The sequence below is a fragment of the Nocardioides sp. T2.26MG-1 genome, from assembly GCF_950101795.1.
GTDB lineage: Bacteria > Actinomycetota > Actinomycetes > Propionibacteriales > Nocardioidaceae > Nocardioides.
Genome location: NZ_CATNLZ010000037.1, coordinates 111,377 through 167,490, shown reverse-complemented (window position 1 = coordinate 167,490; position 56,114 = coordinate 111,377). Strand labels below are relative to the sequence as shown.

Genomic DNA, 56,114 nt, shown 5'->3' with positions numbered 1-56,114 from the left:
GGGTGTTCATCCACGCGCCGTACCTCGTGAACCTCGGCTCGCCCACGCCGGCGACGTACGAGCGCTCGGTCGCCTCCGTGGCCCACAACCTCAGGCGGGCGGCCGAGATCGGCGCCGAGGGCGTCGTCGTGCACACCGGCTCGTACGTCGACCCCGGTGAGGGTGACGGCGTCGCGCGGCACGCCGCCGCGATGCGGCAGGTGCGCGAGGGGCTGCTGCCGCTGCTGGAGGCGCTGTCCTCCGGCTCGGCCGGCGACGCGGCCCCGTGGCTGCTGCTGGAGCCCACGGCCGGCCAGGGCCGGTCGCTGTGTGCGGGGGTCGAGGACCTCGCGGCGTACCTCGACGCGCTCGACCACCATCCCCGGGCCGGGATCTGCCTCGACACCTGCCACGTGTTCGCCGCGGGCGCGCCGCTCGACGAGCCGGGCGGCACCACCGCGACCGTCGACCGGATCGTCGAGATCGGCGGTCCCGGACGGCTGCGGCTCGTGCATGCCAACGACTCGATGGACGTGCGCGGGGCGTTCAAGGACCGCCACCAGCGGATCGGGGAGGGCCACATCGGTGAGGACCCCTTCCTGGAGCTGTTCGCCCACCCGGCGATCGCGGGCGTCCCCTTCATCCTGGAGACGCCCGACTCGCGCGACGTCGACACCCGCGACATCCCGCTGCTGAAGAAGCTGCGGTCGCACGCCACGATCGACAGGACGGACGCGTAGGCATGCCCACCCGCAAGATCGTGGACGAGGACGAGGTCCTCCGGTGGTTCGAGGAGGGCCGGACCTACGCCTGGATGGCCGAGGAGTACCGCCGGCGCTACGACATCGAGACCGTGCCCTCGATGTGGGGGAACTTCCGCCGCCGCAAGGGGCTCGACCGCCGCCTGGAGCGCAACGACGACCTGATCCCCTGGGCGGTCGACAAGAGGCACCGCTGGGCCTACCCGCTGATGATGCTCCGCACCGAGGCGCGGCGCCGCGCGGGCATGGAGGTGGCCGACGGCATGCTCGACCGGGTGGAGCGGTGGCTGCTGCGGATGCAGGCCGACGAGACCGTCGTGCACTACGACCCCGCCACCGGGGGCGGGTTCTCCTACGTCGCACGGCGTGCGGACCTCGACGCCGACCTGATCCGGGCGCCCGAGCACAAGACCACCAACCGGCCCCGCGCCCGATGAGCGACGACCCGGCCGCGCCGCCGGGCGAGCCCGGCGGCCGGCTGATCACGGTGGCTGCCACCGCCGCCCTGCTCGCGATCTGCGCCGCGTGGGGCAGCACGTTCTTCCTCATCCACGACCTGCTGGACCGGGTCCCGACGCTCGACTTCCTCGCGGTGCGGTTCACGATCGCGGGGCTGCTCCTGCTCGCGGTCGCGCCGCGCGCGGTGCTGCGGCTCTCCCCCGCGGCACGCCGGCAGGCCGTGGTCCTCGGCGGCGTCTACGGTGTCGCCCAGATCCTGCAGACCGCCGGCCTGGCGCACACCCCTGCGAGCGTCTCCGGCTTCATCACCGGGATGTACGTCGTGGCGACGCCGCTGTTCGCGGCGGTGCTGCTGCACAACCGGATCACCGCGATGACCTGGCTCGCCGTACTGCTCGCGGCCGCGGGCCTCGCGGTGCTGACCCTGCAGGGCTTCTCGGTCGGGTACGGCGAGGCGCTCACCCTGGTCGCCGCCATGCTGTACGCGCTGCACATCGTGGGCCTCGGCGCCTGGTCGAGCGCCCGGGACGCGCTGGGCATGTCGATCCTGCAGGTGGTGATGGTCGCGGCGATCTGCCTGGTCGCGAGCGCGCCGCACGGCATCGTGCTGCCCGACAACGGCCGGGACTGGCTCTCGGTGCTCTACATGGCCGTCTTCCCGGCCGCGTTGGCGCTCCTCGGCCAGACCTGGGCCCAGGCGCACCTCTCCGCGACGCGCACGGCGATCGTGATGAGCATGGAGCCGGTGTTCGCGGCGTTCTTCGCCGTCCTGCTCGGCGGTGAGTCGGTCACGATGCGCATGCTCGTCGGCGGCCTGATGGTGCTGGCCGCGATGCTCACGGTCGAGCTCGCACCGCGCCGCAAGCTCGAGGGCGAGGTGCCGCACATCGCGGTGTGAGCAGGGTGTCGCGGTGCCCTCTGCCCTTTGGTCCTAGTACCCGTCATTCGCCCACGCGTGCCGACCATGCGGACCTAGCCTGTGGCCGTCCGAGGGTGCCCGTCGCCCTCCCCCGCAGCGCAGCGGCGGGCGAAAGCACGAGCACCCTCGGACCACCACCCCTCGTGCGCGGGAGCTACCACTAGTCTGGCGCCGGGCCAGCGTGACGGCCCACGAGGAGTCAGATGAAGTTCTGCGTGAGCTGCGGTCACGAGCTGGGGGTCGGCCGCTTCTGCACGAACTGCGGTCACCCCATCGACCGCGCCCCCACCGACGCCGGCTGGCGCACCGACACCGCCGAGCGTCCGGCGATCCCGCCGTCGCCGCGGTTCCCGCTGTTCGCCGACGAGGTCGAGGAGCCGCCGCCGGCGCCGGAGCCGCCGTACGCCGAGCACCGCGGGCCACGGCCGCCGTGGGGCATGTGGGCCCTGGTGGCCCTCGCCCTGGTCGCGGTCGCCGGGCTCGGCATCTGGCTGGTCTCCGACGGCGACGACCCGGCGGGCGCGGGCCGCACCGGACCCCGCGACTCGGCCTCGACGCAGGACGGCCCGGGCTCGAGCGACAGTGGGAGGCCGTCCGCCTCCACGGACCCGTCCGGCGTCACCGCGGGCGCCAAGGTCGAGGTGCCGGACACCGCCCCGCCGGGACAGGACATCAGCGGCAAGCCCGTCGACTACGAGGCCGCCAACATGCTCGACGGCATCCCGGAGACGACGTGGCGGATGCCGGGCGACGGCACCGGCAAGGAGATCGTGCTGACGCTCGCCGGTGACACCAGGCTGCGCAGCGTCGGCCTGATCAACGGCTACGCCAAGACCGCTCGCGACGGCCGCGGCCGCGAGCTGGACTGGTACCACGGCAACCGGCGGACCGACCGCGTCGAGTGGGTCTTCGACGACGGCAGCACGGTCACCCAGGACCTCGAGGACACCACAGGCGTGCAGTCCGTCGACGTCGACATCACCACGACGACGGTCACGCTGCGGCTGGTCTCGGTCTCCGCACCCGGCACCGGCCGCGCGGCCCGCGACTACACCGCGATCAGCGAGGTGTCACTGGTGGGCGCCGGCTAGCCGGCCGAGCACCGCGGCCGCCTTCTCGGCGTCGTCGCGACTGACGTCGAGGTGCGTGACGAGGCGTACGGCGGTGGGCCCGACCGCGGAGACCAGCACCCCCTCCTCGCGGGCGGCCGCGACGAAGTCGGAGGCGTCGGAGCGGCGCACGACCACGATGTTGGTGTCCACGGTCGCGGGGTCGACTCCGCAGGCCTCGGCGAGCAGGCGGGCGTGCGCGTGGTCGTCGGCGAGCCGGTCGAGGTGGTGGTCGAGGGCGTGCAGCCCGGCCGCGGCCAGGATGCCGACCTGGCGCATGCCGCCGCCCATCCGCTTGCGCCAGATGCGCGCCTCGGCGATCGCGTCGGCGCTGCCGGCCATCAACGAGCCGACCGGGGCGCCGAGCCCCTTGGAGAGGCAGACGGACATCACGTCGGCGATCGCGCCGTACTCCGCGAGCGGCGTGCCGGTGGCCACGTGGGCGTTCCAGATGCGGGCGCCGTCGACGTGCACCCGGACGCCGACACCGGTGGCGTACTCCCGCAGGTCCCGCAGGTCCTGGAGCGGCAGCACCGCTCCTCCGGCGAAGTTGTGCGTGTTCTCGACCGAGATCGCGGCGGTCGGCACGAAGAACGGCCCCATGTCGGGCGCGAAGATCGTGCGGATCGCGTCGAGGTCGACCTGGCCGCGCGGGTGGATCCAGGTGCGCATGGTCAGCCCGGTGTAGGCCCCGTGCGCGCCCAGCTCGGCCCGCGCGATGTGGGCGCTGGCCTCGCAGAGGACCTCCTGGCCGGGCCCGACGAGCGACCGTACGGCGAGCATGTTGGCCATCGACCCGGTCGGCGTGAACAGCGCGGCCTCGTGGCCGAGCAGCCCGGCGACCCGCTCCTCGAGCCGCGCGACGGTCGGGTCCTCGCCGTACACGTCGTCACCGACGTCGGCGCGCGCCATCGCCGCACGCATGTCGCCGGTGGGCTTCGTCAGGGTGTCGGAGCGCAGGTCGATCACGCGACGATCCTGTCAGGTCACCCCACCCGCCGGTGGGCCCGGCCGCCGAAGTGCAGGTACGTCGGCGTGGCGGTGTCGTCGTCGGGGTTGAAGAAGACGGCCAGCAGCTCGCTGTCCGCGATCGGCAGCTTGAGCAGGAACGACTGGTCCCGCTCCACCGGGATCAGCGGCAGCTCGTTCATCGGCGGCAGGTTCTGCAGCTCGGCGGCCGCGTGGGTGACGTCGACGCTCGCCACCAGCGATCCGTCGCCCGCCCGGGCGACCTCGTAGGAGAGGCCCTCGCGGCGGTAGGTGCCGACGTACCGCTCCGCATCGGCCACCACCCGGGACGGGAGCGGCTCCGGGTCCTGCCGCGGGGCGACGCCGAGCCGCTCGCCGAACAGCCAGGCCGCGAGCTCGCGGTACATCGAGAGCGCACTCTCGACGTTGGTCTGCAGACAGAACCCGAACCGCTGCTCGGTCGCCAGCCGCATGAAGGCGTTCTGGCCGAGCGAGTTCCCGTCGTGGCCGATGACGGCGACGTCGCCGAAGTGGTCCAGGATCCAGCCCAGGCCCCACGCCTCGCCCAGCACCGTGTCGTCGACGAGCGTGACCTGCGGCTCCTGGGCCGCGGCGACCAGGTCGGCGGAGAGCAGGCGGGTGCCGTCGGCGCTCACGCCGCCGTCGAGGTGCAGCAGGGCGAACCGGATCACGTCGGCGGCGCTCGCGACGAGCGAGGCGCCCATCGGCCCGCACGAGCGGAACAGTCCCCACGGCTCGCTCACCACATGGGCCTCGGGGTCCTCGGGGTCGGGATCGTGACCCACGGAGACGGGGTGCGTGATCGCCTCCTCGGGAAAGACCACCGAGTGCTTCAGCCCGAGCGGGGTGAGCAGCCGGTCGCGCAGCGCGGTCTCGTAGACCGTGCCGGCGACCACCTCGACGAGCCGGCCGAGGATCGCGTAGCCGCTGTTGCTGTAGCTCCACACGGCGCCGGGCTCGCAGATCTGCGGGAGGTCGGCGATCTCTTCGAGGTACCGCTCGAGCGCGTCGTCGCCGCGCCCGGTGTCGATGAAGATGTCGCCGTCGAAGCCGCTGGTGTGCCGCAACAGATCGCGCACGGTCACGGTGTCACGCGCGTGGTGGTCGCGGACCTCGAAGCCGGACAGGTAGCTTCGCACCGGACGATCGAGGTCGATCAGGCCCTCGTCGACGAGCATCAGGACCAGCGTCGCCGTGTAGAGCTTCCCGATCGAACCGGGTAGGAACAGGGCATCGGTGGTGACCGGGGCCCCCGTGCGGATGCTGAGCACCCCCGCCGCCGCCTCGGTGATCGTCTCGCCGTCGAGCACGGCCAGCTGCGCACCCGGCACGTGGTGACGGTCGATGAGCTCTGCCAGCTTCGTCTCGAGCTCGGCCTGGGTGAACGACACGATTCCTCCTTCGGCCGGCGAGCCGGCGTCGACCTACAGTGTAGGTCAGGGTTAACCTACGGCGTAGGTTTGTCAAGAGACGAGGTGGCCATGGCGGCGTTGACCCGCGAGCGGATCCTGCAGACCGCAGTGCGGCTCGCCGACCGCGACGGCCCGGACGCGGTGACCCTCCGGCGGATCGCCGGCGAGCTCGGCGTCCACGTCACCTCGCTCTACAACCACGTCCCGACACGTGAGGCCGTCACCGACGGGATCGTCGAGATGCTGCTCGCCGAGGCCAAGCTGCCCACGGGCCCGGTCACCTGGGAGGACTGGGTCCGCCAGTTCACCGGCGCCGTCACCGGCATCGCCGCCACGCACCCGGGCGCCTTCCACGCGCTCCAGCAGCGCCCGGTCCAGGGCGCGCTCGCGACCGCGTCCTTCGAGGTGGCGCTGGCCGCCTTCCGGGAGGCGGGCTTCGCGCCGGCCGACGCGTTCGCCGCGGTCAAGACCGTGTCGTTCCTGGCCCTGATGATCGGCACCGAGCGCAGCATGGCGGCGCGCGGCGACACGCCCGAGACCCAGCTCGACGAGCTCCCGGCCGAGTCGTTCCCCCTGGTGCGCTCGGTCGCCACCGACGTGGGCGACCACGAGCAGGTCTGGGCGTTCGGCGTCGAGACCGTCATCGCCGGACTCCACGCCAGGTTGGCGCAGGACGGCTGACCCGTCCTGACGCAGGCTCAGGACGTGGTGGCTCGGAGCATCTCCGCGACGAGGAACGCCAGCTCCAGCGACTGCACCCGGTTGAGCCGCGGGTCGCAGACCGACTCGTAGCGGTTGCCGAGGTCCATCTCGAGCAGGTCCTCACCGCCGCCCACGCACTCGGTGACGTCGTCGCCGGTGAGCTCGACGTGCAGGCCGCCGGGCCAGGTGCCGAGCGAGCGGTGCACGTCGAAGAAGCCCTGGACCTCGTCGATCACGTCGCCGAAGCGGCGGGTCTTGTAGCCCGAGCTGGCCTCGAACGTGTTGCCGTGCATGGGGTCGCAGACCCAGGCGACCTCGAGCCCGGCGGCGGTGACCTTCTCGACCAGCGTCGGCAGGCCGTCGCGGATCTTGCCGGCGCCGAAGCGGGTGATGAAGGTCAGCCGGCCCGGCTCGTTGTCGGGGTTGAGCTTCGCGGCCAGCGCCAGCGCGTCGTCGGGTGACGTCGACGGGCCCAGCTTGACGCCGATCGGGTTGCGGATGTGGCTCATCAGCTCGACGTGCGCGCCGTCGAGCTGACGGGTGCGCTCACCGATCCACACGAAGTGCCCGGAGACGTCGTACGGCGTGCTGGTGCGCGAGTCGATGCGGGTCAGCGCGTGCTCGTACTCCAGCACGAGCGCCTCGTGGCTGGAGTGGAAGTCGACCCGGTGGAACTCGTCGGGGTCGGCCCCGATCGCCTTCATGAACGTCAGTGCGCGCTCGATCTCGTTGGCCATCGCCTCGTACTGCTGGCCGACCGGAGACTCGCGGACGAAGTCGGTGTTCCAGGTGTGCACCTGGCGCAGGTCGGCATAGCCACCGGTGACGAACGCGCGCACCAGGTTGAGCGTCGAGGCCGAGGAGTTGTAGACGTCCACGAGGCGCTGCGGGTCGGGGATCCGGGCCTCGGGGGTGAAGTCGTAGCCGTTGACGGCGTCGCCGCGGTAGGCCGGCAGCGTCACGCCGTTGCGGGTCTCGAGGTCGGACGAGCGCGGCTTGGCGTACTGCCCGGCGATCCGGCCGACCTTGACGACCGGCACGGACGCGGCGTACGTCAGCACGACGGCCATCTGCAGCAGCACGCGCAGCTTGTTGCGCACGTTGTCGGCGGTCACGCCCGCGAACGTCTCGGCGCAGTCGCCGCCCTGGAGCAGGAACGCCTGACCCCGCGCGACCTGCGCGATCTTGCCCTTCAGCTCGTCGCACTCACCGGCGAAGACGAGCGGCGGTGCCGTCCGCAGCCGCTGGACCGCCGCGTCGACGGCGGTGCGGTCGGGGTACGACGGCTGCTGGGCGGCGCCCAGGGCGTGCAGGGTCGCGAGGTCGGGGATGCTGCTCACCGGTCCAGGGTACGGCGGCGGCACGTCTCGCCCCGATTCGGTGGCCGGGCGCGAGACGCGGGCTCACCCGACGGGTCACTCCCCCAGGTGCTCGATGTCGCGGAAGCCGGTCTTCTTGGCGCGCACGCCCCGGTTGGTGAACCAGGTGAACAGCCACAGCACCAGCCCGACGCCGAGCAGGCCGAGCGCGATCCGGTACTGGATGAAGTCGGCCTCCAGCCGGGCCCACGGCCCGAGGAGGAAGGCGCACGCGAGAGCCCCCAGGACCGGGAACACCGTGGGCGCCCGGAACCTGCTGGGCGTCGGGTCCCGCCGCAGGATCAGGCAGGCGACGTTGACGACCGTGAAGACCCCGAGCAGGAGCAGCGCGGTCGTGCCCGACAGCGCGACCACGATGCTGCTCTCGGACTGGAGCCGGACGACGAGGATCAGCGCGAGTGCGAGGACCGTGGTGAACGCGATCGCGGTGTACGGCGAGCGCCGGGACGCGGACACCCGGCCCAGGCTCCGCGGCAGCACGTCCTGGTGGGCCATGCCGTACACGAGGCGGCTGGCCATCAGCATGTTGATCAGGGCGGTGTTGGCCACGGCGAACACGGTCATGAACGGGAAGAGCTTGTCGACCGGGATGTCCGGGGACCCGACCCGGACCACGTCGAGCAGCACGCCGGCCTCCGGGTTCTGCGGAGTGGCGATGTCGCCGGCGGGGATCACCGCGACCACCGAGATCGCCACCAGCATGTAGATCATCACCGCGATGCCCAGGCCGGTGAGCATCATCTTGGGGAAGATCCGCTCCGGCTCCTTGGTCTCCTCCACCATGTTCACCGAGTCCTCGAAGCCGACCATCGAGAAGAACGCGATCGCGGTCGCGATCGTCACGGCCGCGAACATCCCCTTCTGGTCCGGGCTCTCGAAGACCGTGATGCGCGAGAGGTCACCGTCGCCGCGACCGACGACCCAGAGCCCGATCGCGATCACGATCGCGAGGGCCGTCATCTCGACGATGGTCAGCACGACGTTGAACTTCACGCTCTCGCCGACCCCGCGCAGGTTGATCAGCGCCAGCACGACCATGAACGCGAGCGCCACGAGCAGCGTGGCGGTCTCGCCCGTGGGAACGCCCGGGAGGAGCTCGTCGAGGCCGACGAGCAGGTTGGCCGACAGCAGGCTCGACGACGTCGCCGCGCTCGTGATGCCGGAGCACACGACCGTGAAGGCGACCAGGAACGTGACGAAGTGGATGCCGAACGCCTTGTGCGTGTACAGCGCGGCGCCGGCGGCCTGGGGGTATTTCGTGACCAGCTCGAGGTAGGAGAACGCGGTGAGCGTCGCGACCGTGAACGCCACGAGGAACGGCGCCCAGGCGATGCCACCGACCTGGCCGGCGATCTTGCCGGTGACGGCGTAGACGCCCGAGCCGAGGATGTCGCCGACGATGAACAGCAGCAGGAGCCTGGGCCCCATCACCCGCTTCAGGTCCGGTGTCGGTCCGTTCACGTCGACGGTCTCGGCCGTGCTCGAACTCATCGCGGTCTCCTCGGTCGGGGTCGGATCTCAGAGGCGGATCTCGAAGTCGGATCTCTGGGATCGTTCCCCAACCGCGGGCCACTTCAACCCCGCGCCGCCGCGAGGCGGGTGTCAGTGCTCGAGGGTCAGTGCTCGAGGGTCAGTGCTCGAGGGTCAGTGCTCGGGCGTCACCGCGTCGCCGACCGGCTGGCCGATGCCCTCGAGCAGCTCGCCGAACCACGGCACGGAGGTGTCGAAGACCTTGCCGCCCTTGATCCGCGGGAACTCGCAGACCCGCAGCTCGTCGCCGGCGTCCTCGTCCTGGCCCACCACGCCGCTCTCGCCGCGCAGGGCAGCGTCGACCGCGAGGTCGGAGCACGCCTTGATCAGCGCCAGGTCCTCGTCGTTGGCGGCGGCGGAGCGGGAGAAGTAGCCGCTCTTCTGCACCATGGTCTTCTCAGCGCCGATGTGGTGGCCGAACTGCTTGGCGAACCAGGCGCCGGGGTTGATCGTGTCGATCTTGACGTGGCCGAACGCGTCGCGCTTGGGCTCCTCGCCGCGGGCGAGCATCTCCTCCACGATCGTGGAGACACCGGCGCCCTCGGACAGGAAGATGTTCACGCAGCCGGTCTCGTCCATGACCGCCTTGAGCCGCTCGGCCTCGGCGGCGATGTCGAAGGCGAGCTCGGGGACGTAGACCGCGTGCACGTCCCAGTGCGCGGCGGTGTTGCCGCCGAAGCCGGAGAACTCCTGCGCCGCGACCCACTCGCGGTACTTCACCGCGGTCGCGGCGGTGAGCCAGCCGCAGTTGCGGCCCATGACCTCGTGGATGATCAGCATCCGGGGGTTGGAGGAGTGCTCGGCGACGATGTTGCGGGCGAACAGCGCGCCCTGCTCCGCGGCCGTCCAGGCGCCCAGCGACTGGCGGATCGGGATGACGTCGTTGTCGATCGTCTTGGGCAGGCCGACGACGGTGAGCTCGTAGTCGTTCTCGTGCAGGTACGCCGCGAGGTCGGCCGCCGTGGTGTTCGTGTCGTCGCCGCCGATGGTGTGCAGCACGTCGACGCCGTCCTTGGTGAGCTGCTCGGCCGCCACGTGGAGGGGGTCCTGCCCCTCCTGGACCAACCCGCGCTTCACGCAGTCCTTGACGTTGGTGAGCTTGACCCGGCTGTTGCCGATCGGGCTGCCGCCGAAGCGGTGCAGCAGGTGCGCCTGGGCCCGGACCTCCGGGGTGACCGTGAGGTACTTGCCGCCGAGCAGGCCGGCGTACCCGTTGACGTAGGCGATGATCTCGATCTCCGGCTCGAGCTCGGTGTAGCGCTCGATCAGCGCTCCGACAGCCGAGGACAGGCACGGGGCGAGGCCACCGGCGGTGAGCAGGGCAACGCGTCGGACGGTCATGGGGGTTCAGGACTCTCTGCTCGTGGGCTCGCGGCCAGAACTGGCGCGGACCTCTTTGGATCGTTCACAACAGACGGTTCGACTCTAGTGCCGCGGCCGCCGCGCGGCCACCTCTGGAGCCGGGCCCAAAGGCACGAGACTGAAGGCCGAAGGGCACGGCCGAAAGTCCCTCGCGGCCGGTCGAGGGGTCAGGCGGGGGTGGGCTCCTCGGCCCGGTTGGTGACCTTCCGCGCGGCGTGCGGAAGCACCCGGCCGAGCAGCACGCTCAACGCCGTACCGGCGAGCGAGAGCCCGGCCAGCGCCAGCCAGATCGGGGTCGGGCCACGGTCCAGGAGCCACGCGAACGCCAGCGGGGCCACGGTGCTGGCGAGGTTCCACGCGAGCTGGATCAGCGAGAGGTAGCGGCCGCGCAGGTGCTCGGGCGCCGCCTCGGCGGACAGCGCCCCCAGCACCGGGCCGCCGAGCAGCTCGCCGACCGTGTAGACCACCGACCCGACGATCACCACGGTCGTGGCGAGAGCCACGGACAGCCGGCTCGCGCCCAGCAGCACCACGAACGACCCCGCGAACACCAGGTTGGTCAGCAGCAGCACCCGCCACCGCCGCGCGCCGGTCATCGCGCGGACGACCAGACCCTGGCCGAACCCGATCATCACGGTGTTGATCGTGAAGACCGCGCCCGTGACCCACCCGGAGAGGCCGAGCACCGTCGTCGCATAGACGGGCATCGCGAAGTTCAGCACCATCATCGCCAGCGAGTAGACGAGCTGGTTGGCCCACAGCAGCCGGTACGGCCGGTCCCGGAGCACCGTGCCCCACCCACCCTCGACCGCCCGGTGCACCACGCGCGCCGTGGGCGGCACCGCGAGCAGCAGCGCGAAGGCGACGACGTACGACACCGCGTTGACGACGACCACTGTGTAGTACGCCGCCGGGGTGCCGACCGTGATCGCGAGGCCCGACAGCAGGCCGCCCACCGCGAACCCGACGTTGCGCAGCGCCCCGAGGAACCCGAACCAGCGCTCGCGCTCCCCCGGCGCTGAGATCGCGGCCACGATGTTGCCGTAGGAGCCCCAGAACGCCGTGCGGCCGACGGTGACCACGACCGTCCAGAGCGTCAGCCCCAGGAACGAGTCGGTGGCGAGGTAGGCCAGGAAGCCAGCGGCCTGCAGGAGGTTGCCGCCGAGCAGGACGTGCTTGGCGCCCCACCGGTCGACCAGGCCGCCGAGGACCGGGCCGGCCGGCAGCGCGACGGCCGAGGCCAGCGAGATCGCCGCGCCGACCTGCACGAGGGTGAGGTCGGTGGTGACCAGGAAGTAGAGCATCGAGACCGGCATGAACACGCCGCTCCCGACAGCGTCGATCGCGATCGCGGTGACGAACCTTCGGTGCTGGCCGATCGAGGGGAACCCCAGGGCGGCGCCGACCCTGGATGCGACGCGACCGAGCATCCCCCCATCCTCCTGTGTCGTGGCCACCTGCGGCCAACGAGTTGTGGCTAGGGTCGGCGCCATGACGTTCTCGATCGTGGCCCGCTCCGCCGACGGTGAGTCGTGGGGCGTGGCCGTGGCCTCGAAGTTCCTGGCCGTGGGGTCGGCCGTCCCGGCGGCGGTGGCCGGCGTCGGGGCCATCGCCACCCAGGCCGACGCCAACGTGGCCTACAAGGGTCTGGCCCTGGCCCACCTCGACGACGGCGCCACCGCGGAGGTCGCCCTCCAGCGGCTGCTGGAGGAGGACGAGGGCCGCGACCACCGCCAGGTCGGCATCGTCGACGTCGACGGCAACGCCGCCACCCACACCGGGCCCGCCTGCCTCGACTGGGCCGGCGGCGTCACGGGGCCGGGCTACGCGATCCAGGGCAACATCCTGACCGGCAGCGAGGTCGTGGAGGCGATGGAGGCGGCCTGGCAGGCCTCCTCCGAGGACGCCCCCCTCGCCCACCGGCTGCTCGCCGCGCTCACCGCCGGCGACGAGGCCGGTGGCGACTCCCGCGGCCGTCAGTCGGCGGCGCTCCTGGTCGTCGAGGACGGCGCCGGGTACGGCGGGCTCGACGACATCGCCGTCGACCTCCGCGTCGACGACCACGTGGCTCCGATCACCGAGCTGACCCGGCTGCTCGAGCTCAACGACCTCTACCTCACCGCCTCGACCGAGGACGAGAAGGTGCCGGTCACCCCCGAGCTCGAGGCCGAGATCGAGCGGCTCGCCCGGGCCGCCGGTGCGCGCGACTTCGCCGCCTGGGTCGGCACCGAGAACTACGAGATGCGGGTCGCTCCCGACGGCTCCTGGATCGACGAGAAGGTGCTCGCGATCCTCCGGGGCGACCGGCCGTGAGCGTCCTCGCGATCGACGCCGGCACCACCGGCGTCACCGCGGTCGTCGTGGAGCGCGACGGGTCGATCGCGGCCAAGGGCTACGAGGAGTTCGCCCAGCACTTCCCCCGCCCGGGCTGGGTCGAGCACTCGCCCGAGGAGATCTGGCAGGCCACCCTGCAGGCGGTCCGCGACGTGCTCGGCGGGTACGACGCCGGGCGGCTCGAGGCGGTCGGCATCACCAACCAGCGCGAGACGATCGTGCTCTGGGACCGCGAGACGCTGGGATCCCCCCGCCGGGCGATCGTGTGGCAGGACCGGCGTACGGCCGAGCTCTGCACGCGGCTGCGCGACGCCGGCCACGAGGACCGGGTCAGCGAGCTCACCGGCCTGCGCCTGGACCCCTACTTCTCCGGCACCAAGCTGCTGTGGCTCAAGGAGAACGAGCCGCACACGTGGGCGCTGGTCGAGTCGGGCCGCTACGCGGTCGGCACGGTCGACTCCTACCTGATCGCGCGGATGACCCGCGGCACCTGGCACGCCACCGACGTGTCGAACGCGTGCCGGACGCTCCTGTTCGACCTCGAGACCGGGGACTGGTCCGACGAGCTGTGCGAGCTGTTCGGCGTGCCCCGCGACGCGCTGCCCGAGCTGGTGCCCAACTGGGGCGAGATCGCGACCACCGACCCCCGGACGTTCCTCGACCTGTCGCTGCCGATCTCGGGCCTGGCCGGCGACCAGCAGTCCGCGCTGTTCGGGCAGACCTGCTTCGACGAGGGCGACTCCAAGTGCACCTACGGCACGGGGTCGTTCATCCTCACCAACACCGGCTCGACGATCCAGCGCTCGGACGCCGGCCTGCTCGCGACCGCCGCCTGGCGCTCCCCCGACGGCGAGCTGACCTACGCGTCCGAGGGCGCGATCTTCGTGACCGGCGCCGCGGTGCAGTGGCTGCGCGACGGGCTCCAGATCGTCGGGTCGGCCGCGGAGACCGAGCCGATCGCGCGCACCGTGCCCGACACCGGCGGCGTGGTGTTCGTGCCGGCGCTGACCGGGCTGGGTGCGCCCCACTGGGACCCGCACGCGCGCGGCCTGATCGTCGGCATCACCCGCGGCACCACCCGGGCCCACCTGGTCCGCGCCACGCTCGAGGCGATCGCGTTCGAGGTGCGCGACGTGCTCGACACGATGACCGCCGCCGGCGCCGGGCTGTCCGCGCTGCGCGTCGACGGCGGCGCCTCGGCCAACAACCTGCTCTGCCAGATCCAGGCCGACCAGGTCGGCGTCCCGGTCGAACGGCCGCGCACCGTCGAGACGACGGCGCTCGGCGCCGCGTTCCTCGCCGGCCTCGGTGCCGGCGTGTGGGGCTCCACCGACGACCTGCGCGAGACCTGGGCCCTCGACCGGCGGTTCGATCCGGTCCTGGACCGCCCCACCGCGGATGCCGCCCACGCCCGCTGGACCCGCGCCGTCGAGCGGTCGATGGGCTGGGCCGAGTAGGCGGTAGTCCCTGACGATCGGTTCCCAAGGGGCCCGATCGTCAGGGACTACCGTTCCAGCCTCTCCAGGGCGGCGCGGGCGGCGTCGCGGGCCCGGGTGGCCTCGGCGAGCGCGTCGTCCGCCTCGGAGCGGGCGTCCTCGGCCTCGGCGATCTCCTCGTCGACCTCCTCGGCGGCCGACTCGAGCTCGGCGATCCGGCCGCGCAGCTCGTCGATCTCGGCCTGCAGCTGAAGGCTGCGGGCCTCGAGCTCGCCGACGGCGGCCGCGGCCTCCTCGTGGGCCTCGGCTGCCTCGGCGAGGGCGTCCTCCGCGGTCGCCAGCCGCTCCTGCGCGGCGGCGACCGCCTTGCGGTCGGCCTCGGGGTCGGGGACCACGTGCAGGTCGGGGCGCGCCGGCGGCTCGGCCTCCCGGACGGTCGCGGCGAAGCCGAGCGCCTCGGGTACGGCGACGGCGGCCGCCACCTCCGCCGGCTCGAGGCCGGTGCTCGTCAGCGCCGCGACCAGCAGCCCGCTGCGCACCGCCTGCGCGCACTGCTCGTCGACCATCGCCGCGGTCAGGGTGGCCTCGACCTGCTCGGCGACCGCCTCGGTGACCTTGGTGCCGGCCTCGCGCGCGACCCGGCGGGCCTGGGTCGTGACCGCGGCCGTGAGCTGGCGACGCTGCCGGGTGAGCGCCCGCAGGTCGTCGGCGGACATCGCGGCCTGCGCCTCGCGCAGCGCCTCGCCGACCGCGAGCACCTGGGCGACCTGATCCGCCTCACGACGCACCAGGAGGTTGACCACCCAGGCCGCGGTCGACGGCTTGCGCAGGGCCTTGACCTGCTTCGCGAGGTCCGTGCCCTTCAGCTCCTTGACCCGGGCGTCGCGCGCAGGGGTGAAGTCGGGCAGCGGCAGTCCGTAGAGCTCGTCCGCGATCTCGAGCAGCTCGGCCATGGGAGGACCCTACGGGCGGACCCTCAAGGCCGGACGTAGCGGCCGCGCCGGTGCACCAGCGGCTGGTCGTCCTCGCCGACGACGACCTCCTCGATCGCGAGCGTCAGCAGCCGCGACCAGCCCACCTCGGCGGCCGACTCCCGGACCGCACCGGCCCAGGTCGAGGCGCCGGCGAGCCGCGGGCCCCACGAGGTGTCCTCGAACGCCGCCATCCGGAACGGCCCGCCCGGGGCGGGCGCGGTCCCCGCGAACGCCTCCGCGAGGTCGCGGTGCGGCCACGACAGGAGCTGTACGACGGCGCGCCCGGTCCGCTCCACCACCTCGGCGAGGTCGCTGTCGGGGTCGACCAGCGCGAGCACCCGGGCCGGCTCGCCGTTCGCGACCATCAGGGAGCTGACCGTCAGCCCCGCGCGGCTCGCGGAGTCACCGGAGGTGACCAGCGCGACCACGCCGCCGAGGCGGCCGCGGAACCGGCGCACCGGGTCGGGCTCCGGGTCGAGGAACGGGTGACCCGAGTGGATGGTCAAGACGCGAGCTTGGGCTCGTCCGGCTCGCCGGCGTCCTTGGCCGCGGCCTTCTCGGCGTCCTTCTCGGCCTTCTTGGCCTCCTCCTTGGCACGGGAGGCGTAGGTGTCGACGTACTCCTGACCGGAGAGATGCATGATCTCGTACATGATCTCGTCGGTGATCGATCGCAGGATGTAGCGGTCGTTCTCCATGCCGTCGTAGCGGGAGAAGTCCAGCGGCTCGCCGAACCGCACGACGGGGCGGGTGAAACGGCCGAACTTCTTGCCCGGGGGCGCGATCTCGTCGGTGCCGACCACCGCGACCGGGATCACCGGCACCTTCGCCTCGAGCGCGAGCCGGGCCACCCCGACCTTGCCGCGGTAGAGCCGGCCGTCGTGGGAGCGGGTGCCCTCGGGGTAGATGCCGAACAGCTCGCCGTCGGCCAGCACGCGCTTGGCCGAGATGATCGCGCCCTCGGCGGCGCCGCCGCCGGACCGGTCGATCGGGACCTGACCGGAGCCCGCGAAGAACGTCTTCTGCAGCCAGCCCTTGACGCCCTTGCCGGTGAAGTACTCCGCCTTCGCCACGAACGTCACCCGCCGGGGCAGGGTGAGCGGCATGAACAGCCAGTCGGCGTACGAGAGGTGGTTGCTGGCCAGGATGGCCGGCCCCTCGGCCGGGACGTTCTCGGCTCCGTAGACGCGGGGCCGGAAGAACAGGCGCAGCCACGGACCGAGGGCGATCCACTTCAGGAACCAGTAGAACACCGACGACCTCCCACCTATCCCGAGACTTCCGACGGGGCGAAGCCTAGACCGTCGTCAGCCACTTGCCCCACACCCCGGTCGCTGCGCCCCTGCGTGGGGCAGAATCCCCGCCATGACGATCCACCCGCTCGCCTCGCCGTACTCCCGACCGGCGCAGCCGGAGCTCACCGGCGGCCTCCGCGTCGGCGTGCTGCTCAGCCACGGCTTCACCGGCCAGCCCGCCTCGATCACCCCGTGGGGCGAGGCGCTGGCGAGCAAGGGGTACGCCGTGGAGGTGCCGCGCCTGCCCGGGCACGGGACCACGTGGCAGGAGCTCAACACGCTCACCTGGGCGGACTGGTACGCCGAGATCACGCGGGTGTTCGAGAAGCTGCTCGCCGAGAACGACGCGGTGGTCGTCGGCGGGCTCTCGATGGGCGGCGCGCTGGTGCTGCGGCTCGCGGCCGACCACCCCGATCGGGTCGCGGGCGTCGTGGTCGTCAACCCGGCGCTCGCCACCAAGCGGCTCGACGTCAAGCTCCTCCCGCTCCTCAAGCACCTGGTGCCGTCGTTCCCCGGCATCGCCAACGACATCAAGTTGGCCGGCGCCCAGGAGCACGGCTACGACCGGACCCCGCTCAAGGCGGTGCACTCGATGATGCAGGCGTGGCCGGTCCTGGTGCGCGACCTGCCCCGGATCACCGCGCCGGTGCTCTACTTCCGTTCCAGGGAGGACCACGTCGTCGACGAGGCGACGGAGCCGCTGATCCTGGCCGGGATCTCCTCCCGCGACGTCACCGTGACCCGACTGGAGAACAGCTTCCACGTCGCCACGCTCGACAACGACGCCGAGCTGATCTTCGAGGACACGGCCGCGTTCATCCGGAGGATCACTGCCGCAGGTTGACCGAATCTGGGCGACCACCGGACACGGGTCGGGCCTGCTCCCGCCCACGGTGACGATCAGCGCCACCAAGGCCGGCTACACCGCGGCGACCGACACCTCCGCCCCGACGGCAGCCGTCGGGTGCTGCGGGCCCGTGGCGCGCACAAGTAGGAGCGGGCGCCTAGGCTCGTCCTCGTGCAGCCGGACCGCCCAGACCAGCCGGACCGCCCGGACGGCGACGACGACCGCATCTGGCGGTCGATCGTCGAGAACTACGGCGAGCGCCCCGAGCTCGACGAGCCGCCGGCGCCCGAGCTACCGGCGCGGCCGTCCGCGCCTTTCGGGGGCCGGTTCGGCGACCTGCGCGCGCTCGGCCCCGAGGACGAGGACGAGCCGTTCGTCGCGGAGGACGAGGGCTTCGAGCCGCCCGAGCCCCCGCCGGTCCCGCGCACCACCCCGGACCGGCTCGCCGCCTGGATCGGCATCTTCGGCTCCCCCGTCGTGCTGCTGCTCGCACTGATCTTCGGGCTCTCGCTGCCGACGTACGTCGGCTACCTGCTGGTCGGCGGGTTCGTCGGCGGCTTCCTCTACCTGGTGTTCAAGATGCCCCGCGGCCCGCGCGACCCGTGGGACGACGGCGCGCAGGTCTGAGGTTCGTTAGGGTCCTCGCGTGAGCGCCCACGAAGCCGTCGAGATCACCGGCCACCTGATGGACCACGGCATCCTGTCCCGGGTGCTCGACGACATCCGCGAGTACGGCGGCGACTACAGCATCGACCGCTTCGACGTCGGCCGTGAGACCGACGACCCCTCGCACGCGGTGATCACCGTGACCGCCGAGGACAACGACGCCCTCGAGCGGCTGCTGATGCGGCTGCAGACCCGCGGCGTCAACCAGGTCGACACCGGGGAGGCCGGGATCACCGAGGCCGACCGCGACGGAGTGTTCCCCGACCACTTCTACTCCACCACCAACCTCGAGACCCGGGTCCGCATCGAGGGCACCTGGCTGCAGGTCGAGAACCCCGAGATGGACTGCGGGCTGATCCTCGAGCGCGACGCGGACGGGCGGCCGGCGAGGGTCTACACGCTGCCGATGTCCGACGTACGCCGCGGCATGCTGGTCGTCACCGGCGCCTCCGGCATCCGGGTCACGGTCCCGGCCCCCAGCCGCACCGCCGGGGCCTTCGGCTTCATGGAGTCCGAGGTGTCCTCGGAGAAGCCCCAGGCGGTGCTGGTGCGCCAGGTCGCCGACGGGATGCGCGAGGCCAAGGCCGCCGGCAAGCGGGTGCTGTGGGTCGGCGGCCCCGGGGTCGTGCACACCGGAGCCGCGCCCGCGATGGTCGCGCTCGTGCACGCGGGGTACGTCGACGTGCTGTTCGCCGGCAACGCCCTGGCGACCCACGACATCGAGGCCGCGCTCTACGGCACCAGCCTCGGGATCGACCTGGCCATGGGCCGGGGTGTCGAGCACGGGCACGAGCACCACATCCGTGCGCTCAACACGATCCGCAAGGAGGGCTCGATCCGGGCCGCGGTCGAGAGCGGGGTGCTGACCGGCGGCATCATGCACGCGATGGTGACGCACCAGAAGACGTTCGTGCTGGTCGGCTCGGTGCGCGACGACGGCCCCCTGCCGGACGTCTACACCGACGTGATCGAGGGCCAGCGCGCGATGCGGCAGAACCTCCAGGACGTCGGGTTCTGCCTGATGGTCGCAACCATGCTGCACTCGGTCGCGACCGGCAACATCCTGCCGGCGTCGGTGCCGCTGGTCTGCGTCGACATCAACCCGGCGACCGTCACCAAGCTCGCCGACCGCGGCTCCTCGCAGGCCCGCGGCATCGTCACCGACGTGGGGCTGTTCCTCGAGCAGCTCGCCGTCGAGCTCGTGCCCGAGTACCGGCGCTCCTGAACGTCTGCCGGGCCAGCTCGGCGGCGCCGATCGCGCCGGCCTCCGGCCCGAGCGCGGCCCGGACGACCGGCGGGATCGTGCGGTGCGGCGCGCCGACGAGCGACTCGCGCAGCGCCTCTCGTGCGGGCTCCAGCAGCAGGTCGCCCGCCGCGGACAGCCCCCCGCCGATCACCACGATCTCGGGGTCGAACGCCGCGACCAGGTTCGCGATCCCGACCCCCAGCCACTCGCCGACCGACGCGAACGCGTCGAGCGCGACCGCGTCGCCCGCCTCGGCGGCCGTGGTCACCATCGGGCCGGTGAGCCGCTGGGGATCCCCGTCGCAGGCCGCATCCAGCGCGGTCGGCTGGTGGCCGATCCGGGCGCGGGCGTGCCGCACGAGCGCGTTGCCGCTGGCGTACTGCTCCCAGCAGCCGGAGCCGCCGCACTCGCAGTCGTGGCCGCCGGGCACCACCTGCATGTGTCCGAACTCGCCGGCCATCCCGTTGTGGCCGCGGTGGACCGCGCCGTCGAGCACCACGGCGCCGCCGATGCCGGTGCCCATGGTCACCACCAGTGCGTCGGAGGCGTTGCCGACCGCGCCGTAGGTCAGCTCGGCCCGGGCCGCGCAGTTGGCGTCGTTGTCCAGCACCACCGGGGCGCTCCAGCGCTCGGCCAGCCGGGCCCGGACGCCCTCGTCGCGCCACGGCAGGTGCGGTGCGAACCGCACCCGCTCCCCCTGCGCGTCGACGAAGCCCGCGGCGGCGATCCCGATCGCGCCGATCCGCCGGATGCCGGCGATCTCCTGCACCGCCTCGGTCAGCGCGTCCTCGACCAGCCTGGCCTCGACCCGCCGGCCCGGCGTCGTACGACGTGCCGTGCGCAGCACGCGCCCGGACCGCGAGACGGCCGTGGCGAGCACCTTCGTGCCGCCGATGTCGACCCCGATGAACAGTGGCACGGCGTGCTCCCCTCTGGACGGAACTAGCGACGCGAGAGGTCGGCCGCGCCGATCAGTCCCGCGCGGTTGCCCAGTCGGGCCTTGCGGATCTCGGGGATCGGCCGGAACCCGCGGCCGACGAGCTGCCCGGCGAACGCCGCCCGGGTCGGCTCGAGCAGCAGGTCGTCGGCCTCGCTGACGCCGCCGCCGACCACGACCACGCCCGGGTCGAGGATCTCGGTGAGCGACGCGATGCCCTCGCCGAGCCAGCGGCCGAGCTCGGCCAGCTGCTGGCGCGCGCCCTGGTCGCCGTCGCGGGCGGCCTCGGTGATCAGCGGCCCGGTGATCTTCGCGATGTCGCCGCCGGCGCGCTCGAACATCCCGCGGGCGATCATCGCGCCCGACATGGCGAGCGCCCGGGCCTCGCGGACCAGCGCGGAGCCGCTGGCGTACTGCTCGAAGCAGCCGTGCTTGCCGCAGCCGCACAGGATGCCGTTGGGCACCACGCGCATGTGGCCGATCTCGGCGCCCACGCCGTTGGCGCCGCGGTAGACCGCACCGTCGAGCACGAGGCCGCCGCCGACGCCGGTGCCGACCGTGACGAGCAGCAGGTCCTCGGCGTCGTGGCCGGCGCCGTAGGTGAACTCACCCCAGGCGGCCGCGTTGGCGTCGTTCTCGATCACGACGGGCAGGTCGATGCGCTTCTCGAGCTCCCCCTTGAGGTCCTCGTTGCGCCAGGCGACGTTCGGCGCGAACAGCACCACGGCGCGCGCCTTGTCGACGTAGCCCGCGGCACCGACCCCGACCGTCGCGATCGGGTGCCGCGACCGCAGGTCCACGACCAGACCCGCGATGGCCTCCTCGATCGCCTCCGCGTCGGTCGCCGGGGACTCCACGCGCAGCTCCTCGAGGATCGCGCCCGACTCGTCGACCACCCCTCCGGCGATCTTCGTCCCACCGACGTCGATCCCACACGCCAGGCTCATCTGTCTCCATCCTCAGGTCCGCCCGGGTCAACCGGGTCATCCGGGTCCTCCGGCCAGGCGCCGGGGTCGTCATCGAGGTCGATCCGCTCCACACCACCGGGGCCGCCGCGGGCGCCGCGATCGTCCGGCACGGTGGTCGCCAGCATCGCGGCCGCCGCCTGCATCAGGGCCGTGGCCGCCGTCGTCAGCTGGGCGCGCACCTCCGGCGTCGTCTGCCGCAGCACGTGGACGGTGCGGCAGATCGGGCAGTAGGTGCACTCCGCGGCCCCGGTCGCCAGGTGCTCGTCGACGTCGTGGGCCGCACGGGCCGCCTGGCCCGCGAGCCCGGCGACGCCCTCGCCGATGCCGGAGCCCTGGTCGCGCGCCCACTCCGAGAGCGCGCCGAGGAGCCTGGCCGCCTCCTCGGCGACGGACCCCACCTCGGGCTCGGACCCGCGGCCGGCGTCGCCGGCGTCCGTGGGGCCCTCTCCGTCGTGGCTCACGTCATCTCCCAGCTTCGTCATCGGGGGTCTCGACGAACCGCACCTGCAGCTCGCCCCGCTCCACCCGGGCACCGGCGATGCGGAACCGCGCCAGACCGGATGGGAGCGTGATCAACCGACGATACGATCCCACGGTCACGACCAGATCATCGCCATTGCGGGCCAGGTCCACGTCCGTGCGCGAGACCAGGGGCAGCGCGAGGCGCACGACCGCGCCGCCCTCGGTGCGCCGCACCCGGTACGGCGGCCTGCCGAGCGCGCTGCTCAGCGGGTCGTGCCCGGCGTACACCTCGCGGGCCAGGTCGGCGAGCGGCAGCACGCCGACCGGCTCACGGGGCCGGTACTCCGAGCGCCAGATCGGCAGGCCCGCGAACGACTCCTCGACCCGGCCGAGCACCTCGTCCTGGGCCACGACCCACCCCGCGCGCCAGTCGTCGGCGCCCTCGGCCGGGAAGATCCGGTTCGCGACGACGCCGTCGACGCGGTAGCCGAACAATGACAGCGTCGTGTAGGACCGGCGCGCCTCGGCGAGCACGACGTTCTCGGGGGTGAGCACCAGCCGGACGCTCGCGTCGGCGCCGGTGAGCAGGGTGCGCACCTCGTCGAGCTCGCCGTGCAGCCGCTCGATCGCGTCGAACACCGAGTCCCCGGGCATCGGGACGCCGGCCGCCCGGGTCAGCACCGGCCGCAGCGCCTTGACCACGCGCCGCTCGACCGGGAAGACCCGGTTCATGTACCAGCCCAGCGCCTCGGGCAGCGCGAGCAGCCGCAGCGTCTCGGCCGTCGGTGCGCAGTCGACGACGATCACGTCCCAGGCCCCGGAGAGCGCGTGCAGGCGCAGCTCGAGCAGCGCCAGCACCTCCTCCGCGCCGGGGATCACCGTCAGCTCCTCGGCCGCGACCGGGTCGACGCCCGCGACGTCGAGCACCGAGAGCAGGTAGCGCTGGATGTCGGCCCACGACTGCTCGAACCGCAGCTGCGCGTCGACCTGCACCACGAACAGCCCGGGCGACACCTCGGTCGGCTCGGACCCGATCGCGCCGTACTCGCAGCCGAACGCGTCGGACAGCGAGTGCGCGGCGTCGGTGGAGAGCACGAGGGTACGGCGGCCCGCGGCGGCCGCGAGCGCGGCGGTCCCGGCAGCGACGGTGGACTTGCCGACCCCGCCCTTGCCGGTGAACAGGAGGATGCGCACGGTCAGCTGGTCAGCGTCCCCTCAGCCGAGCGACTCGACGCGCTTCTTGAGCCCCTTCAGCGCCGTGTCGATGAGGATCTTCTCGCCCTTGCGCTTGAGCATCCCGATCAGCGGGATGTTCACGTCGAGGGCGAGGCGGTAGGTGACCTCGGTGGAGCCGTCGGGCAGCTCGCGGAGCAGGTAGGCGCCGTCCAGCGCCCGGAGCATCTTCCCGTGCACCAGCGTCCAGGTGACCATGTGGTCGCCGTTCCAGATGTACTCGAGCGTGTACTCGTCCTTGATCGGCGACACGTCGAGCTTGAAGAAGACCTGCTCGGCGCGCCCGTCGGGGAACTCCGCGACCACGTCGGAGGTGGTGACTCCCTTGGCCCACTCGGGGTAGGCCGGGAAGTCGGCGATCACGGCCATGATGTCGGCGGCTGCAGCGTCGATGACGATCGACGAGGTGGTCTGCTCGGCCATCGGGTCCCCTTGATCACACACAGGTCGTGAGCGAGTCGTCGTGCGGACATGCGTTGGGCACGGGCGATTCGCGGTCGGCTCGGTCTGCGAGCGTACCGGATCCCGGCCGCCGCCCGAGCGGCGGTAACCTCCCTCGGGGAGCCCCAGCGACCTCCGCGCGAACGCGCGCGGCGCCGGACCTAGTCGGATACCCAGGAGGCCATCGTGCGTGAGTTCTCCACCCCGTCGACGATCGAGGTCCCTGCGACCGGCAACCTCACCGACGACGTCGTGGCCAACGCCCGCGAGGCCGGCGACAGCGTGGTGTTCAGCCGCCTGTCGGAGCGGCCCGGCGGTCCCGTCTGGGAGGACGTCACCGCCGCCCTGTTCCTGGCCGAGGTCAGCGCGGTGGCGAAGGGGTTGATCGCCGCCGGCATCGAGGCAGGCGACCGGGTCGCGATCATCTCCAAGACCCGCTACGAGTGGACGCTGCTCGACTACGCGACCTGGTTCGCCGGTGCCGTCAGCGTGCCGATCTACGAGACCTCCTCCTCCGAGCAGATCTCGTGGATCCTCGCCGATTCCGGAGCCCGGGCCGTGGTGGCCGAGGGTCCCGAGCACCTGGCCCGGATCAGCGAGGTCCGGCCGGGTCTCGACCGGCTCAACCACGTGTGGTCGATCGCCGACAACGCGGTCGACAACCTCGCCAAGCTGGGCGCCGACATCTCCGACGAGGAGCTCGAGAAGCGGCGGACGTCCTCGGGCCCGCTCGACCTTGCCACGCTCATCTACACCTCCGGCACGACGGGCCTGCCCAAGGGCTGCATGCTGACCCACGGCAACTTCATGTTCGAGATCGGCGTGGCCGTCACCGAGCTTCCCGAGCTCTTCGAGGGCGATGACGCGTCCACGCTGCTGTTCCTCCCGCTGGCCCACGTGTTCGCCCGGATCATCCAGGTCGGCTGCGTGAAGATGCGCACCCGGCTCGGCCACAGCTCCGACATCAAGAACCTGGTGGCGGACCTCCAGGAGTTCAAGCCGACGTTCGTCCTCGCGGTGCCGCGCGTCTTCGAGAAGGTCTTCAACACCGCCTCCCAGAAGGCCACGGCCGACGGTCGCGGGCGGATCTTCGACCGGGCCGCCGAGACCGCCATCGCCTACTCCCGCGGGCTCGACAAGGGCCGCCCCTCCCTCGCCGTACGCGCCCGGCACGCGATCTACAACCGGCTGGTCTACGGCAAGCTCGCCGCGGCACTCGGCGGCAGCTGCCGCTACGCCGTGTCCGGCGGCGCTCCGCTGGGCGACCGCCTGGGCCACTTCTACCGGGGCATTGGGCTCACGGTTCTCGAGGGCTATGGGCTGACCGAGACCACCGCCGCGCTGACGGTCAACCTGCCCGACGCGATCAAGGTCGGCACCGTCGGGCGACCGCTGCCCGGCACCGCCGTCCGGGTCGCCGACGACGGTGAGCTGCTGTTCCGCGGCGGACAGGTGTTCGCGGGCTACTGGCACAACGAGGCCGCGACCACCGAGGCGCTCGAGCGCGAGGGCTGGTTCCACACCGGCGACGTCGGCGAGGTCGACGACGAGGGCTTCGTGCGGATCACCGGCCGCAAGAAGGAGATCCTCGTGACCGCGGGCGGCAAGAACGTCGCCCCCGCCGTTCTCGAGGACCGGCTGCGGTCCCACGTGCTCATCGACCAGTGCATCGTGGTCGGCGACGGCCAGCCGTTCATCGCCGCGCTGATCACCCTCGACCGCGAGTCGCTGCCCGCCTGGGCGGAGGCCAACGGCAAGTCCGGCAGCTTCGACGACCTGCTCGACGACCCCGATCTGCGGGCCGAGATCGAGGCCGCGGTCGAGGACGCCAACAAGGCGGTCTCGAAGGCCGAGTCGATCCGCAAGTTCACGATCCTCCCCGACGAGTGGACCGAGGAGGGCGGCCAGCTGACCCCCAGCCTCAAGATCCGGCGCAACGTCGTCATGCGCGAGTTCAAGGAGGACGTGGCCGCGCTGTACGTGTCCTGACGGGACCGAGCTTCCCGACACGGAGAGTGGCTCAACGCCCTTGCGGAGGCCGGCTCCACACCGGCACGGCCACTGCCATGTCCGGGCCCTACTCCCCCGCGAGCTGTCGGGCGATCGCGATCCGGGTCAGCGTGGTGGGGTGCGAGCCGAACCAGAACGACGACCACGCCGGGGGGGTCACGTCGGCCAGCGAGTGCAGCGCCAGCTGGCGCTGCACGCCGACGAACGCTCCCGGGTCGTGCGTGGTCTCGAGGGCGTCGACGTCGGCGCGGGTCTCGATCTGCCGGCTGATGCCGTTCTCGACCGGGCTGGCCAGCAGCGTGCCGACGGCCAGCAGCGCCAGCACCAGCGGCACCACCGCGGGGTCGCCCATGCCGGCCCGGCGCCGCCCGACCAGCAGCCCCAGCAGGCCGACGCCGAACACCGCACCGGCCGCGCCGAGCAGCGACCCCGTGAGCACGTCGTCGTGCTTCGCGTGGGCGAGCTCGTGCGCGACCACCGAGAGCGCCTGGTCGCGCGGCACGTCGTCGACGAGGTTGTCGTAGAGCACCACCCGGCGGGTGCCACCGAAGCCGGACACATAGGCGTTGAGGGTCGTCGTACGCCGGGAGGCGTCCGCGACGAGCACGTCGTCGACCGGCACGTGCTCCCGCTCGGCGAGGTCGAGGACCTCGGTGCGCAGCGGCTCCGCACGGAGCGAGGTGAAGTCGTTGAACAGCGGCTCGATCACGACCGGGTAGACGAACGACCCGGCCAGGACCAGCCCGCCCAGCAGCGCCCCCGCCAACGCCGGCCAGGCCCGGGTCCAGCGCCGGGCCATGCCGACCAGGACCACCAGCACGATCGAGGTGGCCACGATCGCCACCAGCTCGTTCTTCACGACGTCGACCGCGAACCCCGACCAGGCCTGGTGGCTGAGCCCGTGGTCCAGCGCATGCCGGCGCAGCAGCACCGAGAACGGCAGCGTGGCCACCCGCCCGACCAGCGCGAGCGCCGCCACCGCGAGCACCACCCGGACCCACCACCACCCGCGCAGCCGGGCCGCCAGCCGGGCGCCCCACGGGCCGAAGCCCAGCACGCAGGCCACCGCGAGCGACACGGCCAGCGAGCTCCAGCTCCACGCCCGCGCCCAGCGCGCGTAGTCCTCACCGCGCTGGAGCTCCGCACGGGTGAACACCGAGCCGGGGTCTGCGGGCGCGGGGGTGCCGCCGGGCACCGGGTGCCACGGCACCAGCCAGGCGGCGAGCACGACGAACGCGAGGCCGCCGAGCACGGTGACGGCCAGCGCCACCCTGAGCTGAGCCGGGCGGCCGGGCGGGGTCCTCACCTGGCCGATTGTGACAGGGCCAGGTGCGCGAGCAGGTCGCGCCACCGCGCGGTCAGCTCCCGGACCGACAGCCCGAACACCGACTCCAGGGCCCTGCCCACCGGCTGCCCGTCGTCGACCGCACGGTAGAAGCGCACCAGGCCGACCTGGCCGCCGTCCTGGGCGAGCAGCCGGCAGACGAGCCAGGCACTCTCGTACGTCGCGCCCAGGTGGGTCGCGCGGGTGCCGAACTCGGCGGCCCCGGGCAGCGTGCGCGGCGGCCCGGAGCGGCGCACCTCCGCGATGATCTGGGCGGCCGACCGCGAGACGGGGAGGTCGACGTCGCGCAGGGCGACGTAGTCGGCGAACCCCTCCAGCAGCCACAGCGGCATCCGGCTCGTCCAGGCCTCGGCGGCCACGTGCGTCGCCTCGTGGCTCATCACGACCTGCGCGCCGGTGGGCCGCAGGCCGTCGTACACGTCGGGGTTCACGAACACGTGCACCGGAGCGTCGGCGGCGAGCGAGCCGTCCGGGGAGGTCGTCACCGCGGCGATCTGGTCGTAGGTGCCGGGCTCGGCGTCGAGCGCCCGGTCCAGCTCGTCGACGGAGCCCGGGACCTCGACGACGAGGCCGCGGTCCCACCCCGGGAGCACCCGGCGTACGACGGGAACCGCGACGGCGGCCCGCCGCGCGTATCGGTCGGCCTCGGCGGCGGAGCCGTCCACGAGCACCAGCGTCCGGGCGGTGCGCCGCACCTGGAGTGGACCCGACAGCCACAGGGGGGACACCCGGTCCCCGCCGCCGAACCCGGTCAGCGCGACGCGCTCGTCCTCCTGCCGGAGCTCCACCGTCACCTCGGCGCGGGCCGGCGCCCGGTCGAAGCCCGCGAACCGCCAGGTGGCGTCGACCACGGCGCGCCAGTCCCCCTCCGCGTCGAGTCCGCCCTCGGCGTCGACGTAGCGCAGGGTGAAGTCGGCCACGCGCAGCTCCTCGGCGTTGCGCACCACGGCGGCCAGCAGCTCGGCGGCGGCCGGGTCGTCGGCCGGCGCGAGCGCGCGGGCCGCGTCGAGGTCGCCGGCGTCGACCGCACGCTCGAGGCCGGTCAGCGTCTGGGCCGCCAGCCCGGGCGAGACGCTGTGGGCCGGCGGCCGCGGCGGCGGTGCGACGTAGACGTCGTCGTCGGTCAGCCACCAGGCGAGCAGGCCGGTCGCGACCACCAGGCACAGCGAGAGGCCGGCCACCCACCAGCGTGGGCGACCGGCCTCTCTGCGCCGATCGGGGGTCTCAGGCACCTGCAGCGTCAGCCGGGGCGGACCGCACCGGAGTAGGGCATCGAGAAGACGCCGGCGACGACGACGCCGGTGCCGGGGTTGGCGGCGTGCACGATCATGCCGTTGCCGATGTAGATGCCGACGTGGCTGATCGGGCTGTAGTAGAACACCAGGTCGCCCGGCTGGAGGTCGCCGGACGCGACGTGCGGCCCGGAGCCGAACTGCGCGCTCGAGGAGTGCGGCAGCCCCACGCCGGCCTGGGCCCAGGCCATCATCGTCAGGCCGGAGCAGTCGAAGGCGCTCGGCCCGGCGGCGCCGTAGACGTAGGCGTCGCCGACCTGCGCGAGCGCGTACTGGACGGCCGCGGCCGCACGGCCGGAGACCGGGACGTCGGAGGGGACGCGGACGCTGCCACGAGACAGGATGTCCTGGCGCTCCTCCTCCTTGAGGTCGGCGAGCAGGGACTTGGCCGACGCGAGCTTGTCGTCGATCGTCTTCTTCTCGGTCGCCAGCTCCTTCTCGAGCTCGGCGACCTCGGACGCGCGCTTCTCGGTGGCGGCGCTGCGGATGTCGAGCGACTTGAGCTCGGTGGCGTAGTCGTCGAAGAGCTGCGACTGCATGTCGTTGAAGGCCGACATCGTCGAGAGCTGCGACAGGAAGGCCTGCGGGTCCTCGGAGACGACGACCTGGCTGACGGCGTTCAGGCTCTGGCCCTCGTACTGCCGCACGACGGAGTCCTGGACGTGCTCGCGCACCACCTGGAGGCGGGCGTCCTGGCGCTCCTGGTCGGCGCGCAGCGAGCCGAGGTCACGCTGGAGCTCCTGGAGCTCGAGCTTGGCGTCGTTGTAGCGCTCGGAGGCCTGCTCCGCCTCGTGGTAGAGCCGGTCGACCCGGCTCTGGACGTCGTCGATGTCGGGTTCGGCCTGCGCCGGCGAGGAGGGCATCAGGCCCACCGCGGCGATGAGGGCGAATCCGCTCAGGACGGTGATGAATCGGTTCCGGCCGTTCTGCACGAGCGGGCGCTCTCCCTTGCACGTCGTACGCCTACCGGGTGAGCTGACGGGTTCGGGCACGACATTTGCCCTACGCCTCGAGAGGCGATTCACCCCAGGTGGTCTGGGACCACCGATGGTTCCCCGGCTCCCGGGCCGGCGAACCGGTCCGGGACTCAGCGCGGTGACCGCGCGGATCCGAGTGATCCACAACCACGGCCACCTCAGCGCCACACGTTAGTGCGCCTGGTCGGCAGCGGCCAAGTTTCGGGGAGTGTCACCGTGAGTTTCTCGTCACGTCGGCCCGGTCTCTGCCCCATCCGGGCCCCAGGAGCCACACCAGTCACACCCGTCACAGGGAGGCATTCGCGTCCTCAGGCCGACTCGACCACCACCGGGCCGTCGAGGGGCTGGACCAGGCGCAGGGGTGGGACCAGCCCGCCCTGGGCGAGGACGTCGAGGGCACGCCGCTCGTCGTCGTCGAAGGTGAGCTCGGGCGGGGGCCCGAGCAGCACGGTCACCACGCAGTCGTGGCAGTGCAGACCCCGCACCTCACAGGAGTCACAGTCGATTCTCGTCGTCATGTCAGGAACGGTCGCAGGGCCCACCGACAGCGGGGCCCGACACCGCCACCTCCCGGCGTGTCGCGCGGGCCAGCGCCCACGCCGCCGCCGCCAGCAGCAGGTCGCCACCGGTGTGCAGCACCCGGGTCAGCAGCGCGAGCGCCGTGGCGGTCGTGACCCCGGTGACCGGCGCCAGCAGCGCGATCAGCGTGACCTCGCGAGCGCCCACCCCCGCCGGCGCGAGCACGACCAGCACGCCCACGGCGTACGCGGTCGTGAACGCCCCGGCCGCGACCGGGAACAGCGCGACCGAGGGCTCCGGCGCGAGCGCCAGCAGGGCCGCCGCGTAGCAGCTCCACGTCACCGCCATCAGCGCCACGAGCACGCCGACCTCCGGCACCGAGAGCCGCAGCGCCCGCCCAGCGCCGGCGACGAGCGACCCGGCGCGGTTGACGGCGTACGGCGTCAGCCCGGCCACGCACCCGGCCACGCCGACCGCGACCAGCCACCACGGGACCCCGGGGTCCCAGGCGCCGCTGAGCGCGAACGCCCCCGACACGAGACCGGACGTGGCCAGGTTGAGCCACAGGAACATCAGCGACGTGCCGACCGTGACCCGCGGGGGGACGTCGAACCCGCGGGCCAGCCCCGCGTGCGCGCCCATCGACCACACCGAGCCCGGGATGTACTTGCCGAGCTGGCCGACGAAGAACACCGCCCGCCCCTCACCGCGTGGCAGCCGGTGGCCGTAGCCGTCGAGCAGGCGCAGCCACGCCACGCTGGTGACCAGCAGCCCCGCGACCACGAGCCCCGCGGCAGAGGCCAGCGCGAGGGGCGAGGTGCGCCGCGCGACGTCGGCGAGCTCCTCGCCCTGGCCGCGCAGCCCCCACCAGGCGAAGCCGAGCACCGCGACCAGGAACCCGCCGCGCAGCACGTCCAGCCAGCGGCGCCTGCTCACGGCCGCCCCAGCGAGATCAGGGCGGTCCGCGTGGGGTAGGGCAGCGCCGGCGTCCGCCCGCGGGTCCAGCGCACCCGCAGCCGGGTCCCCAGAGCCTCGACCGCGGCGCGGTAGCGGGCCCGGTCGACGTTGTCGAACACCACCAGCCCGCCGTCGGCGATCCGGTCGACGGCCCGCACCAGGCAGGCCTCCCGGGCCCGCCCGTCGATCACGACCAGGTCGAAGTCGCCGTCCAGGTCGTCGATCGCGTCGGCGTACGCCGTGAAGTCCAGCCCCTCGAAGCCCCGCTTGGCCGAGCGCACCCCACCCGGTCCCGGGCGGGGCTCGACCACGCGGAGCTCGACGCTGTCGAGGTCGCGGGCCGCGAGGGCGCGGGCGGTGCGTGCCGCCCACGCCGGGTCGTGCTCGACGGTCACCACCGCACCGGCGCGGCGGGCCAGCCAGACCGTCGAGGCTCCCGAGCCCCACTCGAGCACGCGCGCGGCCGGCCGGGTGCGCAGGAAGTCCTCGACGGCGTCCGCCGACGCGAGCGTCCACCACGGGACGTCCAGCGCGAGCATGTCGTCGAGGTCGTAGATCGCCAGCCAGGACCGCACCCACAGCGCGGTGCGCGAGCGCCGGGCCGCCGCGTCGAGCAGCCGCAGCAGCCCGGTCGCCCGGAGCAGCGACCGGACCGACCGCAGTGCGGCGATGTAGATCCTCTTCACCGGTCCTCCTTCGTTGCCGTCTCGACTCGCAGCGTCAGCAGGCGCAGGGCCTCGTCGGCGTTGGAGTCGGTGTCGCTCACCGTGATCAGCAGCCGGTCCGCGCCGTACGCAGCGGCCAGCGGCGCCGGCACCCGCGCGGCGAACTCCTCGCCCGTGCCGCTCACCTCGACGGGCGAGCCGTTGACCTCGAGGCCGATCCCAGCGCGTCCCAGGGCGGTGCCGCGCAGCACCAGGTCGCGGCCGCGGGCCCAGTCGGGCAGCACGAACCCGAGCCCGGCCCGGTCGAGCTCGAGCCCGATGCCCGGGTCGTCGTGGTGGACCGCCCAGCCGTCCAGCATCACGTCGCCGCCGTTGCCGCCGTGGTCGAGGTCGAGGCCACCGGCCGGGTAGTCCGCGAGCACCAGCTCGCAGCGGGCGGCGTACGACATCGTCACCCGGTGCCACCACAGCCACCGGGTCACGTCGGCGAACCGGGTGCAGTTGTCACCGATCCGGTCCACCCCGCTCACCGTGGCGAGGAACTCGGTCGGCGCCGCCTCCCAGGAGCCGCGGCGCTGGTCGTCGTAGGCCGCGAGAGGACCGATCAGGTACGTCGCGCAGTTCTCCCGGCCGTCGTTCGAGACGCGCATGAACGCGCCGTCCTCGGTGTGCGGCTGGCAGACCACGAACCCGCCGCGCGGGATCGAGGGCGCCAGCTCGCGCACGCTGGTGCGCCAGTAGTCCGTCGGCAGGTCGTACGTCGGCCACCGCTCCCCCACGGCCGGCGCGATCGCCGCGGCCGGGAGGCTGGAGTAGGCGTAGCCGTAGGGGAACAGCTGGACCTGGACCACGAGGGGGACGACCAGCGCGAGCGCCGCGAGCGGCCACCCGCGGGGGCGCGCGGCCACCGCCGCGATGCCGACGGTGGCGAGCACCGCGAGCGCCGGGTAGGCGAACAGCAGCTGGCGCAGGCCGTTGTAGAGGTTGGAGCCGCGCGCGATCGCCAGCAGCGGCAGCGCGAACGCCTGCAGCAGCACCATCGCCAGCACCACGCGGGCGGGGTCGGCGCGGAGCCGCCGTACCGCGAGGACCGCGCCGAGGCCGCCGAGGAGGAGCAGCAGGGTCGGCACCTCCGTGACCAGGAACGCCGGGATGTACCACCGGCTGCCGCTGGACCCGCCGAACCTCGAGGACTCCGACACCGATCCGGTCAGGGCCTCCAGCGGCGAGCCGAACGGCGCCGGGTAGACCAGCGCGACCACGCCGACGCCGGCGGCGACCGCCGCCGCGACGGCGACCGACCGCGCGACCCGGTCGCCGCGGCCGAGCAGCAGCGCGGCCAGCGCCGCGAGGGCCAGGCCCGGCCAGATGCCGGGGCGGGTGCCCGCGGCGAGCACCGCGCCGGCGGCGGCGGTCGCGGCGCCGGCCGCCATCCGCGCACGCCGCCCCGTGGTCGCGACCACCGCGAAGCCCAGGGTGGCGAGCGTGTAGCCGCTGGCCACGGGCACGTCCTTGAGGTTGAACATCGCGTGCCCGGTCCACGCCGGCATCGCGGCGAGCGCCGCGGCCGCGACCAGGCCCCAGCTCCACGAGCGCAGCGCCAGCCGCGCCAGCGCCGCCACCCCGGCCAGGGCCGGGAGCGCGAGCAGGCCGACGCCGAGGTGGCGTACGGCGTACGCCGTGGCGCTCGCCGACACCTCGCCGGCGCCGTCGACGCCGGTCAGCAGGCCCAGGCCGTGCAGCAGCAGCATCGTCACCGGCCCGTAGACGTGGACCGTCCCGGCCCACGAGCCGGGGGCGTCGCCGTGCAGGTCCTGCTGGAGGACGTACCAGCCCGAGCTGCCGAGGTAGGTGCGCATCCGCAGCACGTGGTAGGTCTCGTCCCAGGACACCCCGATCCGCCAGCCACCGGCGAAGACCAGCACGGTCGCGCAGACGAGGACGGCCCCGGCCGCGAGGAGCAGCGGCCGCGGGACGGGGGCGCTCACGTGCGCTGGCCCAGGCCCCGGTTGCGCGCGTGCACGACCATCTCGGCGAGCAGCCCGAACAGCGTGAGCTGCAGGCCCACCATCACCATCAGCACGCCCGCGATCAGCAGCGGACGGTCCCCGATCGGCTCCCCGAGCACCTTGACCACCGTGAGGTAGCCGAGCGTCAGGAACCCGAGCAGCAGGCTCGCCATGCCGAGAGCCCCGAACAGGTGCGAGGGACGGTGCTCGTAGCTGAGCAGGAAGCGGACCGTGAGCAGGTCGGCGAAGCCCCGCCAGAACCGGGCCAGGCCGTACTTGCTCGACCCCGACATCCGGGCGTGGTGCTGCACCGGCACCTCGGTGACCCGGTAGCCCATCCCGTGCGCGATCACCGTCAGGTAGCGGTGCATCTCGCCGTACAGCATCGGTGAGACGTCCTCGGCCACTGCCGCGCGCATCGCCTTGTAGCCGGAGTTGAAGTCCCGTCCCGGCGCCCCGGAGAGCAGCCCGGTGGTCCGGTTGTAGAGGCGCGAGGTGGTCCGCTTCACGAACCGGTCCTGGCGCACCAGCCGGGCCCCGGTGACCAGGTCGGCGCCCCCGTCGATCCGCTCGAGGAGCCGGCTCAGCTCGGCCGGGTCGTCCTGGCCGTCGGCGTCCATCATCACCACCACGTCGGCGCCGCCGTCGAGGGCCCTTCGGAAGCCGCGCTGGAGCGCCGCCGCCTTGCCGAGGTTGTGCCGCAGCGTCTCGAGCTCGACCTCCGGGTGCTCGGCCATCAGCCGGGCCACGGTCTTGCCCGTGTCGTCGGTGGAGCCGTCGTCGACCACCAGCACCCGACCCGAGGGGGCGAAGGTGGCGACCTCGGCGGCGATGCGGGGCACCAGCACCCGCAGGTTCTCGGCCTCGTCCAGCGCCGGTACGACGACCCACAGCATGCCCGCATGGTCGCGAGGGCGGGTGAACGCGCCGCGACGTCGCCACGACGTGCCCGTGAGCCGGGCGTGGCTATCGGGCGAGCAGCTCCACGAGCGCGCCGGGCGAGACCACCCGGGCGCCGTCGCGGGCGACGTCGTCGGCGACCGCCCGGTCGTCGGTCACCACCACGACGACCCGGCCGGCCGGCTCGGCCGCGACCAGGTCGCGGAGCACGTCGTCGGCGATCACCCCGCGCGGGCTGAAGAGCACCTTGACGCCGCGCGGGGCGTGCACCGGCGGCCGGTGGTCGGTGTCGGCCGCGTCGAACACCACGGTGGTCTCGGCCCGGGTGCGCGCGACCAGCGGCGCGAGCGCGGTGACCAGCCGGTTGCGCTGGGCCTCCAGCGGCGCGGTCGGCCACGCGGTCTTGGTGAGGTTGTAGCCGTCGACGAGCAGCCGGGCCTGCGGCATCGCGAGGAACTGCTCGAGCAGCGCCGCGCTCGAGGCACCGAGCGCCCCGGCGGAGCTCGGGTCGCGGCTGCCGGCGGCCGCGAGGTCCGCCTCGACCCGGTCGCCCGGCGCGCCGGCGACGGTCGGCAGGGCGAGCTCACGGCGCAGGCCGGTCGCGGCGTCGATCACGGTGTCGAGCAGCACCCGGGCGCGCAGGGTCGCGTCGTCGCGGTCGGAGCGGGCGTCCCGGCGGTCCCGGGCCGCCTCGGACTCGAACCGCTCGACCAGCCCCCGCAACCGGCGGTTGTCCTTCTCCAGGGCCGCGCACCGCTCCGCGGCCTCCGCCTCCGCTGCCTCCCGCGCCTCGGCCGCCTCCTGGGCCAGGCCCCGTGCCTCACGCTCGGCGGCCCGGGTGTCGCCGAGCTTGCGCCGCAGCGCGGCGTTGTCCGCCTTGTACTCCTCGACCTGGGCCCGGTGTGCGGCCCGCAGGTCGCGCAGCGCCTGCTCGGCGTCGGCGAGCCGGGAGCGCAGCCGCTCGACCTCACGGTCGGCGCGGTCCGGGGCCGTGGTCTCGGTGCGCTCCGCCACCCGGCGTACGGCGTCGTCGAGGCTCGCCTCCCAGCCCTCGGGCCGGGTCAGCCACTGGCGGGCGGCCTCGGTGGCCGGATCGTCGGCCGGCTCGGCCGGCACCCGCGCCGCCACCTGGGTGCCGACGCGCGAGCGGAACTCGTCGTCGGCGAGCGCCTCGGCGATCGCGGTACCGCCCAGGCGGGCCCGGCGGGCGGGCGCGAAGTCGGCGACCCGGCGTACGGCGGCGGGCAGCCGGGGCACGTCGGGGAGCGTGTCGGCGGTCAGGGCGACGACGCGAGCGCGGACCGGCTCCGGGAGCTCGCCGAGCGAGCGGAGCACTGGATCGGACACGGCCGGCCCGTCAGCTCGGCCCGGTGTCGACGCCGGCCGGCTCCCCCGAGGGCTGGGTCTGGTGGCGGGGCACGACCTCGATCGCGTCGGACCGGCCGCACCAGCGGCAGGTCACGGCCTCGACCGACTCGTCGCGGACCCGGGTCTCCTCGACCCGGTGGTCGCCCGCGAGGTCGAAGTGCCAGAACTCCGTCGTCCGGCTGGTCCGGGTGACGTCGAATCGGGTGAGGTTGCCGCAGCCCGAGCAGCGCCAACGGTGACCGGCGTCGGGGATCCCGGTGGTCATCGCGCTCCTCTCGGTCCTCGGTGGTCGGTGATCTGTGGTCGGCGGTCGGTGCCCGTCGAGACCACAGCCTATTCCTCGCAACCGCGCGTCTCCCCGGGATTGTCGGTGGCCGGATCTAGCGTCAGTGACATGGCCAGCGGCGTTCGAGAGGCGACCTCCCGGTGGGAGTCGCAGCGCAGCTTCGACGAGCTGGGCCGCCCGCTGCGCGACATCACGTTCTGCGTGGTCGACCTGGAGACCACCGGCGGCTCGCCCGACGGCGGCTCGATGATCACCGAGATCGGCGCGGTCAAGGTCCGCGGCGGCGAGGTGCTCGGCGAGTTCCAGACGCTGGTCAACCCGCGCACCGAGATCCCCGCGTTCATCGCGGTCCTCACCGGCATCAGCAACTCCATGGTGGTCGACGCGCCGCCGATCGAGTCCGCGCTCCCGGCGTTCCTGGAGTTCGCCGCCGGCACCGTCCTGGTCGCCCACAACGCCCCGTTCGACGTCGGCTTCCTGCGCCACTTCGCCGAGCAGCAGGGGCGTGCGTGGCCGCGGTTCGAGGTGCTCGACACCGCCCGGCTCGCCCGCCGGGTCGTCACCCGCGACGACGCGCCCAACTGCAAGCTGTCCTCGCTGGCCAAGGCGTTCAACTCCACGACCACGCCCAACCACCGGGCCCTGTCCGACGCCCGGGCCACCGTGGACGTCCTGCACGGGCTGATGGAGCGGCTCGGCGGCGTCGGGGTGCACACGCTCGAGGAGCTCCAGACGTTCTCCTCCCGGGTCAGCTCCGCCCAGCGCCGCAAGCGCCACCTCGCCGAGGCGCTCCCCCACGCCCCGGGCGTCTACCTGTTCCGCGACGACCGCTCCCGGGTGCTCTACGTCGGCACCTCCCGCGACCTGCGCACCCGGGTCCGCTCCTACTTCACCGCCTCCGAGACCCGATCGCGGATGGGCGAGATGGTCGGCATCGCCGCCTCGGTCGACGGCATCGAGTGTGCGACCGCGCTCGAGGCCGAGGTCCGCGAGCTGCGGCTGATCGCCGAGCACAAGCCGAAGTACAACCGCCGCTCCCGGTTCCCAGAGAAGGTCCACTTCATCAAGCTCACCCGCGAGCCCTGGCCCCGGCTCTCGCTGGTGCGCCGGGTGCTCGATGACGACGCCGACTACCTCGGCCCGTTCTCGTCGAAGAAGACCGCCGAGAAGTGCCTGGCCGCGCTCCACGAGACGTTCCCCGTCCGGCAGTGCTCCGACCGGCTGCCCCGCGACCCCTCCGGCTCCGGCGGGCGGGCGCCGTGCGTGCTCGCCGAGATGGACCGGTGCCTGGCCCCGTGCGACGGCAGCGTCGACGAGCCGGCGTACGCCGCCGTCGTCCGCCAGCTGCGCGACTCCGTGCTCCGGCGGCCCGACGAGGTGGTCGAGACCATCAACGCCAAGATGGCGGCGCTGGCCGCCGACGAGCGCTTCGAGGAGGCCGGCGTCCACCGCGACCGGCTGGCGGCGTTCGTGCGGGCCGCGGCCCGCACCCAGCGGCTCTCCGCGCTCACCCGGTGTCCCGAGGTGGTGGCGGCCCGGCGCGACGACGACGGCCGGTGGGCGGTGCACGTGGTGCGCCACGGCCGCCTCGCGGCCGCCGGCGTGATCCCGCCCGGCGCCGACGCCCACTCCTACGTCGCGACGCTGCGCCTCTCGGCCGAGACCGTGGCCACCGCGCCGGGCCCGGTGCCCGCCGCCACCGCCGAGGAGACCGAGAAGGTCCTGCGCTGGCTCGAGTCCCCCGGCGTGCGCCTGATCGACGTCGACGGCGAGTGGAGCTGTCCGGTCGCCGGCGCGACCCGCCACCTCGCGATCCACGACGCGGTCAACCAGTCCCGGCTCTCCCTGGTGCCGTTCGGGGAGCGCAGCCGCACCCTGACGACCGTCCACCAGCCGGCGCGATAGGCGCCCCGGCGATGCCGTGGCGCACCTCGGCCGGCGGTAAGGTCCGTCTGTGATCACCGCCATCGTCTTCGTGAAGGCCGACGTCGCCAGGATCCCCGAGGTGGCCGAGGAGATCGCGGCCCTCGACGGGGTCAGCGAGGTCTACTCCGTCACCGGTCAGATCGACCTGATCGCGTTGGTGCGGGTGCGCAACCACGAGGACGTCGCGTCCGTCGTGGCCGACCGCCTCAACAAGGTCGCCGGGGTCAACGCGACCGAGACCCACATCGCGTTCCGCACCTACTCCCGCCACGACCTCGAGTCGGCGTTCTCGCTCGGTCTGGACTGACCGGGCGTGGACTGGGTCCAGGACCACTGGCTCGACGCGGTCGGGTGGGGCGGCAGCGCGCTGCTCGTCTTCTCGCTGCTCCAGGCGCGGGTGCTGCGCTTCCGCATCCTCAACACCCTCGCCTGCGTCGTGCTGATCTTCTTCAACGCGATGATCGACGTGTGGCCGATGGCGGCGATGAACGTCGTGCTGACCGCGATCAACGTCTGGTTCATCGTCAATCTGCGCGCCCAGCGGCACGACGAGGCGGCGTTCGACGTGCTGGAGGTCCGCCCCGACGACGACTACCTCCGCCACGTGCTGCGGGTCCACCGCGAGGACATGCTGCGCTACCAGCCGGACTTCTCCTGGCAGCCCGGTGATGGTGACGACCGCGCGTTCATCGTGATGAAGGGCGACGAGACCGTGGGCGTGGTGGTGCTCCGACTGGAGGGCGACGTCGCGCAGATCCGCCTCGACTACGTCACGCCGCGCTACCGCGACTTCACCCCGGGCGAGTTCGTCTGGCGGCGCAGCGGCATGCTGACCGCCCTGGGCGTGCACCAGGTGGTGACGCCGCCGAACATGATCGGCGCCTACTACGACCACGTCGGGTTCCGCAGCAACGGTCGGGAGTACGTCCTCGACGTGTGATCCGCGGCGTCAGCCGGCGGTCGCCACGACCCAGCGGTCCAGCACCGCGGCCGCTGCCCCGGTGTCGAGGGCCTCGCGGGCGCGCTCGACCCCCGCGGCCAGCGCCTGGTCGGGCGCGGTGGCGGGAGCGTCGTACACCGCGAGAGCGGCGCCGGCGTTGAGCAGCACGGCGTCGCGCACCGGACCGGTCTCGCCGGCGAGCAGCCGTCGTACGACCTCGGCGTTGTGGGCGACGTCGCCGCCGCGCAGCGCGTCGGGAGTCGCCCGGGCGAAGCCCAGGTCGGCGGCGTCGACCGCGCTCTCGCGGACCTCGCCGTCGTGCACCCACCACAGGCGCGACGTGGTGGTCGTGGTCAGCTCGTCGAGCCCGTCGTCGCCGCGGAACACCCAGGCGTCGACGCCGCGGGCCGCGAACACGCCGGCCATCACCGGCGCCATCCGCAGGTCGGCGCAGCCGATCGCCTGGGCCTGGGCGCGCGCGGGGTTGGTCAGCGGGCCGAGGAAGTTGAACGTGGTGCCGATGCCGAGCTCGCGCCGCGGCACCGCGGCGTGCCGCATCGCCGGGTGGAAGGCGGCGGCGAAGCAGAACGTGATGCCGGCCTCCTCCGCGACCGCGGCGACCCGGGCAGCCGGCAGGTCGAGGCGGATGCCGAGGCTCTCGAGCACGTCGGCTGAGCCGGACTGCGAGGACGCGGACCGGTTGCCGTGCTTGACCACCCGGGCACCGGCGCCTGCGGCGACGATCGCCGCCATCGTGGAGATGTTGACCGACATCGACCGGTCGCCGCCGGTGCCGACGACGTCGAGCAGCCGGCCGGGCACCGTGATCGGCGTGGCCAGGCCGTACATGCTCTCGACGAGGCCGGTGACCTCCTCGACGGTCTCGCCCTTGGCGCGCAGCGCGACCGCGAACCCCGCGATCTGCGCCCCGGTCGCCTCACCGGAGAGGATCTCCCCCATCGCCCACGACGTCTGCGCGGCGCTGAGGTCCGACCCGGCGACAAGCGCGCCGAGCACCTCCGGCCAGGCCGTCATCGGTCGGTCACGTGCGGGCGGGTGCGTGCGGACGGAGCAGCGAGACCACGGTCTCGGCCAGCTGGATCGGGTCCAGCGGGTGCGGTACGGCGGCCTCGGCGCGCGACCACGTCGCGAGCCAGGCGTCCTGGGGCCGGCCGGTGAGCACCACGATCGGCGGGCACTGGTAGATCTCGTCCTTGAGCTGCTTGGCGATGCCCATCCCGCCGGCGGGGACCGCCTCGCCGTCGAGGATCACCAGGTCGATGCCGCCGGCGTCGAGGTTCTGGATCACGACCGGCTCGGTCGCGACCTCGACGTACTCGAGCTCCGGCAGGTCGGGGTGCGGCCGACGCCCCAGCGCCACGATGACCTGCTGGCGGGTGTTCACGTCGTCGCTGTAGACCAGCACCCGCAGGGCGGTCCGGTGGAAGGTCGAGTCGGTCACGCCCGCGATGCTACTAGGGAGCGTCCTCCGCGCCGGAAGCGCCTGCTGCGTGGGACGCGGGGTTCGTGGCCGCGGCGCGCTCCCGCGCCTCCAGCAGGTCCAGGCGCCGGTCCTCGCGGGCCGCCTCCTTCATCGACGAGCGCACCCACTGGGTGAACAGCGCGGCGAACAGCACGATCGCGATCAGGTCGCCCGAGCCCCACAGGATGCCGCCGGCGAGGTGCTGGTCGTCGGCCGGATCGGGCAGCCAGGCGCCCATCGGGCCGTTGTGGAGGTCGGGGTACCAGGACCCGCCGAGCAGCTCCTCCTGGCCCATGATCGTCACGCCGAGGAAGGCGTGGAACGGCAGCGTCAGCACGACCAGCAGCATCCGGAACGGGTAGCCAACCCGCCCGGGCACCGGGTCGATGCCGAGGATCGGCCAGAAGAAGAGCGATCCCACGAGCACCAGGTGGATGTGCATCATCTCGTGCACGTACGCCGAGTGCAGGCTCGCGGCGTACCACCCGGAGAAGTAGAGCGCCCACGGCGAGACGACGTACACCGTGAACGTCAGCGGCGGGAACGACAGCACCTTGGCCGCCCGGGAGTGCAGGACGACCAGCAGCCACCGCCGCGGGCGAGACGGGAGCGTGCGCAGGGCGAGCGTCACGGGCGCGCCGAGTGCCAGCGCCATCGGCACCAGCATCGAGAGCACCATGTGCTGGACCATGTGCACGCTGAGCAGCGTCAGGTCGTACGCCGCGAGCCCCGAGCTGGTGGCGAACAGGAACGACCCCATCCCGAGCCCGACGAACGCCAGGGTGCGCCCGACCGGCCAGTGGTCGCCGCGCCGGCGCAGGACCAGGGTCCCGTAGACGTAGAGCCCCGCGACCCACACCGTGAGGACGAACGACACTGGCTCGAGCGACCACTCGCTGAAGAGGCTGGAGGCAGTGAACCGGGGAAGGTCGCCGGTGGCCTCGACGAGGGTCCCGACCGCGGCTTGGAGCACGGTCTGAACTCTAGGACCATGCGACACGGGCCCCCCGGGGTGCCCTCCTGCCCGAGTCACGACATAATGACGCCCGTGGCGACTGCAACCGCGATTCCGGCATCCCGTCTGCACGGGCACCACGACCGTCCGAGCATGGTCAGCGTGGGGACGATCATCTGGCTCTCGAGCGAGCTGATGTTCTTCGCGGCGCTGTTCGCGTCGTACTTCACGATCCGGGCGGTCAGCCCGGATCTGTGGGCCCAGAACACCGAGCACCTCAACGTGCCGTTCGCCTCGGTCAACACCACGATCCTGGTGCTGTCCTCGCTCACCTGCCAGCTCGGCGTGTTCGCCGCCGAGCGCGGGCAGGTCGGTCGCGCCGGCTCGATCTTCAAGGTGTCCGGCTGGGGCCTGCGCGAGTGGTTCGTGCTGACCTACCTGATGGGCGCGGTCTTCATCGGCGGCCAGGCCACCGAGTACGCCGAGCTCGTCCGCCACAACGTCACGATCCAGGACTCGGCGTACGGCACGATGTTCTACCTGACCACCGGCTTCCACGGACTCCACGTGACCGGCGGCCTGATCGCCTTCCTCTTCGTCCTCGGCCGCACGTTCGTGGCGCGCAAGTTCACCCACGAGCAGGCCGTGAGCGCGATCGTCGTCTCCTACTACTGGCACTTCGTCGACGTGGTGTGGATCGGCCTGTTCGCGACCATCTACCTCGTCCAGTAGTCCCGACCCGCAGACCGACCAATCGCAAGGACTGAATCGTGCGTCTCCTGAATCGCTCCGCCGGTCGCCTCTCCCGGCACCGTCGCGGACCGCTGGCCGGCCTCGCCGTGGTGCTGCTGGGCCTGCTCCTGACCGGTGGTCTGTACACCGTCTTCTCCCCCGCCCAGGCCGGCTCCGCCGCGTCCAGCGAGGAGCAGATCGCCCAGGGCCGTCAGCTGTTCCTCGTCAGCTGCTCGTTCTGCCACGGCCAGAACGGCGAGGGCATGCGCACCCAGGAGGGTGACGGCGACCAGACCCAGCTCGGCCCCTCGCTGGTCGGCGTGGGTGCTGCGGCCGTCGACTTCCAGGTGAGCACCGGCCGGATGCCGATGGCCCGCCCGGGCGCCCAGGCCCCGCGCAAGCCCGAGACGTTCAGCGAGGACGAGGTCGCCGCGCTCGCGGCGTACGTCGCCTCCCTCGGCCCCGGCCCGGCCATCCCCGACGAGAGCGACTACAGCATCGACGGGCTCTCCGACGAGGAGCGCCAGCAGGCGATCACCAACGGCGGCCAGATCTTCCTGACCAACTGCACCGCCTGCCACAACTTCGAGGGCTCCGGCGGCGCGATGCCGCGAGGTGGCTACGCCCCGCAGATCCGGGGTGTGGAGCCCCGGTTCATCTACGAGGCCCTGCTGACCGGTCCGCAGAACATGCCGAACTTCTCCAACGGCAACCTCTCCCCCGACGAGAAGCGCGACGTGATCGCCTACCTCGGCTCGCTCGAGGACATGCCCGACTACGGTGGGTTCGGCCTCGGTGGCCTCGGCCCGGTCCCCGAGGGGCTGGCGGCCTGGGTCCTCGGCATCGGCTCCCTGGTGGGTGCCGCCGTCTGGATCGCCGCCCACACGACCCGCTCGACCAAGAAGAAGGTGGACGCGTGACCGAGAGCCACGACCACGCCCACGAGCTCGTGAACGTGCCCGACGACGCGGTGGTCAACGACCTCTACGCCAACCCCGGGATCCCCGAGCACCAGTGGCGGCCGACCGACGTCGACCCCAAGGCCGAGAAGCGCGCCGAGCGGCAGGTCGCCGCGTTGTTCGGGCTGTCTGCGCTGTGCACGATCCTGCTGCTGGTGTCGTACTTCGTCTTCGACATCGGCGACGACCCCGACGTGGTCGGCGGCCTCGGCGCCTCCAACCTGTTCCTCGGGCTGTCGCTGGCCGGCGCGCTGCTGTTCCTCGGCATCGGCATCATCCAGTGGGCCCGCAAGCTGATGGCCGACCACGAGATCGTCGAGGACCGGCACCCCGCCGCGTCGTCGACCGAGGACCGCGAGGCCACCATCGCCGCGCTCAACGCGGGCCTGGAGGAGTCCGGCATCGGCCGTCGCCCGCTGGTGCGCAACTCGCTGCTCGGCGCCGTGGGCCTCCTCGGGCTGCCGGCGGTCGTGCTGCTCCGTGACCTCGGCCCGACGCCCAACCAGGTCAAGAACTCCGGGGACTACCCCGGCGCCGGCATCGAGCACACCCTGTGGAAGAAGGGCATGCGCGTCGTCCGCGACGTCGTGGGCACCCCGATCCGGCCCGGCGACCTCGAGATCGGCGACCTCGTGAACGCCGAGCCCGAGGCCATCTTCAACGGCGGCGCGGACGGCGAGCCGCTCGAGGGTGTGGCGCTCCAGATCGGCAAGTCCAAGGGCGCGGTCGTGGTCGTCCGGATGGAGCCCGACGAGATCACCCCCGGCAAGGGCCGGGAGAACTGGTCGGTCGACGGCATCGTCTGCTACTCCAAGATCTGCACCCACGTGGGGTGCCCGATCTCGCTGTACGAGCGGACCACGCACCACCTGCTCTGCCCGTGCCACCAGTCGACCTTCGACCTCGCCGACTCGGCGAAGGTCGTCTTCGGCCCGGCCGCCCGACCGCTGCCGCAGCTGCCGCTCGAGGTCGACGACGAGGGCTACCTCGTGGCGAGCGATGCATTCGACGAACCCGTGGGACCGAGCTTCTGGGAGCGTGGCTGATCATGGACACCACCAAGGTCGCCAAGACCAACGCCACCACGGCGGCGACTGCGCAGAAGCCCAACCGGGCCGGCGCGGTCGCGGGCTGGGCCGACGAGCGCCTCGGCCTCGCCACCGCCATGAAGAAGAACCTGCGCAAGGTCTTCCCCGACCACTGGTCGTTCATGCTCGGCGAGATCGCGCTCTGGAGCTTCGTCGTCCTGCTCCTCACCGGCGTGTTCCTCACGCTGTGGTTCACGCCCAGCATGGGCGAGGTCCAGTACAACGGCTCCTACGACCAGCTGCGCGGCATCCACATGTCCGAGGCCTACGCCTCCAGCCTGCGCCTGTCCTTCGACGTGCGCGGCGGCCTGCTGATGCGTCAGATGCACCACTGGGCCGCGATGCTGTTCGTCGCCTCGATGATGGTGCACCTGCTCCGCGTGTGGTTCACCGGCGCCTACCGCAAGCCTCGTGAGCTCAACTGGGTGATCGGCTGCCTGCTGCTGATCCTCGGCACGCTCGAGGGCTTCACCGGCTACTCGCTGCCCGACGACCTGCTCTCGGGCACCGGCATCCGGGCCGCCGACGGCTTCGTCAAGGCCACTCCGGTGGTCGGGACCTACATGTCGTTCTTCATGTTCGGCGGCGAGTTCCCGGGTGAGTCGATCATCCCGCGGCTCTACATCGTGCACGTGCTGCTGATCCCGGGCCTGCTGCTCGCGCTCATCGGCGCCCACATGCTGCTGCTCGTCTACCACAAGCACACCCAGTGGCCCGGTCCCGGCCGCACCGAGAAGAACGTCGTGGGCTTCCCCATGCTCCCGGTGTACGCCGCCAAGGCCGGCGGGTTCTTCTTCATCGTCTTCGGCGTGACCGCGCTGATGGGGGCGTTGCTGACGATCAACCCGGTCTGGAAGTACGGCCCCTACGATCCGTCGAAGGTGACCGCGGGCTCCCAGCCGGACTGGTACATGGGCTGGCCGGACGGCGCACTGCGCATCATGCCCGGCCTTGAGACCCACATCTGGGGGATCACGATCAGCTGGAACGTGATGCTGCCGATCCTGATCCTGCCGGTCGTGATGTTCACGATCCTGCTGCTGCTGCCCTTCCTGGACGCGTGGATCACCGGGGACAAGCGCGACCACCACCTGCTGGAGCGGCCGCGCAACGCGCCGACCCGGACCGCGCTGATGGTCGCCCTGATGACCATGTACGGGCTGTTCTGGATCGCGGGCGGCAACGACATCATCGCGATCAAGCTGCACGCGAGCATCAACCAGATCACGTACTTCCTGCGGGTCGCGGTGTTCGTGGGCCCGGTGATCGCCTTCGTGGTCACCCGGCGCTGGTGCATCTCGCTGCAGCGCAAGGACAACGACACGCTCCTCCACGGCTACGAGACCGGCATCATCATGCGCTCGGCCGAGGGTGGCTACACCGAGCGGCACCTGCCGCTGCCGGCGTCGCGCGCCTACTCGATGGCGGCGCGTGACCGCGACCCGGTGCTCGACGGCCACGACGTCGACGAGGTCGACGCCAACGGCATCCCGGCCCCGACCGGCGGCCGGCTGGCGGCGCTGCGGCACCGCCTGCGCACGGTGTGGTACGCCGACAACGTGCAGAAGCCGACCCCGGCGGAGCTCGAGGAGGGCCACCACCACGCGGAGCACGAGCACGAGCTCCAGGCACCCGTGGAGGGCCACGCCGCCGACGGCCACCAGTTCGACGGCCACCACCTCGTCGAGGACGAGCACCTGCGCTCGCACTGAGCCTCGCAACGTTGACCCGCCCGAAACTTTCGGGCGGGTCAACGTCATTTGGTGAGCTCGGCCCACGCGCGGCGCAGGATCCGGTCAGCGTCCTGGTCCCGCCCGTACACATTGGCCTTGCGGAAGACGAGGATGATCCAGCCGTGCTCCCGACGGCACCAGTCACGCCGACCGGCGTCATGTTCGACGGCGCCATCGTCGTGGAACTCCTCCCCGTCGTACTCGGCACCAAAGAGGCGATCCTCGAGACCCAGGTCGAGGTAGTACCGCCCGCCGTCGGGAGCCCGGACCGGGACCTGGCAGCGGGGGCGGGGGATGCCGGCCTGGATCCAGCGCAGCCGCAGCACGCTCTCCCCCGGCGACTGGGCCATCGGGTCGACGAGTGGCACGAGGACCCTCAGCTGCACGACACCTCGGTAGCGACGGAAGCGCAACGTCGCCAGGGCGAGCTCGTCCAGCGTGAAGCAGCGCAGCGCTGCCAAGCTGTCCATGGCGGCAAGTGCCTGGTCGACGTGCAACAGCCGCCCGAGATCACAGGCGGTGCGAAGCGGGGTCGTCACCCGCACACCGTCGAGGTCGGCGACATCTTCCGGAGGCAGTCGACGTTCGCCACTGGCGACCAGTCCGTTGCGCAGCCGATGGCCGGGAGGGCAGAAGACGTGCACAGCCGGGGTGACGAGATGGTCTCCCGGGGCAAGGATCATGTTGGCGCCCCACACCCATCCGGCGGTGCGATCGGTCACGACGCAATCGGCCGGCACGACGAGTCGAAGCACCGCGAGCCGGAGGCTGAGGTCGTCGGTGAGGTCGGCCGCGTGGTAGACACCGCGAATCGGGTGCTTGAGCAGGCCGTCGCGGCACCACCGCCGCAGCCACAGGTACGACGCACCGTCGTCCAACGCGTCGCGCGCCGTGAACGGACCGGGCCGTTCCAGAACACGGCCGAGTGCGGCGAGCTCCTCACCGACGGGCAACTGGGTAGAAGACATGCGGAGAGGCTGCCCGGCACCCGCCGTTCACGGAACCCGCTCCCCTCGAGCCTGTGGAGAAACGTTGACCCGCCCGAAACTTTCGGGCGGGTCAACGTCATTTGTCGACAGTTGGCGTTGACCCGTCGCGAAGTTTCGGGCGGGTCGAGCTCAGGAGAGGGCAGAGCCCTGGCGGTACTGCCGGAACGACTCGTTCCAGTCGCCGTAGCCGTTGGTGAGGGTCATCGGGCGGTCGGTGCCGGTGTACTCGACCACGTCGCCGCGCCGGGACATGGCGTAGAGCCAGGCGGCGTTGGCGGTGCTCATGCCCGTGCAGCCGTGGGAGACGTTGGCGTAGCCCTGGGAGCCGACCGACCACGGCGCAGCGTGGATGAACTCGCCGGAGTAGGTGACCCGCATCGCCCACTGGACGTCGTCGATGTCGTAGGAGTCGGCGCTGCCTGCGGGGATGCCGACGGTCTCGGAGTTCATCCGCTTGACGTCGAACTTCTCGATGATCACCTTCACGCCGGAGCGGGTGGTGAAGCCGGGCTTGCCGGTGGTGATCGGCAGGGTGCGCAGCAGCTTGCCGTTGCTGAACACCTTCATCTGGTGGGTCTGGGCGTTGACCCGGTAGATGTGCGCGTCCCCGACGTGGAAGTCGAGCTCGCGGCTCTCCTGGCCGTAGATCCCCTTGCCGGCCGGCACGCTGTTGATGTCGACGTCCACGTGCACGTCGGTGCCGGCCTTCCAGTACGACTTCGGGCGCCAGTGCGCCTCGGTGTCGCTGATCCAGTGCCAGGCCCCCGGCTGGCTCGGCGACGAGGTGACCTCCATGTGCTTCTCGAAGGTCGCCTTGTCGGTCACCGGGAGGTCGAACGTGACGATCACCGGCATCCCGACCCCGACGGTCTCGCCGGCCAGCGGCGCCACCGACGGATAGGTCTGCTGGTCGAGCGTGAGCGCCTGGGTGCTGAACCTCGCGGTGCGGGTCACCCGGGTGCCGTCGGACCTCTCCGCGACGGTCGTCATCGTGTACGACGTGCCGGGCTCGAGCCGCCCGGACGCGGCCCAGCGCGTGCCGTCGGCCTGCACCTCGCCGGGGACCTTGCCGGCCGGGGAGGTCACCTGGACCGACTCGATCGAGCCACCCGTGGCCCGGACCGACAGCTCCCGGTCGACCGGGACGTCCTTGGCCCCCTTGGCGATGCTCGAGACCAGCTTCAGCGGGGGCACGGACTCCGACGCCGAGGGACTCGGGTCACCCCCGAGCGCGGACGCTCCGGGGAGGTCGTCGGACTGGCAGGCCGTGAGCGTCAGCACGGCAGCCATCGCGAGGGCGGCAACCGCGCCGAGGCGCGGACGACTCTGGGACATGCTGGAACTCCCCGTGACGAGCGTGCGTGTGGTCCTGCGACCAGCCTAACCGGCCGCACCCACAGCGCCGATTCGACGCCGCGGGCGTGGACCGGGCTCGTGCTCAGTGAGCGTGCTCGCCCCGGTAGTACTCGAAGATCCACCCGCTGAGCGCGATCGCGCCGAGCGCGATGCCGATGATCAGCAGCCACCAGGCGCCGAGAGCGGTGGCGTAGACGACGACGCTGAGCGTCATCGCGCACCAGAGCGGCCACCAGGAGTACGGCGGGAAGAACCCGAGCTCGCCGGCACCGTCGGCGATCTCGCCGTCCTTGCGGTCCTCGGGACGCGGGTCCATCGTCTTGGCGTGGAACGCCAGGTAGAGCGTGACCATGCCGGCGAGCAGGAAGGTCATCGTCAGCACCGAGGTGCCGGTCCAGTCGGAGGTGATGAACCAGTACGCCGGGCTGACCAGCGCGAAGAAGATCGCGGCGATCGCGAAGATCCAGGCCTCGGACTTCATCAGGCGTTGCCCTCCGGGTCGTTGTTGCGGTCGCGCAGCATCTCCTCGCGACCCTCCATGTCGGGCGCGTCGGCGGGCCCACCGACCCGCGCCATCTCGTTGTCCTCCAGCTCGATGGCCGCGACCTCGGGGTGGTGCAGGTCGAACGCGGGCGACTCCGAACGGATCCGCGGGATCGTGACGAAGTTGTGGCGCGGCGGCGGGCAGCTGGTCGCCCACTCGAGCGAGCGGCCCCAGCCCCACGGGTCGTCGGTGTTGACCAGCGGCGAACGGCGGGAGATGTAGACGTTGTACAGGAACGGCAGCGTCGAGGCGCCGAGCAGGAACGCACCGATCGTCGACACCTGGTTGAGCGTCTGGAACCCGTCGCCCGGCAGGTAGTCGGCGTAGCGCCGCGGCATGCCCTCGACCCCGAGCCAGTGCTGCACCAGGAAGGTGGTGTGGAACCCGACGAAGAGCAGCCAGAAGTGCACCTTGCCGAGCCGCTCGTCGAGCATCCGGCCGGTCATCTTCGGCCACCAGTAGTAGAAGCCCGCGAACATCGCGAACACCACGGTGCCGAACACCACGTAGTGGAAGTGCGCGACCACGAAGTAGGAGTCGGACACGTGGAAGTCCAGCGGCGGGCTCGCCAGGATCACGCCGGTCAGGCCGCCGAACAGGAAGGTCGTCAGGAACCCGATCGACCAGAGCATGGGCGTGTCGAACGAGATCGACCCGCCCCACATCGTGCCGATCCAGTTGAAGAACTTCACTCCGGTCGGTACGGCGATCAGGAACGTCATGCCGGAGAAGAACGGCAGGTCCACGGCGCCGGTGACGAACATGTGGTGGGCCCACACGGCGACCGAGAGGATCGCGATGCCGAGCGTGGCGCCGACCAGGCCGATGTAGCCGAAGATCGGCTTGCGGCTGAACACCGGGAGGATCTCGGTGACGATGCCGAAGAACGGCAGCGCGATGATGTAGACCTCGGGGTGGCCGAAGAACCAGAACAGGTGCTGCCACAGGATCGCGCCGCCGTGGGCGGTGTCGAACACGTGCGCACCGAGCAGGCGGTCGGCCTCGAGGGAGAGCAGGGCGCCCGCGAGCACCGGGAACGCGATCAGGATCAGCAGGCTGGTGACCAGCGTGTTCCACACGAAGATCGGCATCCGGAACATCGTCATGCCGGGCGCACGCATGCAGATGATCGTGGTGATGAAGTTGACCGCTCCCAGGATCGTGCCGAGGCCGGCCATCCACAGGCCCATGATCCACAGGTCGCCGCCGACGCCGGGCGAGTTGATCGCGTCGGAGAGCGGCGTGTAGGCGAACCAGCCGAACGACGCGGCGCCGCCGGGGGTCAGGAAGCCGGAGGCGGCGATCAGGCCGCCGAAGAGGAACAGCCAGTAGCTGAACATGTTCAGCCGCGGGAACGCGACGTCGGGCGAGCCGATCTGCAGCGGCATGATGACGTTCGCGAAGCCGAAGAACAGCGGGGTCGCGAACAGCAGCAGCATGATCGTGCCGTGCATCGTGAACAGCTGGTTGTAGACCTCGTCGTTGACGACCTGCATGCCCGGGTAGGCCAGCTCGGAGCGGATCAGCATGGCCATCAGGCCGCCGATCATGAACCACGCGAACGACGTGCCGAGATAGAGCTTGCCGATCAGCTTGTGGTCGGTGGTCGTGAAGACCCGGGCGAGCTGCTCGCCCAGCGGGGGACGTGCTGCGACGGTGCTGGGGTGTGCGGCGGTGGCGGTCACTGGCCCTCTCCCTCGGATTCGTCGTCCAGTCCGATCTGCGTGGAGGCGAACTCGCCGCCCAGCAGCGGGGTCTGCGACGTGGCGCCGGCGTCCTCGAGCTGCTGGAGGTACGCCTCGTAGTCGGCCTCGCTGACGACCTTGACGTGGAAGAGCATCCGCGAGTGGTAGGCGCCGCAGAGCTCGAAGCACCGGCCGTCGAAGGTGCCGATCCGGGTCGGGGTCACCTCGTAGTGGTTCACCCGGCCCGGGACCACGTCCATCTTGATCAGGAACGCCGGCACGCTGAGGTCGTGGATCACGTCGGGCGAGTGCAGGTTGAAGCGCGTGGTCTTGCCGACGGGGAGCACCAGCGTCGGGATGTAGGACGCCGTGCCCGCCTCGTAGGCGTACGACGAGTAGGGGAACTCGTCGTCCGCGGCGTCCTCGTTGGCCGCCGCGTCCTGCTCGCCGAGCCCGTAGTTGAACGTCCAGGCCCACTTCTGGCCGACGACCTCGATCGTGTTGTCGACCGGCAGGTCGTCGTCGAGGACGGCGTTCTGGGTGTCGACGGTCTTGGCGAAGAAGACGATCACCATGATGATCGGGGCGATCGTGTAGAAGATCTCGAGCGGCAGGTTGTAGCGCGTCTGGACCGGGATCTCGTCCTCGCTGCGGCGGCGGAAGCGCCAGATCGCATAGAAGATCAGGCCCCAGACCACGGCACCCGTCAGGAGCGCGGCGATCCACGCGCCCTGCCACAGGCTGAGGATGTGCTCACCTTGCGTGGACGCCGGGTCCGGCATCGCCAATCGCTTCCACTCGCCCTCGGTCTCGGACGAGCAGCCACCCAGCACCAGCACGCCGGCACCCATCGCGGCCAGGCCGATCACCCGGCGGGCGGGCCCGCGGCTGCCGGCCGTGCGCTTGGGGAGTTGCAGACTCAACGCCTGAGCCTCTCTCTCAACGAACACGGATGTGCGGAACCTTATCGGAATCCCAGGACCTAATGCCCCCTGGGGGGCCCTTGTGCGGACAGATGTCCCGGGACCTTGTACCCGCCGGTACCCGCCTCGGGACCTCGCCCGGGTGCGGATAGGTTCGGGCACGTGACGAGCGCAGCTCCCCCGGGCGGGCCACGAGGCCCGGTCTACCTCGACTCGGCGTCGTCCGAGCCGCTGCACCCGACGGCCCGCGAGACCCTGCTGGCCGCCCTGGATCGGGGGTACGCCGACCCCCGGCGCCTGCACGGCCCGGCGCGGGACGCCCGGCTGCTGCTCGACAACGCCCGCGCGGTCGTCGCCGAGTGCCTCGGGGTCCGCCCCGACGAGGTCACGTTCACCTCCTCCGGCACCGAGGCGGTGCATCGCGGGCTGCTCGGGCTGCGCCGTGGGCCGGCCGCCCGGATCGGGTACGCCGCCGTCGAGCACTCCGCTGTCGTGCACGCGGCCCGGTGGGCCGGCACCGAGCCGATCGAGGCCCCGGTCGACCGGCTCGGCCGGGTCGACCCGGAGGGCTTCCCCGGCGCCGACGTGGTCGCGCTCCAGAGCGCCAACCACGAGGTCGGCACCCTCCAGCCGGTCGGCGAGCTCCGGCTGCCCGCCGGCGTCCCCGTCTTCGTCGACGCCTGCGCCTCGATGGGCCGACTCCCCCTCCCCACCGGGTGGGACGTGCTTGCCGGCTCCGCACACAAGTGGGGCGGCCCGGCGGGCGTCGGGGTGCTCGTGGTGCGCAAGGGCACCCGGTGGCTCAACCCGTTCCCCGGGGACGACCGGGTCGACGAGCGCGCCAGCGGCTTCGAGAACGTCCCCGCCGCCTTGGCCGCCGCCGCGGCACTGCGGGCGGTCGTGAGCGAGCGCGACGAGGTCGGCGCCCGCCAGTTCGCGCTCGTCGACCGGATCCGCGCGGCCGCCACCGCGATCCCCGACGTCGAGGTCGTCGGCGACCCGGTCGACCGGCTCCCCCACCTGGTGACGTTCTCCTGCCTGTACGTCGACGGCGAGGCGCTGGTCACCGAGCTCGACCGCCGGGGGTACGGCGTCGCCAGCGGTTCGGCGTGCACGGCCTCGACCCTGACCCCCAGCCGCGTGCTGCAGGCGATGGGCGTGCTCACCCACGGCAACCTGCGGATCTCGCTGACCCGCGACACGACCGAGGAGGACGTCGACGGCCTCCTCGCGGTGCTCCCGGGCGTCGTCCGGGACATCCGGGCGGAGGCGGGCCTGTGACCGGGCCGGCCGACCTCGAGCTGGACTGCCGGGGGATGCTCTGCCCGCTGCCGGTCATCGAGCTCGGCAAGCGGATCGGCGAGGTGCCCGTGGGCGGCCTGGTGGCCGTGGCCACCGAGGACGTCGCGGCCCGCACGGACGTCCCGGCCTGGTGCCGGATGCGCGGCCAGGAGTACGTCGGCGAGGAGGCGGCCGCGGACGGGACGCCCCGCTACGTCGTCCGGCGCGTCAGCCCCTGACTCCCGGTCAGCTGAGCGCCTTGAGGTACGGCGCGACGTCCTCGGCGGCCGCCGAGCCGTAGGAGTGCTCGATCCGGGCGAGGAACTGCCCGGGGGTGAAGGTGTACTCCTGCGTGCCGACCGTCTCCACGACGTACGCCGCCAGCACGCACCCGACCTGGGCGGCCCGCTCGAGGCCGACGTGCCAGGCCATCGCGGCGAGGAACCCGGCCCGGAAGGCGTCACCGACCCCGGTCGGCTCCACCGCCACGACGTCGCGCGCGGCCGGGAGCTCGATGGGGGGCTCGCCGGAGCGCAGGACGCGCACGCCGTCCTTGCCGAGGGTGGTGACCTGGATCCCGACCCGGGACAGGATCTCGTCGGCCGACCAGCCGGTCTTCTGCTCGATCATCGCCGACTCGTACTCGTTCGAGAACAGGATCGCCGCGCCGTCGATGAGGTTGCGGATGAGGTCGCCGCCGCTGAACGCGAGCTGCTGGCTGGGGTCCGCGATGAACGGGTAGCCGCGCTGGCGGCACTCGTCGGTGTGCCGGAGCATGCCGTCGGGGTCGTCGGCGCCGATCAGGACGTACTCGGGCTCGCCCACGCGGCCCGCGATCGGCGCCAGCTCGATCAGCCGGGCCTCGCTCATCGCGCCGGGGTAGAACGACGCGATCTGGGCGCCCGTCGGGTCCGTGGTGCACACGAAGCGGGCGGTGTGCCGGGTCTCGGAGATCCGCACGTGCCCGCAGTCGACGCCGTGCCGCTCCAGCCAGGACCGGTAGTCGGCGAAGTCCTCCCCGGCCGCGCCGACCAAGACCGGCCGCACGCCGAGCTGGCCGAGGCCGAAGCACATGTTGGCCGCCACCCCGCCGCGGCGGATCTCCAGGTCCTCGACCAGGAAGGAGACCGAGAGCTTGTCCAGCTGCTCGACGACCAGCGAGTCGGCGAACTTGCCCTGGTAGCTCATCAGGTGGTCGGTGGCGATGGAGCCCGCGATCAGCAGCGACATGCCGAGAACACTACTGATTGGTACCGCTAGGGGTACCAATCAGTAGCCCCTACCGTCGCTGGTATGAGCACTGAACCGACTCCCGGCCGGCTGGCGTACGACGACCCCGCCACCCCCGCCGAGATGAGCCGCGACTGCGAGGCCGTCCGCGCGGCGCTCCGCCCCGCGCCGTCGATCCACTACGCGGACTTCCCCCGCGAGGTGCCCAAGCGCGGCGAGATCGAGATCTCCGCCGCCGCCGCCCGGATCGCCGGGGCCCTCAACCTGCAGCTCGACGGCGACGCCTGAGCCGTCCCACGAACGCGCAGAAGCCCCGCCAGCACTGCTGGCGGGGCTTTCTGCTGAGTCAGCTCAGTGGAACGAGTCGCCGCAGGCGCAGGAGCCGGTGGCGTTGGGGTTGTCGATCGTGAAGCCCTGCTTCTCGATCGAGTCGACGAAGTCGATCATCGCGCCGTTGAGGTAGGGGACGCTCATCCGGTCGACGACGACGGACACGCCGTCGAAGTCGGTCACGACGTCGCCGTCGAGACTGCGCTCGTCGAAGAACAGCTGGTAGCGCAGTCCCGAGCAGCCGCCGGGCTGCACGGAGATGCGCAGCGCGAGGTCGTCGCGGCCCTCCTGCTCGAGGAGGCTCTTCACCTTGGTGGCGGCCACGGGGCTCAGGTTGATCTGGTCCGTACGGCGCTCGGTGGTGGTCTCGACCTGCTCGGTCATGTGGGGTTCTCCCAAGGTCGGTGGAAGGGGCGTTACTGGTTCAGCTACTGGGTCAATGGTCGCACACGGCCGGTTATTCCGGACCATCATCGTGACCAGGTCCGCGCGACCCGCTCCGCGAGGTCGGCCAGCGCCCCCGCCGGGTCCGCGAAGGCCCGGTCCTCCCCCACCAGCTCGACGAGCGAGTACGCCGACTCGATGCCCAGCGCCCGCATCTCCCGGGCCCCCACGAGCACCTGCCCGGCCAGCGCCACGCACGGTCGCACCGCCTCGGCCGCGATCTCGGCCACGCCGTAGGGCACCTTGCCGGAGCGGCTGGAGAAGTCGAAGGCGCCCTCGCCGGTGATCACGAGGTCGGCCGCCCGGGCCCGCTCCGGCAGGCGTACGGCGTCCGCCACCAGCCCGATGCCCGGCTCGCGGGTGCCGCCGAGCAGCAGCAGCGCGAACCCGAGGCCGCCCGCCGCGCCCGCCCCCTTCGACAGGGCCACCCGGCGGTCGGTGGCCACCGCCAGCTCCTCGAGCCACCCGTCGACGACCGGCAGCCGGTCCTCGGGGATGCCCTTCTGCGGCCCGAACACCTTGGCCGCGCCGAACAGCCCGGTCAGCGGGTTGTCGACGTCCGTGGCCGCCACCAGCGGCAGCGGGTAGTCCGGCAGCTCGACGCGGGAGACCCCGGCAAGCCCGGCGACGCCGGCGTCCAGCGGCCGGTCGGCGGTCGCGCCGAGGGCCGCCAGCAGGCCGGCGCCGCCGTCGTTGGTGCCGCTCCCGCCGAGCCCCACCACCACCCGTTGCGCCCCGGCGCGGGCCGCGGCGAGCAGCAGCTCCCCCACGCCGTACGTCGTCGCCGACTCCGCGCCCTCGCGCCCGGTCAGGTGCAGGCCACACGCCTGGGCGGCCTCGACGTACGCCGCGCCGCCCGCGAGCAGCAGGGTCGCCGGTGTCGGCTCGCCGTGCGGGCCGCGCACCGTGACCGCGAGCAGCTCGCCGCCGAGCGCGGCGTGCAGCACGTCCACGAAGCCCGGCCCGCCGTCGGCCATCGGCGCGAGGTCGAGCTCGTCGCCGGGGGCGCGGCGCTGCCAGCCGGTCGCGATCGCGTCCGCCGCCTCGACCGCGGTCAGCGTGCCGGCGAACTTGTCGGGGGCGACCAATATGCGCATGCCGCCATCCTCGCCGGTCCCTAAGGTCAGGGTGTGCCCGGCCCTGCGAACGATCTGGTGATCCGCCCGATGACCCCCGACGACGTGCCCGCGGCCGAGCGGGTCAGCGACGAGGGCTTCTTCGAGCTCGACTCCCGGATGCGGCGCACCCACGAGCCTGCCGCGGAGCGCCGGACCGACCCGCACCGGGCGGTCTGGCTCGAGCGGACGCGGCACCTCGTGCGGACCGACCCGGGCGGCTGCTGGGTCGCCGAGGACGGCACGGGCGTCATCGGGATGGCCACGTCGTTCCGGCGCGAGACGCTGTGGTGCCTCGCGACGTACGCCGTGCTGCCGGGCCGGCAGGGCCAGGGCATCGGCAAGCCGCTGCTGGCGGCGGCGCTGCAGCACGGCCGGGCCTGCACCCGCGGCATGCTCTCGGCGTCCGCGGACCCGAAGGCCGCCCGCGTCTACCACCAGGCCGGCTTCGAGCTGCACCCGCAGATGTCCATGTCGGGCACGGTCGACCGCTCCGCGATCCCGGTGGTCGAGAAGGTCCGTGACGGCAGCGCGTCCGACATCGACCTGATGGACTCGCTCGATCGGGCGACCCGGGGCGCCGGCCACGGCCCCGACCACGAGCTGATGCTGCGGACCTGGCGGCTGCTGGTG

Annotated in this window: 57 protein-coding genes and 1 riboswitch (2 of these 58 running past the window's edge); of the genes, 22 read left to right on the top strand and 35 right to left on the bottom strand. The window is 72.4% G+C overall.

From position 1 onward, the window contains the following. The 4 genes from QQZ14_RS24800 to QQZ14_RS24785 form a co-directional block, all read left to right on the top strand. On the top strand, positions 1–719 hold the 3' portion of the coding sequence (locus QQZ14_RS24800) for a deoxyribonuclease IV (RefSeq protein WP_284537116.1). It extends 205 nt beyond the left edge of the window; 719 of the gene's 924 nt are visible here — the last part of the coding sequence; its start codon lies beyond the left edge, outside the window; the stop codon is at positions 717–719. Between the two features lie 2 nt (positions 720–721). Beyond that, complete coding sequence (locus tag QQZ14_RS24795; RefSeq protein ID WP_284537115.1) at positions 722–1,177, top strand: hypothetical protein; 456 nt, start codon at positions 722–724, stop codon at positions 1,175–1,177. After that, positions 1,174–2,097 carry a DMT family transporter gene (locus QQZ14_RS24790; RefSeq protein WP_284537114.1) on the top strand — a complete coding sequence of 308 codons (924 nt, stop codon included), beginning with the start codon at positions 1,174–1,176 and terminating at the stop codon, positions 2,095–2,097. The genes QQZ14_RS24795 and QQZ14_RS24790 overlap by 4 nt, the downstream gene beginning before the upstream one ends. 224 nt (positions 2,098–2,321) lie before the next feature. Continuing rightward, positions 2,322–3,209 carry a zinc ribbon domain-containing protein gene (locus QQZ14_RS24785; RefSeq protein WP_284537113.1) on the top strand — a complete coding sequence of 296 codons (888 nt, stop codon included), beginning with the start codon at positions 2,322–2,324 and terminating at the stop codon, positions 3,207–3,209. Here the strand turns inward: QQZ14_RS24785 and QQZ14_RS24780 are convergent. Together QQZ14_RS24780 and QQZ14_RS24775 are read right to left on the bottom strand one after the other, a co-directional pair. After that, positions 3,189–4,196 carry a threonine aldolase family protein gene (locus QQZ14_RS24780; protein WP_284537112.1) on the bottom strand — a complete coding sequence of 336 codons (1,008 nt, stop codon included), beginning with the start codon at positions 4,194–4,196 and terminating at the stop codon, positions 3,189–3,191. The two genes, QQZ14_RS24785 and QQZ14_RS24780, sit on opposite strands and share 21 nt — an antisense overlap. A 17-nt stretch (positions 4,197–4,213) precedes the next feature. Then, positions 4,214–5,608, bottom strand: coding sequence for a serine hydrolase domain-containing protein (locus tag QQZ14_RS24775; RefSeq protein ID WP_284537111.1), 1,395 nt, complete (start codon positions 5,606–5,608; stop codon positions 4,214–4,216). Between the two features lie 90 nt (positions 5,609–5,698). Between QQZ14_RS24775 and QQZ14_RS24770 the strand changes: the two genes are divergently transcribed. After that, a complete protein-coding gene (locus QQZ14_RS24770) occupies positions 5,699–6,310 on the top strand; it encodes a TetR family transcriptional regulator (RefSeq protein ID WP_284537110.1) in 612 nt (203 codons plus the stop codon). Positions 6,311–6,327: 17 nt separating this feature from the next. Here the strand turns inward: QQZ14_RS24770 and QQZ14_RS24765 are convergent, their stop codons facing one another. The 4 genes from QQZ14_RS24765 to QQZ14_RS24750 form a co-directional block, all read right to left on the bottom strand. Continuing rightward, positions 6,328–7,671 carry a class II 3-deoxy-7-phosphoheptulonate synthase gene (locus tag QQZ14_RS24765; protein ID WP_284537109.1) on the bottom strand — a complete coding sequence of 448 codons (1,344 nt, stop codon included), beginning with the start codon at positions 7,669–7,671 and terminating at the stop codon, positions 6,328–6,330. 75 nt (positions 7,672–7,746) lie between these two features. Further along, positions 7,747–9,201, bottom strand: coding sequence for an APC family permease (locus QQZ14_RS24760; protein WP_284537108.1), 1,455 nt, complete (start codon positions 9,199–9,201; stop codon positions 7,747–7,749). 153 nt (positions 9,202–9,354) lie between these two features. Further along, on the bottom strand, positions 9,355–10,581 hold the full coding sequence (locus QQZ14_RS24755; protein WP_284537107.1) for a pyrophosphate--fructose-6-phosphate 1-phosphotransferase: 1,227 nt from the start codon (positions 10,579–10,581) through the stop codon (positions 9,355–9,357). A gap of 188 nt (positions 10,582–10,769) precedes the next feature. Beyond that, the gene (locus QQZ14_RS24750; RefSeq protein WP_284537106.1) at positions 10,770–12,032 is read right to left on the bottom strand and encodes an MFS transporter; all 1,263 of its coding nucleotides are present in this window, start codon (positions 12,030–12,032) and stop codon (positions 10,770–10,772) included. Between the two features lie 61 nt (positions 12,033–12,093). Between QQZ14_RS24750 and QQZ14_RS24745 the strand changes: the two genes are divergently transcribed. Beyond that, a complete protein-coding gene (locus QQZ14_RS24745) occupies positions 12,094–12,915 on the top strand; it encodes a DUF1028 domain-containing protein (RefSeq protein ID WP_284537105.1) in 822 nt (273 codons plus the stop codon). Then, the gene (gene glpK, locus QQZ14_RS24740; RefSeq protein WP_284537104.1) at positions 12,912–14,393 is read left to right on the top strand and encodes a glycerol kinase GlpK; all 1,482 of its coding nucleotides are present in this window, start codon (positions 12,912–12,914) and stop codon (positions 14,391–14,393) included. Before QQZ14_RS24745 ends, glpK begins: the two co-directional genes overlap by 4 nt. 47 nt (positions 14,394–14,440) lie before the next feature. On the opposite strand, the gene QQZ14_RS24735 is transcribed toward glpK, so the two are convergent. From QQZ14_RS24735 to QQZ14_RS24725, 3 genes are read right to left on the bottom strand one after another with little or no spacing between them, the layout of a single operon-like run. Continuing rightward, entirely contained in the window at positions 14,441–15,325 is an 885-nt protein-coding gene (locus QQZ14_RS24735) for a hypothetical protein (protein WP_284537103.1), read from the bottom strand. A gap of 23 nt (positions 15,326–15,348) precedes the next feature. After that, on the bottom strand, positions 15,349–15,852 hold the full coding sequence (locus QQZ14_RS24730; protein ID WP_284537102.1) for a flavin reductase family protein: 504 nt from the start codon (positions 15,850–15,852) through the stop codon (positions 15,349–15,351). After that, on the bottom strand, positions 15,849–16,598 hold the full coding sequence (locus QQZ14_RS24725; RefSeq protein ID WP_284537101.1) for a lysophospholipid acyltransferase family protein: 750 nt from the start codon (positions 16,596–16,598) through the stop codon (positions 15,849–15,851). The genes QQZ14_RS24730 and QQZ14_RS24725 overlap by 4 nt, the downstream gene beginning before the upstream one ends. 112 nt (positions 16,599–16,710) lie before the next feature. Between QQZ14_RS24725 and QQZ14_RS24720 the strand changes: the two genes are divergently transcribed. The 3 genes from QQZ14_RS24720 to QQZ14_RS24710 all read left to right on the top strand — a co-directional run bounded on the left by QQZ14_RS24720 (position 16,711) and on the right by QQZ14_RS24710 (position 19,378). Beyond that, positions 16,711–17,484 (top strand): alpha/beta hydrolase, encoded by a 774-nt coding sequence (locus tag QQZ14_RS24720; protein WP_284537100.1) that lies wholly within the window; start codon positions 16,711–16,713, stop codon positions 17,482–17,484. Between the two features lie 174 nt (positions 17,485–17,658). Further along, complete coding sequence (locus QQZ14_RS24715; RefSeq protein ID WP_284537099.1) at positions 17,659–18,114, top strand: hypothetical protein; 456 nt, start codon at positions 17,659–17,661, stop codon at positions 18,112–18,114. A 19-nt stretch (positions 18,115–18,133) separates the two neighbouring features. After that, positions 18,134–19,378: an ornithine cyclodeaminase gene (locus tag QQZ14_RS24710; protein WP_284537098.1), complete on the top strand. Its 1,245-nt coding sequence runs from the start codon at positions 18,134–18,136 to the stop codon at positions 19,376–19,378. On the opposite strand, the gene QQZ14_RS24705 is transcribed toward QQZ14_RS24710, so the two are convergent. Genes QQZ14_RS24705 through QQZ14_RS24685 form a run of 5 tightly spaced genes read right to left on the bottom strand, consistent with a single transcriptional unit; the run spans position 19,311 to position 23,422 of the window. After that, the gene (locus QQZ14_RS24705; protein WP_284537097.1) at positions 19,311–20,318 is read right to left on the bottom strand and encodes an ROK family protein; all 1,008 of its coding nucleotides are present in this window, start codon (positions 20,316–20,318) and stop codon (positions 19,311–19,313) included. The two genes, QQZ14_RS24710 and QQZ14_RS24705, sit on opposite strands and share 68 nt — an antisense overlap. Before the next feature lie 23 nt (positions 20,319–20,341). Beyond that, the gene (locus QQZ14_RS24700; RefSeq protein ID WP_284537096.1) at positions 20,342–21,283 is read right to left on the bottom strand and encodes an ROK family glucokinase; all 942 of its coding nucleotides are present in this window, start codon (positions 21,281–21,283) and stop codon (positions 20,342–20,344) included. Continuing rightward, a complete protein-coding gene (locus QQZ14_RS24695) occupies positions 21,280–21,765 on the bottom strand; it encodes a hypothetical protein (RefSeq protein WP_284537095.1) in 486 nt (161 codons plus the stop codon). The genes QQZ14_RS24700 and QQZ14_RS24695 overlap by 4 nt, the downstream gene beginning before the upstream one ends. A 1-nt stretch (position 21,766) precedes the next feature. Then, on the bottom strand, positions 21,767–22,960 hold the full coding sequence (locus QQZ14_RS24690) for an ArsA family ATPase (RefSeq protein WP_284537094.1): 1,194 nt from the start codon (positions 22,958–22,960) through the stop codon (positions 21,767–21,769). Between the two features lie 21 nt (positions 22,961–22,981). Next, positions 22,982–23,422, bottom strand: coding sequence for an SRPBCC family protein (locus QQZ14_RS24685; protein ID WP_284537093.1), 441 nt, complete (start codon positions 23,420–23,422; stop codon positions 22,982–22,984). Positions 23,423–23,626: 204 nt separating this feature from the next. On the opposite strand from QQZ14_RS24685, the gene QQZ14_RS24680 reads away from it, so the two are divergent. Beyond that, the gene (locus QQZ14_RS24680; RefSeq protein ID WP_284537092.1) at positions 23,627–25,429 is read left to right on the top strand and encodes an AMP-dependent synthetase/ligase; all 1,803 of its coding nucleotides are present in this window, start codon (positions 23,627–23,629) and stop codon (positions 25,427–25,429) included. A gap of 88 nt (positions 25,430–25,517) precedes the next feature. Here the strand turns inward: QQZ14_RS24680 and QQZ14_RS24675 are convergent, their stop codons facing one another. From QQZ14_RS24675 to QQZ14_RS24630, 10 genes are all read right to left on the bottom strand, one after another. Continuing rightward, positions 25,518–26,756 carry a M48 family metallopeptidase gene (locus tag QQZ14_RS24675; protein ID WP_284537091.1) on the bottom strand — a complete coding sequence of 413 codons (1,239 nt, stop codon included), beginning with the start codon at positions 26,754–26,756 and terminating at the stop codon, positions 25,518–25,520. Then, a complete protein-coding gene (locus QQZ14_RS24670) occupies positions 26,753–27,976 on the bottom strand; it encodes a hypothetical protein (protein ID WP_284537090.1) in 1,224 nt (407 codons plus the stop codon). The genes QQZ14_RS24675 and QQZ14_RS24670 overlap by 4 nt, the downstream gene beginning before the upstream one ends. Positions 27,977–28,035: 59 nt before the next feature. Further along, on the bottom strand, positions 28,036–29,019 hold the full coding sequence (locus QQZ14_RS24665; RefSeq protein WP_284537089.1) for a C40 family peptidase: 984 nt from the start codon (positions 29,017–29,019) through the stop codon (positions 28,036–28,038). Positions 29,020–29,031: 12 nt separating this feature from the next. Further along, a riboswitch (cyclic di-AMP (ydaO/yuaA leader) is annotated at positions 29,032–29,190 on the bottom strand. A 182-nt stretch (positions 29,191–29,372) separates the two neighbouring features. Beyond that, positions 29,373–29,582, bottom strand: a complete 210-nt coding sequence (locus QQZ14_RS24660) for a hypothetical protein (RefSeq protein WP_284537088.1) — start codon at positions 29,580–29,582, stop codon at positions 29,373–29,375. Position 29,583: 1 nt separating this feature from the next. Then, positions 29,584–30,519 carry a lysylphosphatidylglycerol synthase domain-containing protein gene (locus tag QQZ14_RS24655; RefSeq protein WP_284537087.1) on the bottom strand — a complete coding sequence of 312 codons (936 nt, stop codon included), beginning with the start codon at positions 30,517–30,519 and terminating at the stop codon, positions 29,584–29,586. Further along, on the bottom strand, positions 30,516–31,226 hold the full coding sequence (locus QQZ14_RS24650) for a class I SAM-dependent methyltransferase (protein ID WP_284537086.1): 711 nt from the start codon (positions 31,224–31,226) through the stop codon (positions 30,516–30,518). The genes QQZ14_RS24655 and QQZ14_RS24650 overlap by 4 nt, the downstream gene beginning before the upstream one ends. Then, positions 31,223–33,193, bottom strand: coding sequence for a hypothetical protein (locus tag QQZ14_RS24645; protein WP_284537085.1), 1,971 nt, complete (start codon positions 33,191–33,193; stop codon positions 31,223–31,225). The genes QQZ14_RS24650 and QQZ14_RS24645 overlap by 4 nt, the downstream gene beginning before the upstream one ends. Beyond that, entirely contained in the window at positions 33,190–34,110 is a 921-nt protein-coding gene (locus QQZ14_RS24640) for a glycosyltransferase family 2 protein (RefSeq protein WP_284537084.1), read from the bottom strand. Before QQZ14_RS24640 ends, QQZ14_RS24645 begins: the two co-directional genes overlap by 4 nt. Positions 34,111–34,180: 70 nt before the next feature. Further along, complete coding sequence (locus QQZ14_RS24635; RefSeq protein WP_284537083.1) at positions 34,181–35,461, bottom strand: NYN domain-containing protein; 1,281 nt, start codon at positions 35,459–35,461, stop codon at positions 34,181–34,183. A gap of 10 nt (positions 35,462–35,471) precedes the next feature. Then, positions 35,472–35,747: a hypothetical protein gene (locus QQZ14_RS24630; protein ID WP_284537082.1), complete on the bottom strand. Its 276-nt coding sequence runs from the start codon at positions 35,745–35,747 to the stop codon at positions 35,472–35,474. 129 nt (positions 35,748–35,876) lie between these two features. Between QQZ14_RS24630 and QQZ14_RS24625 the strand changes: the two genes are divergently transcribed. From QQZ14_RS24625 to QQZ14_RS24615, 3 genes are read left to right on the top strand one after another with little or no spacing between them, the layout of a single operon-like run. After that, the gene (locus QQZ14_RS24625; RefSeq protein ID WP_284537081.1) at positions 35,877–37,673 is read left to right on the top strand and encodes a DEDD exonuclease domain-containing protein; all 1,797 of its coding nucleotides are present in this window, start codon (positions 35,877–35,879) and stop codon (positions 37,671–37,673) included. Between the two features lie 49 nt (positions 37,674–37,722). Continuing rightward, positions 37,723–38,001, top strand: coding sequence for an Lrp/AsnC family transcriptional regulator (locus QQZ14_RS24620; protein WP_284537080.1), 279 nt, complete (start codon positions 37,723–37,725; stop codon positions 37,999–38,001). Positions 38,002–38,007: 6 nt separating this feature from the next. Next, positions 38,008–38,634, top strand: coding sequence for a hypothetical protein (locus QQZ14_RS24615; RefSeq protein ID WP_284537079.1), 627 nt, complete (start codon positions 38,008–38,010; stop codon positions 38,632–38,634). Between the two features lie 9 nt (positions 38,635–38,643). On the opposite strand, the gene trpD is transcribed toward QQZ14_RS24615, so the two are convergent. The 3 genes from trpD to QQZ14_RS24600 are packed head-to-tail and all read right to left on the bottom strand — an operon-like array spanning position 38,644 to position 41,090. After that, a complete protein-coding gene (gene trpD, locus QQZ14_RS24610; protein WP_284537078.1) occupies positions 38,644–39,669 on the bottom strand; it encodes an anthranilate phosphoribosyltransferase in 1,026 nt (341 codons plus the stop codon). A 7-nt stretch (positions 39,670–39,676) separates the two neighbouring features. Then, positions 39,677–40,096, bottom strand: coding sequence for an Rv3143 family two-component system response regulator (locus QQZ14_RS24605; RefSeq protein ID WP_284537077.1), 420 nt, complete (start codon positions 40,094–40,096; stop codon positions 39,677–39,679). Between the two features lie 13 nt (positions 40,097–40,109). Continuing rightward, a complete protein-coding gene (locus tag QQZ14_RS24600) occupies positions 40,110–41,090 on the bottom strand; it encodes a cytochrome c oxidase assembly protein (protein WP_284537076.1) in 981 nt (326 codons plus the stop codon). Positions 41,091–41,108: 18 nt separating this feature from the next. Between QQZ14_RS24600 and ctaE the strand changes: the two genes are divergently transcribed. Genes ctaE through qcrB form a run of 4 tightly spaced genes read left to right on the top strand, consistent with a single transcriptional unit; the run spans position 41,109 to position 45,563 of the window. Then, positions 41,109–41,804: an aa3-type cytochrome oxidase subunit III gene (ctaE, locus tag QQZ14_RS24595; protein ID WP_446740522.1), complete on the top strand. Its 696-nt coding sequence runs from the start codon at positions 41,109–41,111 to the stop codon at positions 41,802–41,804. A 38-nt stretch (positions 41,805–41,842) separates the two neighbouring features. Beyond that, positions 41,843–42,724 (top strand): cytochrome bc1 complex diheme cytochrome c subunit, encoded by an 882-nt coding sequence (gene qcrC, locus QQZ14_RS24590; RefSeq protein ID WP_446740521.1) that lies wholly within the window; start codon positions 41,843–41,845, stop codon positions 42,722–42,724. Continuing rightward, positions 42,721–43,809, top strand: coding sequence for a cytochrome bc1 complex Rieske iron-sulfur subunit (gene qcrA / locus QQZ14_RS24585; protein WP_284537074.1), 1,089 nt, complete (start codon positions 42,721–42,723; stop codon positions 43,807–43,809). The genes qcrC and qcrA overlap by 4 nt, the downstream gene beginning before the upstream one ends. Then, positions 43,809–45,563 carry a cytochrome bc1 complex cytochrome b subunit gene (gene qcrB / locus QQZ14_RS24580; protein WP_446740524.1) on the top strand — a complete coding sequence of 585 codons (1,755 nt, stop codon included), beginning with the start codon at positions 43,809–43,811 and terminating at the stop codon, positions 45,561–45,563. Before qcrA ends, qcrB begins: the two co-directional genes overlap by 1 nt. A 44-nt stretch (positions 45,564–45,607) precedes the next feature. Here the strand turns inward: qcrB and QQZ14_RS24575 are convergent, their stop codons facing one another. The 5 genes from QQZ14_RS24575 to ctaC all read right to left on the bottom strand — a co-directional run bounded on the left by QQZ14_RS24575 (position 45,608) and on the right by ctaC (position 51,081). Further along, on the bottom strand, positions 45,608–46,537 hold the full coding sequence (locus QQZ14_RS24575) for a hypothetical protein (protein WP_284537072.1): 930 nt from the start codon (positions 46,535–46,537) through the stop codon (positions 45,608–45,610). Positions 46,538–46,702: 165 nt separating this feature from the next. Continuing rightward, positions 46,703–47,908 (bottom strand): L,D-transpeptidase, encoded by a 1,206-nt coding sequence (locus QQZ14_RS24570; RefSeq protein WP_284537071.1) that lies wholly within the window; start codon positions 47,906–47,908, stop codon positions 46,703–46,705. Positions 47,909–48,011: 103 nt separating this feature from the next. After that, positions 48,012–48,410, bottom strand: coding sequence for a cytochrome c oxidase subunit 4 (locus QQZ14_RS24565; RefSeq protein WP_284537070.1), 399 nt, complete (start codon positions 48,408–48,410; stop codon positions 48,012–48,014). Beyond that, on the bottom strand, positions 48,410–50,158 hold the full coding sequence (gene ctaD, locus QQZ14_RS24560) for an aa3-type cytochrome oxidase subunit I (RefSeq protein WP_284537069.1): 1,749 nt from the start codon (positions 50,156–50,158) through the stop codon (positions 48,410–48,412). Before ctaD ends, QQZ14_RS24565 begins: the two co-directional genes overlap by 1 nt. Continuing rightward, a complete protein-coding gene (gene ctaC, locus QQZ14_RS24555) occupies positions 50,155–51,081 on the bottom strand; it encodes an aa3-type cytochrome oxidase subunit II (protein WP_284537068.1) in 927 nt (308 codons plus the stop codon). Before ctaC ends, ctaD begins: the two co-directional genes overlap by 4 nt. A 162-nt stretch (positions 51,082–51,243) precedes the next feature. On the opposite strand from ctaC, the gene QQZ14_RS24550 reads away from it, so the two are divergent. Both QQZ14_RS24550 and QQZ14_RS24545 read left to right on the top strand, forming a co-directional pair. Next, positions 51,244–52,362: a cysteine desulfurase family protein gene (locus QQZ14_RS24550; protein ID WP_284537067.1), complete on the top strand. Its 1,119-nt coding sequence runs from the start codon at positions 51,244–51,246 to the stop codon at positions 52,360–52,362. Beyond that, a complete protein-coding gene (locus QQZ14_RS24545; RefSeq protein WP_284537066.1) occupies positions 52,359–52,601 on the top strand; it encodes a sulfurtransferase TusA family protein in 243 nt (80 codons plus the stop codon). The genes QQZ14_RS24550 and QQZ14_RS24545 overlap by 4 nt, the downstream gene beginning before the upstream one ends. A gap of 7 nt (positions 52,602–52,608) precedes the next feature. Here the strand turns inward: QQZ14_RS24545 and QQZ14_RS24540 are convergent, their stop codons facing one another. Then, on the bottom strand, positions 52,609–53,592 hold the full coding sequence (locus tag QQZ14_RS24540) for a carbohydrate kinase family protein (protein ID WP_284537065.1): 984 nt from the start codon (positions 53,590–53,592) through the stop codon (positions 52,609–52,611). Between the two features lie 63 nt (positions 53,593–53,655). Here QQZ14_RS24540 and QQZ14_RS24535 point away from each other — a divergent pair, with 63 nt between their 5' ends. Further along, positions 53,656–53,880 (top strand): hypothetical protein, encoded by a 225-nt coding sequence (locus QQZ14_RS24535; protein ID WP_284537064.1) that lies wholly within the window; start codon positions 53,656–53,658, stop codon positions 53,878–53,880. 63 nt (positions 53,881–53,943) lie between these two features. Here QQZ14_RS24535 and erpA read toward each other — a convergent pair whose 3' ends face one another. Continuing rightward, a complete protein-coding gene (erpA, locus tag QQZ14_RS24530; RefSeq protein ID WP_284537063.1) occupies positions 53,944–54,306 on the bottom strand; it encodes an iron-sulfur cluster insertion protein ErpA in 363 nt (120 codons plus the stop codon). Positions 54,307–54,392: 86 nt separating this feature from the next. Then, positions 54,393–55,463 (bottom strand): glycerate kinase family protein, encoded by a 1,071-nt coding sequence (locus QQZ14_RS24525; RefSeq protein WP_284537062.1) that lies wholly within the window; start codon positions 55,461–55,463, stop codon positions 54,393–54,395. 33 nt (positions 55,464–55,496) lie between these two features. On the opposite strand from QQZ14_RS24525, the gene QQZ14_RS24520 reads away from it, so the two are divergent. Next, a protein-coding gene (locus QQZ14_RS24520) for a GNAT family N-acetyltransferase (RefSeq protein ID WP_284537061.1) crosses the window boundary here: on the top strand, positions 55,497–56,114 show its 5' portion. The gene runs 276 nt beyond the window's last position; only the first 618 of its 894 coding nucleotides appear in the window; it begins with the start codon at positions 55,497–55,499; its stop codon lies off the right edge, out of view.

Excerpts from the sequence above, each read along its gene's own strand:
- QQZ14_RS24795 (WP_284537115.1), top strand. The coding sequence starts at position 722 with ATGCCCACCCGCAAGATCGTGGACGAGGACGAGGTCCTCCGGTGGTTC.
- QQZ14_RS24790 (WP_284537114.1), top strand. The coding sequence starts at position 1,174 with ATGAGCGACGACCCGGCCGCGCCGCCGGGCGAGCCCGGCGGCCGGCTG.
- QQZ14_RS24785 (WP_284537113.1), top strand. The coding sequence starts at position 2,322 with ATGAAGTTCTGCGTGAGCTGCGGTCACGAGCTGGGGGTCGGCCGCTTC.
- QQZ14_RS24770 (WP_284537110.1), top strand. The coding sequence starts at position 5,699 with ATGGCGGCGTTGACCCGCGAGCGGATCCTGCAGACCGCAGTGCGGCTC.
- QQZ14_RS24760 (WP_284537108.1), bottom strand. The coding sequence starts at position 9,201 with ATGAGTTCGAGCACGGCCGAGACCGTCGACGTGAACGGACCGACACCG.
- QQZ14_RS24755 (WP_284537107.1), bottom strand. The coding sequence starts at position 10,581 with ATGACCGTCCGACGCGTTGCCCTGCTCACCGCCGGTGGCCTCGCCCCG.
- QQZ14_RS24750 (WP_284537106.1), bottom strand. The coding sequence starts at position 12,032 with ATGCTCGGTCGCGTCGCATCCAGGGTCGGCGCCGCCCTGGGGTTCCCC.
- QQZ14_RS24745 (WP_284537105.1), top strand. The coding sequence starts at position 12,094 with ATGACGTTCTCGATCGTGGCCCGCTCCGCCGACGGTGAGTCGTGGGGC.
- QQZ14_RS24735 (WP_284537103.1), bottom strand. The coding sequence starts at position 15,325 with ATGGCCGAGCTGCTCGAGATCGCGGACGAGCTCTACGGACTGCCGCTG.
- QQZ14_RS24720 (WP_284537100.1), top strand. The coding sequence starts at position 16,711 with ATGACGATCCACCCGCTCGCCTCGCCGTACTCCCGACCGGCGCAGCCG.
- QQZ14_RS24700 (WP_284537096.1), bottom strand. The coding sequence starts at position 21,283 with ATGAGCCTGGCGTGTGGGATCGACGTCGGTGGGACGAAGATCGCCGGA.
- QQZ14_RS24685 (WP_284537093.1), bottom strand. The coding sequence starts at position 23,422 with ATGGCCGAGCAGACCACCTCGTCGATCGTCATCGACGCTGCAGCCGCC.
- QQZ14_RS24660 (WP_284537088.1), bottom strand. The coding sequence starts at position 29,582 with ATGACGACGAGAATCGACTGTGACTCCTGTGAGGTGCGGGGTCTGCAC.
- QQZ14_RS24640 (WP_284537084.1), bottom strand. The coding sequence starts at position 34,110 with ATGCTGTGGGTCGTCGTACCGGCGCTGGACGAGGCCGAGAACCTGCGG.
- QQZ14_RS24630 (WP_284537082.1), bottom strand. The coding sequence starts at position 35,747 with ATGACCACCGGGATCCCCGACGCCGGTCACCGTTGGCGCTGCTCGGGC.
- QQZ14_RS24625 (WP_284537081.1), top strand. The coding sequence starts at position 35,877 with ATGGCCAGCGGCGTTCGAGAGGCGACCTCCCGGTGGGAGTCGCAGCGC.
- trpD (WP_284537078.1), bottom strand. The coding sequence starts at position 39,669 with ATGACGGCCTGGCCGGAGGTGCTCGGCGCGCTTGTCGCCGGGTCGGAC.
- ctaE (WP_446740522.1), top strand. The coding sequence starts at position 41,109 with ATGCGACACGGGCCCCCCGGGGTGCCCTCCTGCCCGAGTCACGACATA.
- QQZ14_RS24570 (WP_284537071.1), bottom strand. The coding sequence starts at position 47,908 with ATGTCCCAGAGTCGTCCGCGCCTCGGCGCGGTTGCCGCCCTCGCGATG.
- QQZ14_RS24565 (WP_284537070.1), bottom strand. The coding sequence starts at position 48,410 with ATGAAGTCCGAGGCCTGGATCTTCGCGATCGCCGCGATCTTCTTCGCG.
- QQZ14_RS24540 (WP_284537065.1), bottom strand. The coding sequence starts at position 53,592 with ATGTCGCTGCTGATCGCGGGCTCCATCGCCACCGACCACCTGATGAGC.
- QQZ14_RS24535 (WP_284537064.1), top strand. The coding sequence starts at position 53,656 with ATGAGCACTGAACCGACTCCCGGCCGGCTGGCGTACGACGACCCCGCC.
- erpA (WP_284537063.1), bottom strand. The coding sequence starts at position 54,306 with ATGACCGAGCAGGTCGAGACCACCACCGAGCGCCGTACGGACCAGATC.
- QQZ14_RS24525 (WP_284537062.1), bottom strand. The coding sequence starts at position 55,463 with ATGCGCATATTGGTCGCCCCCGACAAGTTCGCCGGCACGCTGACCGCG.